General features: G+C 34.5%; 60 protein-coding genes and 1 tRNA gene (1 of these 61 running past the window's edge). 39 read left to right on the top strand and 22 right to left on the bottom strand.

All coding sequences use genetic code 11. The features are described 5' to 3' along the window. The 4 genes in view from M0Q24_RS02640 to glgB are tightly spaced (at most 1 nt apart) and all read left to right on the top strand, a layout consistent with a single transcriptional unit that may run on beyond the window. On the top strand, positions 1–782 hold the 3' portion of the coding sequence (locus M0Q24_RS02640) for a glycogen synthase (protein ID WP_295046850.1). Its footprint begins 595 nt before the window's first position; the window shows 782 of its 1377 coding nt (coding positions 596–1377); its start codon lies off the left edge, out of view; it ends in the stop codon at positions 780–782. Continuing rightward, the gene (locus M0Q24_RS02635) at positions 779–1612 is read left to right on the top strand and encodes an ROK family protein (protein WP_295046848.1); all 834 of its coding nucleotides are present in this window, start codon (positions 779–781) and stop codon (positions 1610–1612) included. Before M0Q24_RS02640 ends, M0Q24_RS02635 begins: the two co-directional genes overlap by 4 nt. After that, positions 1609–3069, top strand: a complete 1461-nt coding sequence (gene glgA / locus M0Q24_RS02630; RefSeq protein ID WP_295046846.1) for a glycogen synthase GlgA — start codon at positions 1609–1611, stop codon at positions 3067–3069. Before M0Q24_RS02635 ends, glgA begins: the two co-directional genes overlap by 4 nt. Before the next feature lies 1 nt (position 3070). Then, positions 3071–4990, top strand: coding sequence for a 1,4-alpha-glucan branching protein GlgB (gene glgB / locus M0Q24_RS02625; protein ID WP_295046845.1), 1920 nt, complete (start codon positions 3071–3073; stop codon positions 4988–4990). 105 nt (positions 4991–5095) lie between these two features. Here glgB and M0Q24_RS02620 read toward each other — a convergent pair whose 3' ends face one another. From M0Q24_RS02620 to yedE, 3 genes are read right to left on the bottom strand one after another with little or no spacing between them, the layout of a single operon-like run. Then, on the bottom strand, positions 5096–5437 hold the full coding sequence (locus M0Q24_RS02620) for a S24 family peptidase (RefSeq protein WP_295046877.1): 342 nt from the start codon (positions 5435–5437) through the stop codon (positions 5096–5098). 36 nt (positions 5438–5473) lie between these two features. Next, on the bottom strand, positions 5474–5713 hold the full coding sequence (gene yedF, locus M0Q24_RS02615; RefSeq protein WP_295046842.1) for a sulfurtransferase-like selenium metabolism protein YedF: 240 nt from the start codon (positions 5711–5713) through the stop codon (positions 5474–5476). Continuing rightward, positions 5703–6908, bottom strand: coding sequence for a selenium metabolism membrane protein YedE/FdhT (gene yedE, locus M0Q24_RS02610; RefSeq protein WP_295046839.1), 1206 nt, complete (start codon positions 6906–6908; stop codon positions 5703–5705). The genes yedF and yedE overlap by 11 nt, the downstream gene beginning before the upstream one ends. 291 nt (positions 6909–7199) lie before the next feature. Between yedE and selD the strand changes: the two genes are divergently transcribed. Then, on the top strand, positions 7200–8234 hold the full coding sequence (gene selD / locus M0Q24_RS02605) for a selenide, water dikinase SelD (RefSeq protein WP_295046836.1): 1035 nt from the start codon (positions 7200–7202) through the stop codon (positions 8232–8234). Positions 8235–8237: 3 nt separating this feature from the next. On the opposite strand, the gene M0Q24_RS02600 is transcribed toward selD, so the two are convergent. Beyond that, positions 8238–8335: transfer RNA gene (locus tag M0Q24_RS02600), tRNA-Sec, on the bottom strand. 55 nt (positions 8336–8390) lie between these two features. Here M0Q24_RS02600 and selA point away from each other — a divergent pair. From selA to mnmH, 3 genes are read left to right on the top strand one after another with little or no spacing between them, the layout of a single operon-like run. Continuing rightward, positions 8391–9734, top strand: a complete 1344-nt coding sequence (gene selA / locus M0Q24_RS02595; RefSeq protein ID WP_295046833.1) for an L-seryl-tRNA(Sec) selenium transferase — start codon at positions 8391–8393, stop codon at positions 9732–9734. Continuing rightward, positions 9727–11565 carry a selenocysteine-specific translation elongation factor gene (gene selB, locus M0Q24_RS02590; protein WP_295046830.1) on the top strand — a complete coding sequence of 613 codons (1839 nt, stop codon included), beginning with the start codon at positions 9727–9729 and terminating at the stop codon, positions 11563–11565. Before selA ends, selB begins: the two co-directional genes overlap by 8 nt. A 51-nt stretch (positions 11566–11616) precedes the next feature. Then, complete coding sequence (gene mnmH, locus M0Q24_RS02585) at positions 11617–12681, top strand: tRNA 2-selenouridine(34) synthase MnmH (RefSeq protein ID WP_295046827.1); 1065 nt, start codon at positions 11617–11619, stop codon at positions 12679–12681. Here the strand turns inward: mnmH and M0Q24_RS02580 are convergent. From M0Q24_RS02580 to M0Q24_RS02560, 5 genes are all read right to left on the bottom strand, one after another. After that, entirely contained in the window at positions 12671–14359 is a 1689-nt protein-coding gene (locus tag M0Q24_RS02580; RefSeq protein WP_295046824.1) for a GGDEF domain-containing protein, read from the bottom strand. The two genes, mnmH and M0Q24_RS02580, sit on opposite strands and share 11 nt — an antisense overlap. A gap of 129 nt (positions 14360–14488) precedes the next feature. Next, a complete protein-coding gene (locus M0Q24_RS02575; RefSeq protein ID WP_295046821.1) occupies positions 14489–16174 on the bottom strand; it encodes an efflux RND transporter permease subunit in 1686 nt (561 codons plus the stop codon). Continuing rightward, the gene (locus M0Q24_RS02570; protein WP_295046818.1) at positions 16174–17766 is read right to left on the bottom strand and encodes an efflux RND transporter permease subunit; all 1593 of its coding nucleotides are present in this window, start codon (positions 17764–17766) and stop codon (positions 16174–16176) included. The genes M0Q24_RS02575 and M0Q24_RS02570 overlap by 1 nt, the downstream gene beginning before the upstream one ends. A 9-nt stretch (positions 17767–17775) precedes the next feature. Further along, complete coding sequence (locus M0Q24_RS02565; protein ID WP_295046815.1) at positions 17776–18567, bottom strand: efflux RND transporter periplasmic adaptor subunit; 792 nt, start codon at positions 18565–18567, stop codon at positions 17776–17778. Continuing rightward, positions 18567–19943 carry a TolC family protein gene (locus M0Q24_RS02560; RefSeq protein WP_295046812.1) on the bottom strand — a complete coding sequence of 459 codons (1377 nt, stop codon included), beginning with the start codon at positions 19941–19943 and terminating at the stop codon, positions 18567–18569. Before M0Q24_RS02560 ends, M0Q24_RS02565 begins: the two co-directional genes overlap by 1 nt. 191 nt (positions 19944–20134) lie before the next feature. On the opposite strand from M0Q24_RS02560, the gene M0Q24_RS02555 reads away from it, so the two are divergent. Continuing rightward, on the top strand, positions 20135–20455 hold the full coding sequence (locus M0Q24_RS02555) for a hypothetical protein (protein ID WP_295046810.1): 321 nt from the start codon (positions 20135–20137) through the stop codon (positions 20453–20455). Beyond that, positions 20455–21066 (top strand): type III pantothenate kinase, encoded by a 612-nt coding sequence (locus tag M0Q24_RS02550; protein WP_295046807.1) that lies wholly within the window; start codon positions 20455–20457, stop codon positions 21064–21066. The genes M0Q24_RS02555 and M0Q24_RS02550 overlap by 1 nt, the downstream gene beginning before the upstream one ends. Here M0Q24_RS02550 and M0Q24_RS02545 read toward each other — a convergent pair. Next, a complete protein-coding gene (locus M0Q24_RS02545; protein WP_295046804.1) occupies positions 21053–21754 on the bottom strand; it encodes a c-type cytochrome in 702 nt (233 codons plus the stop codon). The genes M0Q24_RS02550 and M0Q24_RS02545 overlap by 14 nt on opposite strands. Before the next feature lie 189 nt (positions 21755–21943). Here M0Q24_RS02545 and mgtE point away from each other — a divergent pair, with 189 nt between their 5' ends. Continuing rightward, positions 21944–23287 carry a magnesium transporter gene (gene mgtE, locus M0Q24_RS02540; RefSeq protein WP_295046801.1) on the top strand — a complete coding sequence of 448 codons (1344 nt, stop codon included), beginning with the start codon at positions 21944–21946 and terminating at the stop codon, positions 23285–23287. A 56-nt stretch (positions 23288–23343) separates the two neighbouring features. Here the strand turns inward: mgtE and metE are convergent, their stop codons facing one another. Continuing rightward, positions 23344–25623 (bottom strand): 5-methyltetrahydropteroyltriglutamate--homocysteine S-methyltransferase, encoded by a 2280-nt coding sequence (gene metE / locus M0Q24_RS02535; protein WP_295046798.1) that lies wholly within the window; start codon positions 25621–25623, stop codon positions 23344–23346. Positions 25624–25940: 317 nt separating this feature from the next. On the opposite strand from metE, the gene hisG reads away from it, so the two are divergent. The 5 genes from hisG (at position 25941) to M0Q24_RS02510 (ending at position 28886) form a co-directional block, all read left to right on the top strand. Then, positions 25941–26570 carry an ATP phosphoribosyltransferase gene (gene hisG / locus M0Q24_RS02530; protein ID WP_295046794.1) on the top strand — a complete coding sequence of 210 codons (630 nt, stop codon included), beginning with the start codon at positions 25941–25943 and terminating at the stop codon, positions 26568–26570. Next, positions 26557–27261 carry a class I SAM-dependent methyltransferase gene (locus M0Q24_RS02525; protein WP_295046791.1) on the top strand — a complete coding sequence of 235 codons (705 nt, stop codon included), beginning with the start codon at positions 26557–26559 and terminating at the stop codon, positions 27259–27261. The genes hisG and M0Q24_RS02525 overlap by 14 nt, the downstream gene beginning before the upstream one ends. Positions 27262–27506: 245 nt before the next feature. After that, on the top strand, positions 27507–27836 hold the full coding sequence (locus M0Q24_RS02520) for a hypothetical protein (protein WP_295046788.1): 330 nt from the start codon (positions 27507–27509) through the stop codon (positions 27834–27836). Positions 27837–27885: 49 nt separating this feature from the next. Then, positions 27886–28236: a hypothetical protein gene (locus M0Q24_RS02515; RefSeq protein ID WP_295046785.1), complete on the top strand. Its 351-nt coding sequence runs from the start codon at positions 27886–27888 to the stop codon at positions 28234–28236. Positions 28237–28238: 2 nt separating this feature from the next. After that, positions 28239–28886 (top strand): class I SAM-dependent methyltransferase, encoded by a 648-nt coding sequence (locus tag M0Q24_RS02510; protein ID WP_295046783.1) that lies wholly within the window; start codon positions 28239–28241, stop codon positions 28884–28886. On the opposite strand, the gene M0Q24_RS02505 is transcribed toward M0Q24_RS02510, so the two are convergent. Further along, positions 28872–29948 (bottom strand): metallophosphoesterase, encoded by a 1077-nt coding sequence (locus tag M0Q24_RS02505; protein WP_295046780.1) that lies wholly within the window; start codon positions 29946–29948, stop codon positions 28872–28874. The two genes, M0Q24_RS02510 and M0Q24_RS02505, sit on opposite strands and share 15 nt — an antisense overlap. Before the next feature lie 136 nt (positions 29949–30084). Between M0Q24_RS02505 and M0Q24_RS02500 the strand changes: the two genes are divergently transcribed. Next, the gene (locus tag M0Q24_RS02500; RefSeq protein ID WP_295046778.1) at positions 30085–30711 is read left to right on the top strand and encodes a YceI family protein; all 627 of its coding nucleotides are present in this window, start codon (positions 30085–30087) and stop codon (positions 30709–30711) included. Positions 30712–30896: 185 nt separating this feature from the next. On the opposite strand, the gene M0Q24_RS02495 is transcribed toward M0Q24_RS02500, so the two are convergent. Both M0Q24_RS02495 and pdxA read right to left on the bottom strand, forming a co-directional pair. Next, positions 30897–31913 (bottom strand): cytochrome-c peroxidase, encoded by a 1017-nt coding sequence (locus M0Q24_RS02495; protein WP_295046775.1) that lies wholly within the window; start codon positions 31911–31913, stop codon positions 30897–30899. 105 nt (positions 31914–32018) lie between these two features. Then, complete coding sequence (gene pdxA / locus M0Q24_RS02490; protein ID WP_295046772.1) at positions 32019–32933, bottom strand: 4-hydroxythreonine-4-phosphate dehydrogenase; 915 nt, start codon at positions 32931–32933, stop codon at positions 32019–32021. 117 nt (positions 32934–33050) lie between these two features. On the opposite strand from pdxA, the gene M0Q24_RS02485 reads away from it, so the two are divergent. The 7 genes from M0Q24_RS02485 to M0Q24_RS02455 all read left to right on the top strand — a co-directional run bounded on the left by M0Q24_RS02485 (position 33051) and on the right by M0Q24_RS02455 (position 38665). Continuing rightward, positions 33051–33872, top strand: a complete 822-nt coding sequence (locus tag M0Q24_RS02485) for a bifunctional riboflavin kinase/FAD synthetase (protein WP_295046770.1) — start codon at positions 33051–33053, stop codon at positions 33870–33872. 20 nt (positions 33873–33892) lie between these two features. After that, complete coding sequence (locus tag M0Q24_RS02480) at positions 33893–34942, top strand: tRNA pseudouridine(13) synthase TruD (protein ID WP_295046768.1); 1050 nt, start codon at positions 33893–33895, stop codon at positions 34940–34942. Positions 34943–35023: 81 nt separating this feature from the next. Further along, positions 35024–35698 (top strand): F0F1 ATP synthase subunit A, encoded by a 675-nt coding sequence (locus M0Q24_RS02475; RefSeq protein ID WP_295046765.1) that lies wholly within the window; start codon positions 35024–35026, stop codon positions 35696–35698. Positions 35699–35716: 18 nt separating this feature from the next. After that, positions 35717–35986 (top strand): hypothetical protein, encoded by a 270-nt coding sequence (locus M0Q24_RS02470; protein ID WP_295046763.1) that lies wholly within the window; start codon positions 35717–35719, stop codon positions 35984–35986. After that, a complete protein-coding gene (locus M0Q24_RS02465; RefSeq protein ID WP_295046760.1) occupies positions 35983–36285 on the top strand; it encodes a hypothetical protein in 303 nt (100 codons plus the stop codon). The genes M0Q24_RS02470 and M0Q24_RS02465 overlap by 4 nt, the downstream gene beginning before the upstream one ends. Before the next feature lie 62 nt (positions 36286–36347). Then, on the top strand, positions 36348–37772 hold the full coding sequence (gene gatB / locus M0Q24_RS02460; RefSeq protein ID WP_295046757.1) for an Asp-tRNA(Asn)/Glu-tRNA(Gln) amidotransferase subunit GatB: 1425 nt from the start codon (positions 36348–36350) through the stop codon (positions 37770–37772). 2 nt (positions 37773–37774) lie between these two features. Further along, on the top strand, positions 37775–38665 hold the full coding sequence (locus tag M0Q24_RS02455; RefSeq protein ID WP_295046754.1) for an NAD(P)H-dependent glycerol-3-phosphate dehydrogenase: 891 nt from the start codon (positions 37775–37777) through the stop codon (positions 38663–38665). On the opposite strand, the gene M0Q24_RS02450 is transcribed toward M0Q24_RS02455, so the two are convergent. Then, complete coding sequence (locus M0Q24_RS02450) at positions 38662–39024, bottom strand: c-type cytochrome (RefSeq protein WP_295046752.1); 363 nt, start codon at positions 39022–39024, stop codon at positions 38662–38664. The genes M0Q24_RS02455 and M0Q24_RS02450 overlap by 4 nt on opposite strands. 312 nt (positions 39025–39336) lie before the next feature. On the opposite strand from M0Q24_RS02450, the gene M0Q24_RS02445 reads away from it, so the two are divergent. Continuing rightward, a complete protein-coding gene (locus M0Q24_RS02445; protein WP_295046749.1) occupies positions 39337–40695 on the top strand; it encodes a DASS family sodium-coupled anion symporter in 1359 nt (452 codons plus the stop codon). Positions 40696–40730: 35 nt separating this feature from the next. Here the strand turns inward: M0Q24_RS02445 and M0Q24_RS02440 are convergent, their stop codons facing one another. Continuing rightward, entirely contained in the window at positions 40731–40958 is a 228-nt protein-coding gene (locus M0Q24_RS02440) for a hypothetical protein (protein ID WP_295046746.1), read from the bottom strand. A 38-nt stretch (positions 40959–40996) separates the two neighbouring features. Between M0Q24_RS02440 and M0Q24_RS02435 the strand changes: the two genes are divergently transcribed. Beyond that, positions 40997–41287, top strand: a complete 291-nt coding sequence (locus tag M0Q24_RS02435) for a Dabb family protein (protein WP_295046743.1) — start codon at positions 40997–40999, stop codon at positions 41285–41287. A gap of 38 nt (positions 41288–41325) precedes the next feature. Here M0Q24_RS02435 and M0Q24_RS02430 read toward each other — a convergent pair whose 3' ends face one another. Genes M0Q24_RS02430 through M0Q24_RS02415 form a run of 4 tightly spaced genes read right to left on the bottom strand, consistent with a single transcriptional unit; the run spans position 41326 to position 44292 of the window. After that, positions 41326–42420 carry a DegT/DnrJ/EryC1/StrS aminotransferase family protein gene (locus tag M0Q24_RS02430; RefSeq protein ID WP_295046740.1) on the bottom strand — a complete coding sequence of 365 codons (1095 nt, stop codon included), beginning with the start codon at positions 42418–42420 and terminating at the stop codon, positions 41326–41328. Then, positions 42417–43481 (bottom strand): lipid-A-disaccharide synthase, encoded by a 1065-nt coding sequence (gene lpxB / locus M0Q24_RS02425; RefSeq protein WP_295046738.1) that lies wholly within the window; start codon positions 43479–43481, stop codon positions 42417–42419. The genes M0Q24_RS02430 and lpxB overlap by 4 nt, the downstream gene beginning before the upstream one ends. After that, the gene (locus M0Q24_RS02420) at positions 43478–43834 is read right to left on the bottom strand and encodes a c-type cytochrome (protein WP_295046735.1); all 357 of its coding nucleotides are present in this window, start codon (positions 43832–43834) and stop codon (positions 43478–43480) included. Before M0Q24_RS02420 ends, lpxB begins: the two co-directional genes overlap by 4 nt. 50 nt (positions 43835–43884) lie before the next feature. Beyond that, a complete protein-coding gene (locus tag M0Q24_RS02415; RefSeq protein ID WP_295046733.1) occupies positions 43885–44292 on the bottom strand; it encodes a c-type cytochrome in 408 nt (135 codons plus the stop codon). A 151-nt stretch (positions 44293–44443) separates the two neighbouring features. Between M0Q24_RS02415 and M0Q24_RS02410 the strand changes: the two genes are divergently transcribed. From M0Q24_RS02410 to M0Q24_RS02350, 13 genes are all read left to right on the top strand, one after another. Beyond that, positions 44444–44632, top strand: coding sequence for a hypothetical protein (locus M0Q24_RS02410; protein ID WP_295046731.1), 189 nt, complete (start codon positions 44444–44446; stop codon positions 44630–44632). 37 nt (positions 44633–44669) lie between these two features. Then, complete coding sequence (locus M0Q24_RS02405) at positions 44670–45926, top strand: M48 family metallopeptidase (protein WP_295046729.1); 1257 nt, start codon at positions 44670–44672, stop codon at positions 45924–45926. Next, positions 45908–46738, top strand: coding sequence for a peptide chain release factor N(5)-glutamine methyltransferase (prmC, locus tag M0Q24_RS02400; protein ID WP_295046726.1), 831 nt, complete (start codon positions 45908–45910; stop codon positions 46736–46738). The genes M0Q24_RS02405 and prmC overlap by 19 nt, the downstream gene beginning before the upstream one ends. A gap of 11 nt (positions 46739–46749) precedes the next feature. Next, positions 46750–47229, top strand: coding sequence for a DUF4149 domain-containing protein (locus tag M0Q24_RS02395; RefSeq protein WP_295046724.1), 480 nt, complete (start codon positions 46750–46752; stop codon positions 47227–47229). 65 nt (positions 47230–47294) lie between these two features. Continuing rightward, positions 47295–47996 (top strand): nitrous oxide reductase accessory protein NosL, encoded by a 702-nt coding sequence (locus tag M0Q24_RS02390; protein WP_295046721.1) that lies wholly within the window; start codon positions 47295–47297, stop codon positions 47994–47996. Positions 47997–48297: 301 nt separating this feature from the next. Next, the gene (locus M0Q24_RS02385) at positions 48298–49377 is read left to right on the top strand and encodes a nitrous oxide reductase accessory protein NosL (RefSeq protein WP_295046718.1); all 1080 of its coding nucleotides are present in this window, start codon (positions 48298–48300) and stop codon (positions 49375–49377) included. Next, the gene (locus M0Q24_RS02380) at positions 49370–49681 is read left to right on the top strand and encodes a hypothetical protein (RefSeq protein ID WP_295046716.1); all 312 of its coding nucleotides are present in this window, start codon (positions 49370–49372) and stop codon (positions 49679–49681) included. The genes M0Q24_RS02385 and M0Q24_RS02380 overlap by 8 nt, the downstream gene beginning before the upstream one ends. A 1-nt stretch (position 49682) precedes the next feature. Next, positions 49683–50867, top strand: a complete 1185-nt coding sequence (locus M0Q24_RS02375; RefSeq protein WP_295046713.1) for an FtsX-like permease family protein — start codon at positions 49683–49685, stop codon at positions 50865–50867. Next, a complete protein-coding gene (locus M0Q24_RS02370) occupies positions 50864–51532 on the top strand; it encodes an ABC transporter ATP-binding protein (RefSeq protein ID WP_295046710.1) in 669 nt (222 codons plus the stop codon). The genes M0Q24_RS02375 and M0Q24_RS02370 overlap by 4 nt, the downstream gene beginning before the upstream one ends. After that, on the top strand, positions 51529–52488 hold the full coding sequence (locus M0Q24_RS02365) for a hypothetical protein (RefSeq protein WP_295046707.1): 960 nt from the start codon (positions 51529–51531) through the stop codon (positions 52486–52488). The genes M0Q24_RS02370 and M0Q24_RS02365 overlap by 4 nt, the downstream gene beginning before the upstream one ends. Further along, entirely contained in the window at positions 52488–52934 is a 447-nt protein-coding gene (locus M0Q24_RS02360; RefSeq protein ID WP_295046705.1) for a hypothetical protein, read from the top strand. Before M0Q24_RS02365 ends, M0Q24_RS02360 begins: the two co-directional genes overlap by 1 nt. After that, positions 52931–53563 carry a Crp/Fnr family transcriptional regulator gene (locus M0Q24_RS02355; protein ID WP_295046701.1) on the top strand — a complete coding sequence of 211 codons (633 nt, stop codon included), beginning with the start codon at positions 52931–52933 and terminating at the stop codon, positions 53561–53563. Before M0Q24_RS02360 ends, M0Q24_RS02355 begins: the two co-directional genes overlap by 4 nt. 12 nt (positions 53564–53575) lie before the next feature. Next, positions 53576–54769 carry an amidohydrolase family protein gene (locus M0Q24_RS02350; RefSeq protein WP_295046698.1) on the top strand — a complete coding sequence of 398 codons (1194 nt, stop codon included), beginning with the start codon at positions 53576–53578 and terminating at the stop codon, positions 54767–54769. Positions 54770–54811: 42 nt separating this feature from the next. On the opposite strand, the gene M0Q24_RS02345 is transcribed toward M0Q24_RS02350, so the two are convergent. After that, on the bottom strand, positions 54812–55531 hold the full coding sequence (locus M0Q24_RS02345) for an energy transducer TonB (protein ID WP_295046695.1): 720 nt from the start codon (positions 55529–55531) through the stop codon (positions 54812–54814). Then, positions 55528–57671: efflux RND transporter permease subunit (locus M0Q24_RS02340; protein WP_295046691.1), on the bottom strand; the 2144-nt coding region annotated here is incomplete at its 5' end. The genes M0Q24_RS02345 and M0Q24_RS02340, both read right to left, overlap by 4 nt.

Genomic DNA, 57671 nt, shown 5'->3' with positions numbered 1-57671 from the left:
ATGCTGTAACTACCGTTAGTCCAACTTATGCAAAAGAGATTTTAACAAAAGAGTTTGGATGCGGACTTGAGGGTTTTTTAAAGTATCATAAAAATAAATTGTATGGAATTTTAAATGGTATAGATACGAATCTTTTTAATCCAAAAACTGATCTTAGTTTGTACAAAAATTTTGATTATAAAAGTCTAGATAAAAAAGAAGAAAATAAAAAAGCTTTTTTTAAAAACTCCTCTTTAAAAAATTCAAAAATTCCACTTTTTGTAATGGTGACTCGTCTTGTTGAACAAAAGGGCATAGATCTACTTATAAAGTCACTGAAAAAAATATTATCAAAAAAAATAAATCTATATGTAGTTGGAGAAGGAAGTCCTGACTTTGTAGCTAAGTTAGAGAAATTTTCTAAAAAATATGAAAATTTTGAGTTTACAAATATTTATGATGAAGCGCTCTCTCACAGGATTTATGCAGCTGCAGACTTTTTACTAATGCCATCAAAGTTTGAGCCATGTGGTTTGAGCCAAATGATTTCAATGACTTATGGAGCTATACCAATTGTGCATGAAATAGGTGGACTAAAAGATAGTGTTATAGATGGTGTTGATGGGATTGTATTTAAAGGCGAGAGAAAAAAAGATCTAACTCTAGCAGTTGAGAGGGCAATGGATCTTAGAAAGAGAAGTGAACTATTTAACTCCATGAGAGTGACTGCTATGAAAAAAGATCTATCATTTACTAGTAGTGCATTAAAATATATAGAGATCTATAAAAAGATATTATCATGACTTTAGTAGTTGATGCAGGTGGAACACATCTTCGAGCTGAGATCCATTCTAAAAATGGATTGCAAGAGAAGTTAAATGAGAAGAGTTCAACTGTTGGACTTGCATCATGGATGGAGACAATCATAAAAGATCATAGTGATATAAAAACTATATGCATCTCTTATGCTGGACAAGTAAAAGATGGAGTGATAATCTCTGCTCCAAATATTAAAGTAGATGTACACGAAATAAAAGAGTATTTTAAAGATAAATATGAGATCTCACTCTTTATAGAAAACGACTTAAACTGTGCAGTAATAGCAGAGAGTACTTACTTAAAAGAAGAAGATGTTTGTGCTATATATATAGGAACTGGGCTTGGTCTTGGAGTTGTTAGTTCAGGCAATCTTATAACTGGTTTTAGTGGCGTGGCTACTGAGATAGGGCATATTGCATATAAAGAGGCGCCTTTTGTCTGTGGATGTGGTAAGAGTAACTGCATCGAACTTTTTGCTTCTGGATCTGCCTTAGATAGATGGAAAAAACATAAAAAGATAGATCCAAAACTTAATTTACAAGATCTAAAGGATACTCCAGAGTTTAGTGAGATCTATAAAGAGTTTGAACTTGCACTTCTTTATTCAGTCTCAACTGCCATAACGCTTTTTAATCCAAAAGTCGTAGTTTTAGGTGGTGGAATTATAGAGTCAAACCCACAACTTGAGAGTATAATAGCTAGTAAGATAGAAGAGTTTGCTATGCCTGTCGCACTTAGAGGTGTAAAAATAATCAAGACAAAACTTAATAATGCACCGATAATAGGTGCTTTAATGCTAAAGGACTTAAGATGAGTAAAAAAAAGCTTAACATATTATTTGCAGCATCAGAGGTTGTTCCATATGCTAAAACTGGAGGTCTGGCTGATGTAGCCGGTGCTCTTCCAAAAGCCATAAAAGAGCTAGGTCACAACATCATAATTGTAATGCCGAGATACTACCAAATAGACACAGCAGATCTAGTAAAACTTGAAGCTCCTCTAGGCGTTCCAATGGGCGTTATGGGCGAGTTTTGGGCAGCGGTTTATACTACAACACTTCCAAATAGTAAGGTACCAATATACTTTATAGACTATGAGGAGTATTTTGGTAGAAGCAGGCTCTACGAAGATGAAGCAGGCGAGGGCTTTAAAGATAATGACAACCGTTTTATCTTCTTCTCTAAGGCAGTTTTACAACTCTCAAATATGCTAAATTTTGCACCAGATATAGTCCATGCAAACGATTGGCACACGGCTACAATTCCGCTTCTTATGAGAACTAGATTTTACCATGACTTCGCATATGCAAAATCAGTTTTAACCATTCACAACCTACAGCATCAAGGACATTTCTTTAAAGGTGCCATAGATGTTTTAGAAGTTGGTTGGAACTACTTTAACTCACACGATCTAGAGAGTCATGATGGAGTAAACTTTCTAAAAGCGGGAATATCAAGAGCAGATGCAGTTACAACAGTCTCTAAAAAGTATGCACAAGAGATCCAGACACAAGAGTTTGGTTTTGGCTTAGAGCATCACATACAAGCACATGCTCATAAAGTTTATGGGATCTTAAATGGTGTTGACTATGATGAGTGGAATCCTTCTGTTGATAAACACATTGCTAAGAAGTATGACGCTGATGATATGAGTGGAAAGCTTGTTTGCAAGCGAGATATCCAAAAACACTTTGGACTTGAGGTTAGAGATGATGTAGCTCTAATTGGCTTTGTGGGAAGATTTGTAGAGCAAAAAGGCATAGCGATGATAGCTTCCATCCTTAACTCTATACTAGATTTTGATGTTCAAATCGTAGTCCTTGGAACTGGCGAGAAGTGGGCAGAAGATTTCTTTAGCACAACTTCATACCATCGCCCAAACTTTGCTGTTCATGTGGGTTATTCAGATGCACTAGCACACAAAATAGAAGCAGCAAGCGATATGTTTTTAATGCCCTCACTATTTGAGCCATGTGGACTTAACCAGATCTATAGTCTAAGATATGGGACTTTACCAATAGTAAGAGCTACAGGCGGTTTGGACGACACCATAGACAACTTTGATGAGTTTCATGAGAGTGGGAATGGATTTAAGTTTTATGAGGCTTCAAATGATGCACTTTACCACACTATAAAGTGGGCGTTAGATGTTTACTATAACTCTCCTGACTCATTTAAAGAGATGCAAAAAAGAGCGATGGGTGAGTATTTTGGTTGGGATAGTGCAGCTTTAGAGTATGTAGATATCTATAAAAATATATTAGGAAGATGATATGAACTACGATATCTTTTACGATGTGACTCTCTTTAGTGAACTAGATATTTATCTCTTTAAAGAGGGTACTCACTCAAAACTCTACAATCATCTAGGATCTCATCTATATATAAGAGATGGAGTTAGTGGTACATACTTTGCAGTCTGGGCTCCAAATGCTCAAAGCGTATCGGTTAGGGGAGACTTTAACTCTTATAGCGAGAGTGCTCATCCTTTAAAAATAAGAGATGATGAGTCTGGGATCTGGGAGGGTTTTATAACAGGCGTAGAGCAAGGTATGACTTACAAATACCATATAAATGCAGACTCAGATAGTGCGAATAAAGATAAGGCAGATCCATACGCTTTTTGTAGCGAGGTAGCTCCCTCCTCAGCTTCAAAGGTTTATGAGCTTGATGGCTATAAGTGGGGAGATAAAAAATGGATGAAAAAGAGAGCAAAATATAACTCCCACAAAGCTCCTATATCTATCTATGAGGTTCATTTGGGATCTTGGAGAAGAAAGGTAGAAGAGGATAATCGCTACTTAACATATCTAGAGTCCGCAAGAGAGTTAGCCCAGTATCTAAAAGAGATGAACTTTACACATATTGAGCTTCTACCAATAACGGAGTTTCCATTTAAGGGATCTTGGGGTTATCAGGTCACTGGCTACTTCGCACCGACTGCAAGATTTGGCACGCCTCATGAGTTTATGCAGTTTGTAGATATTATGCATGAATATGAGATCGGAGTTATACTAGACTGGGTTCCATCGCACTTTGTGACAGATGGGCATGGTCTTATGAACTTTGATGGGACTTGCCTTTATGAGCATAAAGATCCAAGAAAGGGTTACCATCCACAGTGGAAGAGTGCTATCTTTAACTATGATAGAGATGAAGTTCGTGCTTTTTTAATAAGCTCTGCAATGTTTTGGCTTGAGAAATACCATATAGATGGCATACGAGTAGATGCAGTAGCTTCAATGCTCTATTTAAACTATGCAAGGGAAGATGGAGAGTGGGAACCAAATGAAGATGGTAGTAATGTTAACCGCGGGGCAGTTAAGTTTTTAGAGCAGTTAAATATTAGAGCTTATGGTGAGTTTAGCGACATCATGATGATAGCAGAGGAGTCAACAAACTACTCACAGGTGTGTGGAGCAGTAAGTGAGGGCGGACTTGGATTTGGTTACAAATGGAATATGGGTTGGATGCATGATATTTTAAAATACATGAAGTTTGATCCAGTTTATAGAGAGCACCATCACAAAGATCTAACATTTAGTTTTGTCTATATGTTCAATGAAAACTATGTACTTCCGCTTAGCCACGATGAAGTTGTTCATATGAAGGGATCTCTCATAAACAAGATGCCTGGCGATAACTATAAAAAGTTTGCAAACCTAAGAGCATTATATTCTTTAATGATGTCTCATCCTGGGAAAAAACTACTCTTTATGGGTGGAGAATTTGCACAGTTTGCGGAGTGGAACTACGAGCAAAGTTTAGACTGGCATCTCTTAGAGTATAAAGAGCATAAAGGTATGCAAAACACTGTAAAAGAGTTAAATAGTTTGTACATAAATGAAGAGTCACTTCATCTTAACGATGTTGAGAAAAATGGTTTTGAGTGGATAGAAGAGAATGACTACCAAGCTAATGTTATATCGTTTGTAAGGTTTGGAGCTAAAAAAACAAAGCCTATTATAATTGTATGTAACTTCTCAGATAAAGAGCACATAGGTTACAACTTAGGCGTACCAAATAAAGGCACATACGAAGAGATCTTTAGCTCAAATAGCCAAGAGTTTGGTGGATATGGTTCGCTAAATAAAGAGCCTATAAAGTCAGTTAAAGAAGAGTGTCATGGGAGAGAAAATATGTTGAAAATAAATCTAGCATCTTTGAGTGTTAGTTATTTTAAGAAGTGCTGATTTAATAATTTAATGCTCTGAGTAATCTATAAACTAGATTCCGTGTCAAGCACGGAATGACGGAATGTGAATCATCTTAAACAAACAAACTGTCCTCCTGAACAATTAAAGGTTTGTAAAGGTAAGTAAAACTCTCCCTACAAGATGAACATCATCTTGAGCATAGACTAGATGAGAATATTTGGGGTTTATAGAGACAAAACTTTTACTTTTTATATCGTACTTTTTAACCCACATTTTAGATCCATGATACAAAACATATATAGCCTCATCAATTAGTTCTTTTTGAGATAGATCTGCTACGATGAGAGCTTTGTCGTTTATAACAGGCTGCATCGATTCTCCATCTACTAAAAGAGAAAAAAGAGAGGCCTCTTTAAAACCATTTTTTAGTAGATCTCTTGAGAGGATGAGATCTTTTGTCTTATGCTCATCAAAAACATCAATATATTGTAAGTTTATTGTATCTATGGTTTTATCCTTTTATCTCTTTACAAAGTACCTAACACTAGGTGAGCTTGAATCTATGTGAAGAAGTTTATAGCCGTGTTTTTCAACATCTAAGGGGATGTTGTTTATGCTCTGTGGGCAGTCACTAATAACTTCTAGTATATCGTCATCTCCTAACTCTCTAAGTGCTTCTATAGTCTTTATAGCTGGGTATGGACATGGTTCTGTTTGCATGTCTAAGCGGTGAGTTGGTGTTGGTATATTATTTTGCATAATTTGCTCCATTTAGTTTTTTTGAGTAATTTTTTTCTATCTTTAAAATTAGTAAAAACAGTAAAAATAGTAACAAGTAGTTGAACAAGAGTCCGCCATAAGCTCCAAAAGACTCAAGCAGGTTTATTTTTGGCCATGAAGTAGCAACAAGCGGTGCTATGTCATCCCAAACAAAGGCTAGAAGTGTTGCACCTATGACATTTCCGATGCCTACTATCCAAAAGTGAGTTTGACCCTCTACTGCTCTATACATCCAACCACACTCACATCCCCCAGCTACAACGATGCCAAAGCCAAACAAAGCTCCGCCTATAATAGTGTTTGGTCCTGCCCACATAATTTTAGGTGGAACTCCAATGAGAATGTAGCTAAAGATCCCGATGGTTGATACTGCCATTGCGATAACTATAGCTCTTGACATCTGACTTCGCCCAGTAATGAAGAGATCTCTAAACGCTGAGGTAAAACAGATCTGTGCTTTTGCAATGATGAGTCCAAATGCAGATCCAAAGAGCATAGCTACACCGAGCTTTGTAGACCCAACAACGAAGATGAGGTATAAAGCCCAGAGCATTATGAGTGAGAAAACAATTGTGCCAAAAGTAAAAAAGCCTTTGGCTCTGTCTTTTTGAACGATTTGTGGGGTGTCACAACTTATAGCCTGCATTTGAACTTTTGAGCGAAAAAGTTTTAACTGAGTAAATTTTACTCCAAAGTAAACTCCAACTATCATAGCTATAGTAAAAAACCAAGCGTGTGCTGAGAACTGAGGTATGCCCGTAAAAAGACTTGCAAGGTTACAACCCATGCCTAGTCTAGCTCCAAAACCAGCGATTATGCCGCCTATAAGAGCTTGGTAGATCCTAATGCGACTTGCAGGAAGTCTAAACTTTAGCTTGTTTCCCCAAAGAGTAGCGGCAATAATTCCACCAAACATTCCAATGATCATAACGCCATCGACTCTAGTTAAGGAAGTTCCTTGCATGCCCATAATGTTGAAATATCCCCAGTCGCTAATATCGACTCCAGAAGCTTCTAAAATATGTCCGCCCCATCTTGTAAACTCGCCTGTAACGGCCCAGTAAGTTCCAGTGATGCCAAAGTAGTAAACAGATAAAACGCCAAGGGCGATGACAGCGGGTGTGGGCCTCCAAAAGGAAGTTAACATCCTTTTTAACTCATGAGTAATACTCATTTTTCTCTCCAAAAATTAGGTTTAAGATGACAAAAATGAAGTTTTAATACAAGTCGCTAAAAATCAAATGTCCATTTGTTCCACAAATCTAAGCAAATTGTAGTCAAAGAAATCTTTATTTTTTATAAAAAGGTAAAATATTTTTTACTATATTAATATTGCTTTAACATAACTCTATGTAAAATACTTCTTAGACATTTACCTATGGAATAGGTGTACATAGATGGCAGACTCTTTTTTTTTACGCACTCTTTGAACTCCCCATTTCATAAATAATTTTAAGGTTACTAAATGAACAATCAACATAGATTGACCAAGTTCGTTCAAGCAGCTGGTTGAGCAGCAAAGATGGGTCCGGGGGATCTAAAACATAGTGTTTGCTCACTCATTCCAGATGATGAAAATGTTCTTGTAGGTTTTGAAAACTCAGAAGATGCTTGTGTGTACAGGTTAAATGATGAAGAAGCGCTTGTGCAGACTCTTGACTTTATAACGCCTGTAGTAGATGATCCATTTATCTATGGAAAAATTGCAGCAGCAAACTCGCTCTCAGACATCTTTGCAATGGGAGCTGATGTTAAAACGGCTCTAAATATAGTAGGTTTTGATAGTAAAAACCATAACAAAGAGGTCTTAGTAGAGATACTAAGAGGCGGAAACGAGAAGATAAAAGAGTGCGGTGGAGTTTTGATGGGCGGTCATACAATAGAGTCGCTAGAGATGTACTACGGACTAAGTGTGACAGGGCTGATTCATCCTAAACAGATCTACAGAAACAACACCCCAAAAATAGGGCATGTTTTAGTTCTTACAAAGCCTATCGGTATGGGGATTTTAACTACTGCTATAAAGCGAGATCTGCTAAGTGAGCCAACTATGCTTGAAGCTATAAAAGTGATGCAAGAGTTAAACTATAAAGCGTCAAAGTTGCTTCGCAAATTTGATGTTAGTGCTTGTACAGATGTGACAGGTTTTGGGCTTTTAGGTCACGCACTTGAATCTACAAACGAGGGTGTAACTATAAAAATAGATGCATTACAAGTTCCCATAATGGCGGATGCGATAGCTCTTTCTTTAGAGGGTGTAGTGCCAGGTGGAACTAAGAAAAATATGGCTTACTTAGAAGACAAAGTAACATTTTCTAAGAGTGCAGAGCATCTTCGTCTTATGCTTTGCGATGCTCAGACATCTGGCGGTCTTTTAGTCTCCATGGATGAGAAAGATGCAAAAGAGTATATAAAAACAGTAGAAGAGTTTAGTTTTGGATATGCGAGAATCATCGGAAGTGTTGAGCCAAGAGGCGATAGAGCTATTGAAGTTTACTAACTTTGGTGAGAAGGCGAAGGAATCGAACCTCCCGAGGTTTTGTCAGCAAAACCTCCATCAGGGTTGAAGCCTGTGGTGTCCACCAGGATCACATGCCCCCCAAAGTAGAAGTGAAGTTTACATCATACAATATAAAAACTACATAAAAGGGTAAAAATGTTTTTACTAAAATCAATTCCCAAGGTTGACAAGTTTATAGCTCATAAAGAGTTTAAAGCACTAGGAAGCTCTTTAGTTATGAGTCTGACTAAAGAGTTACTTAGTGAGTTAAGAGAAAATATACTAAGTGAAAAAGTTACAGCCTTTGATGAAGAAGATCTAGTAAAAGAACTTTTACAAAGATATGAAGATCTCACCCAGCCATCACTTCAAACGCTTATAAATGCGACTGGTATCATAGTCCATACAAACTTAGGAAGAAGCCTCATAGATCCAGATGCATTTGATAGAGTAAAAGATCTTGTAACAAACTATAACAATCTTGAGTTTGACTTAGAGAGTGGCAAACGAGGGGAGCGATACTCTCTTATTTCTAAAAGTGTTTGCTCCCTTTTAGGGTGCGAAGATGTACTTATAGTAAACAACAATGCTAGTGCAGTTTTTCTTATCTTAAACACCTTTGCAAAGAAAAAAGAGGTAGTTGTAAGTCGTGGGGAATTAGTGGAGATTGGTGGTAGTTTTAGAGTTCCTGATGTGATGAAACAAAGCGGTGCAAAGCTTGTTGAAGTTGGCACGACAAACAAAACTCACTTTCGTGACTATGAAAATGCCATAGGCAAAAAAACCTCTATGCTTATGAAAGTTCATAAGTCAAACTATAGCATTGAGGGTTTTAGCTCAGAAGTAGAGTTTAGTGAAATTGTAGAACTAGCAAAACAGAGAGATCTCATAGACTACTACGATATGGGAAGCGGACATCTTTTTGATCTGCCTTATGGGCTTGATGAGCCATCAGTTTTAGACTACATGAAGCTAGAACCATCACTACTTAGTTTTTCTGGAGATAAGCTTTTAGGAAGTGTTCAGGCTGGGATCATAGTTGGTAAGAAAAAATATATAGAGATGTTAAAAAAGAACCAACTTCTTAGAATGTTAAGAGTAGATAAACTCACTTTAGCACTACTTGAAGAGAGTTTTAAAGCGATTTTGTTAGAGAAAAAAGAGCAGATCCCTACAATTAAGATGCTGTTTTGTTCTTTAGATGAGCTAAGAGACGATGCCATGCAAGTTCAACAAAAGCTCAAAAAAAACATAAAAACAAAGATAGTAGATACAAAAACCCTTATCGGCGGCGGAACTACGCCAAACAAAACCATCCCTAGTGTAGCTTTAGTTGTAGAAGTAAAAAATATAAAAGTTAAAAAACTCCAAAAACTTTTTCGCCAAAAGTCAATCATCGGACGTATAGAAGATGATGAGTTTTTGCTTGATTTTAGAACCATACAAAAAACACAACTCCAAAATATAGCAGATGCTATAGATGAGATCGCAGATGTCTAACTTAATCATAGGAACTTGCGGGCATATAGATCATGGTAAAACCTCGCTTATTAAAGCACTAAACGGTTTTGATGGAGATAGTACAAAAGAGGAAAAAAAGAGAGGCATCACCATAGATTTGAGCTTCTCAAACATCACAAAGGGTGAGAAAAATATAGCTTTTATAGATGTTCCAGGACATGAGAGACTTGTAAAAAACATGATAGCTGGAGCTTTTGGTTTTGACTGTGTGCTTATTGTTGTGAGTGCATTTGAGGGGATAAAGCCACAAACTATAGACCATCTTGAGATTTTAAAACTTCTTGGTGTTAGGGATGCTGTTTTGGTCTTGAGTAAGAAAGATCTTGTGAGCGTTGATGAACTAGAAGCAAAATTAAAAGATATTGAAGAGTTTGTAAAGAGTTACGAGTTTGATATAAAGTTTAGTATGGGCGTCTCTGTTTTTGATGAGGATTCTATAATAGATCTAAGAGATAATCTATTTAAACTTGAAGCTAGCTCAAAAGAAGAGGAGAACTTCTTTAGATACTATGTAGATAGAGCTTTTAGTCTAAAGGGCGCTGGAACTGTTGTAACTGGGAGTGTTTTGGGTAAGCCCATAGCGGTTAATGAGAAGCTCTTTATATGTGATCTTCAAAAAGAGATCAAGGTTAAAAACCTGCAAGTGCACGAGAGCGATGTTGAAGTTGCAAAGATCTCAAACAGAGCTGCAATAAACATTAGTGGTTTGGATGCTAAGAGTGTGCAAAGAGGTTTTATTATTAGTAAAAAGGGTTATCTTAGAGGTTTTAAATCCATAGATATCTCTTTTAGTGTAATAGCGGATAAGGCACTTCATCACAATAGAAATTATTCCATCTATATAGGTTCAAAAAAACTAGATGCTAAGATCTTACTTTTTAACTCAGAGGATTCACTTCAAAGTGGATATGCAAATATTAAGAGTGATGAGGAAATTTTTAGTATATTTGGCGAGAAGATTATCATCCGTGATGGAAATGTTAGTGTGGCAGGTGGAGTTGTTCTAAACCCCATACATGATCCGATGAAAAAACAGCAAAAGCTTCTTTTACTTGAGGCGTTAGATAAAAAAGATATAGCAAAAGCCTATGAGATTTTAACCGAAGTACATAAAAAAGGCTTAGGACTCATCTCCTCAGCACAAAGATTTGCACTCTCTCACTCTGATGCATTAAAGGCCGCAAAAGAGCTAAAAAACTCTTTCATAGATGAAAAAGAGCTTGTAATATATCCACTCTCCACAAAAGATCTTATCTATAAAAACATCAAAAACATCTACACAAAAAACCAATATGCACTACTCTCAAACTCATCGATCAAACTCCGCCTCAAATGGGCAAGCGAGGGCTTTATAGAAGTTGTTTTAGATGAGCTAGAAGAGGAGGGCTTTTTAATTAAAGATGCAAATCTTTATAGAAGTAACGAGATAAAAGAGGACTTTACTAGCTCACTCTTAAACATTGTGTTAGAGCGACTTGAAAAAGAGTCATTAGCTCCTACAGCTCCTTATAACATCTATGACGACCTAGATCTAGATAGAAAAATGGGCGATGATATTCTAAAGAGACTTTGTGCTAAAAAACAGGTCATAAGACTGCAACACAACATTTTTATACATCATAGAAGTCTCGGCATGATAGTTGATGCGATGAAGAGCATAATAAAAAAAGATGGATATGTAGATCTAGCAAACTTAAAAGAGAAATACGATCTAAGTCGAAAGTATCTCATAGCTTATTTAGAGTATCTTGATAACTTCTCAGACATCACAAGAGATGCAAATAAGAGAGTGTTTAACTCTAGCTTTTAAAATAAAGATATAATGCTAGTTCAAAAACAAACTCTTTTGTGAAAGTAAAAAATGCTAAGTAATGATTTTAGATCTATTGTTTTAAATTCCACACCCCTTATCGATGTTCGTGCCCCTGTAGAGTTTGAAAAAGGCTCATTTGTTAATGCTGTTAATCTCCCTCTTATTAATGATAAAGAGAGACATGAGATAGGCATATGCTATAAAAAGTACGGCAATAGTGAAGCGGTAAAACTTGGACATAGACTTGTTAGTGGATCTCTAAAAGAGGAGCGTGTTAAAGCGTGGTTGGATTTTATAGAGCAACACCCAGATGCAAAACTCTTTTGCTTTAGAGGTGGTCAGAGATCTAAGATATCTCAAGAGTGGCTCAAAGATGCAGGATGTAATATAACAAGACTCAAAGGTGGTTATAAAGCCTTTAGAAACTATCTTTTAGAGCAAACAGAAGAGTCTTGCACAAGATTTAAGCCCATCATACTCGGTGGTTATACTGGATCTGGAAAAACAATACTACTTAAAACTTTAGAAAACTCCATAGATCTTGAGGGCTTAGCAAACCATAGAGGTTCATCATTTGGCAAACAAATCACCCCACAACCAACGCAGATAAATTTTGAAAACTCTTTGGCATATAATCTTATTCAAAAACTTGATAAGGGCTTTGACAATCTAGTTTTTGAAGATGAGGGTAATCGAGTGGGAAGCCTATCTATCCCAAAAAATCTTGCAACTCACATCTCAAAAGCTCCTCTTATCATACTAGAAACTCCCATACAAAAGAGGATAGAGATAACATTTGATGAGTATGTTGTAGAAGCACAAAGAGTCTATGCTAAGGACTTAGAACAGTATAAGAGTGAGATGCTTCATGCAATGCATAGAATAGAGAGGAGACTCGGTAGCCAAAGACATAACGAAGTTTGTAAAATATTTGAAAATGCTTTTGATGAGCAGAATAAAAGCGGTTCACTAGAAGCACATAAAGAGTGGATAGAGACTTTGTTAGTTGAGTATTATGATCCTATGTATGATTATCAGATAAAAAAACGAGCTAAACAGGTAGAGTTTAGAGGGTCGAGTAAAGAGATTTTAGAGTATTTAGCTACTCTTTAGTACTAACTCTATTTCTACCGCTATTTTTTGCCTCGTAAAGAGCATCGTCGGCTCTCTTTAGAGCTAATTCTATGTTTTGTTCATTTTCTACATCTATTTGAGCTACACCTATACTAACTGTAAAGTTAAAGTCTTCATTTTTTGGAGAGATAAGAGTTAATGATTCTACTGCTTTTCGTAATTTTTCAGCTAAATTAGTAGCATCTTGTAGAGCTGTATTTGGCAGGAGTATAACAAATTCTTCGCCTCCATATCTGCAAACTATATCACTTTTTCTTTGGCTATCAAGAAGAAGACGAGATAAGTTTATAAGAACTTCATCACCAAACTGATGTCCAAAAGTATCATTTACCCTTTTAAATCTATCAATATCAATCATAAGAATAGAGAGATCTTTTGACTCTCTTTTAGAAATATATAAAACCTCTTGAGAGATCTCTGTAAAGTACCTTCTGTTATATAGTTTAGTCATTGGATCTGTTGATGCTAAGAGTTTTAGCTCAATTTGCTTGAGTTTTTGTTCTTCTTTTTCTTCTTCCATTAGTTTGAATTTATAGGCAACTAAGTAAGAGAGTAGAAGTGCTTCTATAATAAGACCAATGCTTGTTCCATGAGAAGAGATGTAGTTAGAACTTACAAAACCAATATAGTATAAAAGAGCATAAACACTAAAAGACAAATAAAAAGTGTGTGCAATTAAAAATATTTTTATAAGCTTGTCGCCCTTTAAATAGAGGCTAATACTAATCCACATAAAAATAATAAGAGCATAACTAAGTGAGAGAGATAAGATCTCTAAAGCACTTGTGAAATCTAGCAATCCATAAAGAAAATTTGCTAAGGAGACGCCTATGATGCTAAAAAGTAATTTATGTTCAAATTTATATTTTTCTTCTATTTTAAAAATAGTTTGAATAAAGAGTGCTAAAAATACGGGCGCTAACATGATCCCAAAGTTAAATCTTGCAGGGTAGTCGCCATATATTTGAAAGTAGTGTGCCAAAGATCCGTAAACATAAAAGATCCACAAAGTAGAAGATAAAAGATATAAAGAATAGTAGAGATATTCCCTGTATCTTGAGGATAGAAAGATTAGAAAGTTATACAGAGCTAAAGCCACAAGAAGTCCAGATATCAACACTGCATCTACTTTTTCATATATTAGATATCTAACAGATTCCTTCTGGGAATATATTAAAAAGTTGTAAATATGGTAAGCTGGAGTTTTTTGATGTATATATATTGTTTTATACTCATTTGGATTAAGTAAAATTGTAAAAATAGCATCTGCACCATTTAGTTGTTCTTTTGCTAAGGGACCGTATGGGACGATTATTTGAGTATTTAAGAGCTTATCACTACTATCTACTTCAAAGTACTCTAGGCTTGTAAATTTATATGCTAGATCTTGATGCAAAAAAAGAGTTTGTTTCTGCTTTGTTGAATTGAAAAGTTTTATCTTTATCCAAGCACTTTTAACTTTAACACCTAAAGAGTCTTGGTTTGGACCTTTTTCAAATTTTATGGATTTTATATCTTCAAATTTTATTTCATCTGAGCTATCAACAAAATAGCCCAGTTCAAAATTTGTAATGCTAAATCTATCTGATTCTATATTTACAATTGGCCCTGCCAATGATAGAGAAAATAGTGATAATAAAAGGATCAATAATCTCATATATTTTCTCTTGTTAGTATAAATTGTTTCAAGGATATATAATACCTAAATAGTTTCTATATATAAAGAGTAAAATAAAAGATTTTTTCACTCCCACGTAGAGCATGGGAGCGAGATGGAAGTTATATACTACTTATCTAAGTTAAAGTGTCTCTCTAGATCTGCGTTATATAAAAGAACGGGGACAACTATGAGCGAAGCCACAACTGCTGCTATAGTTCCAAATATAAGTGCAACTCCAAGTCCTCCAAAGACTGCATCTCCAGCTAGAAGTGTGGATGCGAGGATAATTGCAGCTGCAGTTAGAAAGATTGGTTTTGCACGAGTTGCAGCAGCGTGAGCTATGGCATCGGCTTTTGACATTTCTTTCTCATCCATAAGTGACTTTGTAAAGTCTATAAGAAGTAGAGAGTTTCTTGAACTAATTCCTATAAGAGCGATAAAGCCTATAAGTGAAGTTGCAGTTAGGAAAAAAGTATCTGTTGTAAAGATATCCATAATCCAGTGACCGACAATAACTCCGATGATAGATAAAAAAGAACCTAAGAGGATGATGCCACTTAGCGTATAGCTTTTATAATAGATGACCATTAACAGAAATATCAAAACAAGTGCAGCGATAAAAGCAGCTCCAAGCTCCACAAATGTGTCAAGGGTTACTTCCATCTCTCCATCCCAAAGGAGTGTATAAACATTTTTACTCTCTTTATCTGTTAGTGTTAAGTTAAAAAGACCAATTTTCTCAATCAAATACTTGTCACTAAAAGTATCAATGATGACATTTCTAGCTTCCATAAGAGGATAGACTTGCGAGACCATGTCTGTCTCAGCTACAACATTAGTCATCTGATGCAGATTTTTACTCATGATAAGTGGATTTGACTTTTTAGGAACTATGCTTACTAACTCAGTGATGGGAATCATCATTCCTTGAGCATTCATAAGTTTTAGAGATGAGAGTTTAGCTCTTACAGAGCTTAATTCTTTTGAAGAGAATCTTTTTGACTCTCTGCTTAGTGAAAGATAGATCGAGATCTGATCGTTATAAACATCAGAGTTCTTAACGCTAATCTCCATTCCCTCAAATGCTAAGTAGATGATCTCATTTAACTGTTTTACACTTACACCTGAACGAGCTATTTTTGTACTATTTACTTGGATCTCATAAGTGTCGTAAATATCATCTTGCATAACATCTACATCTACTAAGCCATCAGTTCTTTTAAAGACTTCACTAACTCTGTTTGCAAGTTCTCTGATACCATCAGCATCGCTACCATAGATCTCAGCAACAACAGCTGCTAAAACAGGAGGTCCTGCTGGTGGCTCTACAAAAGTTATAACAGTATCTTCATAGATTGACTCACAATTTTTTATAATAAGAGGTCGGATGCGTTGAACCATCATATAAGATGGTTCACTCCTGTCATGTTTTTTTGTAAGGTTTAAAACTATCTCAGCCTCATGCTCACTATTTTTAAAGTGTGAACCTTTGATAAGTCCTGCAAAATCAAGAGGCGCTCCCATACCTAAAAATACCTCTATATCTAAGACTTCACTCTCTTTATGAATCTCACCAACAACACAATCAGTCACATGTTTAGTTTGCTCTACAGAGCTTCCATTTGCTAGAGTTGTGTAGATGGTAAAAGTGTCGTTATTCTTCCCTGGTAACATCTTTGCAAGAACCATTTTAGAAGGAGCAATCATAAGGACTGAGAGTATAAAAGCTATTAAAGTTGCAAATAGTATAAATTTTCTTTGAGTTGAACTCTCTATGCCTTTTTTTACTGCATTTTCAAACTTTTTAAACATTAATGCTCTCCTTTTTTAGAAAAATCTGGTCGCTTTAACATCCTAAGAGCTAGATAAGGTGTAAAGATATATGCGACAAATAGAGATGCTATGAGTGCCACAGGAACATTTGCAGGGATGGGCTTCATAAACTGACCCATCATCTGCCCAACAAAAGCCATAGGAACCATGGTCATAATGATAGCTAGTGTTGCGATGTTTGTAGGCGGTCCTATCTCATCAGTTGCGCGAACCATCAAGTCATCTGCATTACAATGAGCAGATGCTTTATCATAGTAGTGTCTATGAATGTTCTCTATAACAATAATTGCAGCATCAACTAAGAGTCCTAGTGAGAGTAAAAATGCAAAGAGTGTTATTCTATTTATAGTTTGACCTGTTAAGTAGGCTACAAAAAGAGTAATAGCTAAGATGGCAGGGACAGTAAAAGTAACTATAAGTGACTCTCTCCAACCAAGAACTAAAGCCAGTAATATTGCGATAATAATAATGGATAAAATAAGGTGAAAAACAAGTTCATTTACAGCTTCGTTTGCTCTTTGACCATCATTTCTTGTTATGACATAGCTTATGCCATTTTCACGAAGAAGTGACTTGTAAGTCTCAAGCTCACTCTTTACAGCATCTGCAATTACCACCGCATTTGTACCTTGGAGTTTAGATACTGTTAGAGTTACTTGATCTCTAAGAGAGGTAAATTCTCCGCTATCATCTCTTAGACTTATTTGAACAGATTTGAAGTTTTGAATATCATAAGACTTCTCAACTTTTGCAACTTGACCTAGATGGATAGTTGAGCCCATGTACTGGGCTACTATAATGTTTTCTATATCTTTTGCATCTTCAATTGCATTTTTTACGCCAACCATAATGATCTTGTTATCATCAGTGCGGTTTTTAACTGCTGGAACGCTGTATGAGAGAGATTGGACAGCTTGAACAATTTGTCCCATAGATAAGTTGTAGCCTGAGAGTTTATAGAGATCTACTTCTATGTTAAACTGAGTTTTATTTCCACCCTTTAGCTCCGTGACAGCAACATTCTCAAGGCCATTTATGTGATGTTGTATTTTCTTGACTCTATCATAAAGCTCAGTCTTGCTCATCTCTTTGTTGTTTGAGTAAAACGCAACTGAGACTATAGGAATATCTACATCTATATCAAGAGGTTTAATGATGGGATTCATCGCTCCTTTTGGAAAGATATCTGAATTTTGCATGATCTTGTCATAGATCTTTAGATTTGAGTTCTCTTTCTCCTCTCCTATGTAAAACGCAGCGTTTACCACACCAACATTATCCATAGCAGTTCCATAGATATGCTCAACTCCCTTTACCTCTTTTAGCTTTCTCTCTAGGGGCTGAACTATAACTTTTTGGATCTCAGCGGCACTAGCTCCTGGAAGTGCAACAATAACAGTAGATCCACTCACTACCATTTGAGGGTTTTCTTCTCTTGGCATTATCATAAGTGAAAGATATCCAATAGCTAGCAAAAAAATTCCAAGTACAACTGTAAGAGGATTCCTTAAAAATCCACGTGCAAGTTTTCCAGCCCAATCACTAGGCTCATAAGGTTTTAAACTCTTCATAATTTCACCTTAGTTTATCTCTAGAGTAGCGTACATACCAGGGTAAACTGACTTGCTGTTGCTTTTAAATGAAACTTTTATTTTAAAAGTATGTGTCATTGGGTTTGAACTTGGAATGATGGCGGTTACTTCTCCAATGCTGTTTATCCCAATAGATGGAATTTTAACTATGACCTTTTTGCCATGATGGATGCGACTTAGATCATTCTCAGCTATTTCAGCAGTGATTTTAAGGCTACTTAGATCTGAAAGAACAATAGCTGGCATCCCAGGCATTGCCATCTCTCCCACTTTGATATTTTTAGAGACTACTACACCTGCATTTGGTGCTTTTACATTTAAGTATCTATATTGATTTTGCACCTCTTGAAGTCTTGCTTTTGCAATGGAGACCATATTTTGAAGATTTAGTGCAGCTAATTCTAGGTTTTCTACCTCATATTTTGAGACCATATCTTGAGCTAGAAGTCTTTTATATCTATCTAGGTTTAGTACGACATTTGAGTATTGGTTTTGGTACATTTGAAGGCTAAGCTCAGCTTGTCTTTTTGCTGAGTCTATCTCTCTTGAGTCTATAGAGTAGAGGATCTGATCTTTTGTAACTCTCTCTCCTTCGCTCACATTTACTTGAGTTACAAAGCCCATAAAACGGCTGGTAATCATCTTTTGGTTATCTGAGATAACGCTTCCTGAGAGGGTAAGTGTCTCAGCGATAAGTGATGCTGATATTGCCATTAGTATTAAAAGTTTTTTACTAAAACCATTTAGTTGTTTTATGCATTGCAATTTATTGCTTATCATTATCTATTTTCTCCATTTGCTAATTTTTCTAGTGCAAAAATTCGTTCATTTCTTTTGTTTTTTGCCATTTGTAGCTCTAATATTTTTTGAATTTGTTCAGATTGCTTGATAATAACATCGCTCATAGATGTAAGTTTTTCTCTATATCTACCTTCGTAGTTTTTGTATATCTCGTTTGCAAGTGTCAGCTCTTTGTGTAGTGAACTAATCTCTAAGTTATAAGTCTCTATCTCAGTTCTTATCTTATCTACCTTTAGAGTTATACCTTTTTTTGCTAACTCTACTTGAGTCTTTGTCTTTAACTTCTCGATACGAGATTTTTCAATATTTGCTCCATCTATGCCACCATTGAATATATTCCAAGAGAGTCTTGCTCCAACTGTGTAGGCTTTGTGGTCATCTGCGTCACCTAAAAATGTATCATCAGCAGTTGAGATCTCCGCAAAAGCTCCAATCATCGGGTAGTAAGAAGCTTTAGAGAGATCTAACATACTTTGGCGAACTTCTAATCCTGTTGTAGCTCTTTTAATATCAAGATTGTTATTTAAAATATCGCTATTACTAAGTTGTGGCATCTCTACATCTGATACAGTAGTAGTTATGTTTTTGACCTTTTCATTTAGCAAAAAACTTATGTAGTGATAGAGCAACTCTTGATTTGATTTCATCTGAAGCAAAAGTCTCTCTACATTTCCTTTTTTGGCTTGAACTTCAAGGAGATCTACTTTTTTTGCATAACCTACTGCTATCATCTCCTCTGTCATGTTTTCTAGTGTCTCTATATTTGAGAGAATTTTCTCTAGGTTTTTAGTAGAGCTACGAAGTAATGCCATGTCATAAAAGCTCTTTCTGATCTGGTAGATCTGCTCGTTTATAACTTGCTCTTTTTCTAAGCCCTTCATCTTAGACATAGACTCCATAATTTCAACATAGCTAGAGATCTGAAAACCAGTAAAGAGAGGAACTTCATACTTTAGTTTACTTTGAAAAAAGTTTCTTGATTCTGGGTAGTTTAATTTGTTTGGTTGAATGCTTAAAACATCTCCATTCATACCACCATTCATCCATCCCAAAAACTCATCAAACCCAAAAGCAGCAAAGTCAGCTTCTCTTGAAGCGAGTTTAAATCCAAACACATTTCCAGCATCATTTGAGTTTGCAAAGTCTTGTATAAAGTCTAACTTACCCCAGTGGTTGCCACTTGCAGTTTTAACTTCTACTTTAGCCGAGTCAACATCTAGCGATGCACTCTTGATCTCTAAGTTCTTCGATTTTAAGATCTCTATGGCTTCATCGAGAGTTAAAGCCTTTGAGATGCCAATATCAGAAGCGTTTAAAGCTAGTGCTAAAAGTAGCACACTAAGCGTTTTTTTCATCAGCATATTTCCTTCATTTGTTATTATAAATTGATTAAGTCTAGATTATAACATATATTTCTTTTTTGTATATTGACTTATTTATAAGATTAATAATAATTAAGTTTGTAATAAATAGTTACCTTTAAAGGAGCAAGAGTCTTTAATGTAGATTTGGTTAAAATACTACTTAAAAAAGGCTAATGACAGATATGCAAACCTTAGTAGATGCCCTAAGACTAAAGGGTAAGATTTATAAAAAGATGCAAGACGTTCCTCCAAAAGAGCTTGGCATTAGAAATAAGATAAAGATATATAAGGCTACTGATATTAGAGGCTATTTTTGGGCTATTTTTGCCATAAGTCAAAAGAGCAGGGTTCTTATGAAAGATGTGCATAAATTTGAAGAGATCTATGAAAAGCTTTCTGTTTATTTTGAACATAATTTTAAACATAAAATTCTCTTTATAGATGCACCACTTTGCTCAAAAGCAAAAGAAGCATTAAGTGCTAAGGGCTGGAAGATCTACTGATGCTTTTGTGTGATATTGGCAATACTTCGTATCATTTTTTATCTGAGTTTGATAGTTTTAAAAAAGATGTAAAGAGATTTGATCCAAGTGAGGTTAAACATAAAATTTACTACATAAGTGTTAACAAAAAAGTAGAAGTAAAACTAAAAAATCTACCAAACTGGATAGAGATCTCAAGTCATTTAGACAAAACAAAATACTACAAGACTATGGGCGTAGATAGAATGATGGCTCTTGAAGCCATAGAGAGCGGCATCATCATAGATGCAGGAAGTGCCATAACTGTGGATGTTAAAAGGGGTGGTGTATTTGAGGGTGGTTTTATCTACGCTGGAGTAAGTGCGATGAGCCAAACTTACAAAAAGATCTCAAACGCATTAGACTATGAGTTTAACTTTGATATTGACCTAGAAAAACTACCAAAAAACTCACAAGATGCGATTACTTATGGCTACCTAAAAACTCTCTACTGTGAAGTTGTCTCACACAAAATGGAGATAATTTTAACTGGCGGAGATGCACAAAAGTTTACTAAGATCTTTAAAGAGGCAAGAGTCGATGAGCACTTGGTTTTTAAAGGTATGCAAAAGATCATTTTTAACTTTTATTAGTTTTTAAAATCCACTCAGTTAAGATCTCTAACTCCTCATCTTCCATCTTCTCAAAAGCTGGCATAACAGCACCTTTTGACCAGATTCCTTTGCTTCCATTTCTTATGCTTTTTATGATCTCATCTTTGTTTTGTGAGTATTTGTCTGCTATTTCAACAAGTGATGGTCCAACTTTTTTTATATTAACTCCGTGGCATCCTAAACATCTGTGTTTTATGGCTATTTTCTCACCAGCATCGAGTGCATCAAAAGCTGCTTGTTTTTTTTGGATAACTATAAGATTTTCTTGAGTAAAATTTGTAAACATGTACAAAGCAATAGCTTTTGCTTCATCTTTTGTTAGTTTGTTTTTTTGAGATGGCATAAGACCATATCTCTCAAGACTATCTTCATCACAAAAAGACTTTTTTAGTGATGGGTTGAAGATATAGTCTGTAACAAACTCTATAGCTTTTGAAGTTCTTTGACTTTCATCTGTAGGTTTTACAAAGTTATGTACATGAAAAGAGACTGCCATTATAGGCGGAGCCAATTCGTTGTCTGAAATTTTAGGTGGCATATTTATGTCATGACAAGATGCGCATTTTGACTCAAGAAGTGCTTTGCCATCTAAGTTTTGAGTTAGAGGTTTTTCGCTACAAGCAGCAAAAAATAGTAATAAAGAGAGTATAAAAACATTTTTAATCATAACCTTACCTTTTAAAAATCATAAGTAAGTATAATTAAAATATAGTTAAAATAAGGTAAAAAATAAAAAATAGCTTATTTATATGAACTTTGTTTATGAGTTATCTCTTAAAAAGTAATTTAAAACTTTAATGGGTGTTAAATTGGATAAGATTCAAAACTTAATTTACTTACTTTTAAAAGGGGAATTATGGAACAATTCAACCGTGAAATTGATGAACTTTTACTTTATAAGGAGTTTAAAAAGCTTAGACACTTACTAGCAGAACACGACTCTTTTAAACTTGCAAAACTTATTGAAGATAGAGATGACGATAATGAAATAATCCTCTTTAGACTTTTAAATAGAGCACAAACAAAAGAAGTTTTTTCTCTTCTTTCTTATGATAAACAGTATAAAATTATCAAAAAATTAGAGCAAAAAAATCATAAATTTTCTATCTTACTAAATGAGATGGATCCAGATGATAGAACTACATTTTTTGATAAGCTTCCAGATGAGATAACTCAAAAACTTATTGATTTTTTATCTCCAAAAGAACAAACAATAGCGATACAGCTTCTTAATTATCCAGAGGATAGCATTGGGCGTTTAATGACGCCCAAATATGTTGCGATAAAGTCTGAATATAGTGTAGAAGAAGCTTTTTCTCATATAAGAAAGTATGGACAAGATTCTGAAACTTTAAATGTGATCTATGTTGTTGATGAGAAGCAAAAATTTATAGATGAAGTTCACATTAAAGAGTTACTATTAGCATCGCCTACACAAAAAATTGAGGAGCTTCTTGATTATCATTTTATAGCTTTAAATGCGATGGATGATCAAGAAAAAGCCATTAGAATATTTCAAGATTACGATAGGGTAGCGCTTCCTGTTTTAAATGCTGATGGAATAATACTTGGTATAGTCTCTATCGATGATATTATGGATGTTGCAGAAGAAGAGTCAACCGAAGACTTTCAAAAATTTGGTTCTTTTTCAGAAGCTATTAGCAATCCACTAAAAGAGAGAATTTTTAATCTCTATAAAAAGAGAATAGTTTGGCTTGTAGCACTTGTTTTTATGAATATTTTCTCAGGTGCGGCACTTGCTAGTTTTGAAACACTTATAGAGTCAATGGTAGCTTTAGTTTTCTTTTTACCACTTCTAATAGACAGTGGAGGAAATGCAGGCTCGCAATCGGCAACGCTGATGATTCGCTCTTTAGCCATTGGAGATGTCAAACTAACCGACTGGTACAAGCTTATAGCAAAAGAGATAGGTGTGGCACTTCTTCTTGGAGGTACAATGGCATTAGCTGTTGGACTAGTGGCAAGTTTTAGAGCCCCTGAAATTGTATTTGTGGTTTGTGCAACTATGGTTATAGTCGTTTTAGTAGGAAGTCTTATAGGCTTACTTCTACCATTTGTGTTTACAAAGCTAAAGTTAGATCCAGCGACAGCTAGTGCTCCGCTTATTACATCGATCGCAGATATTAGTGGTGTAATAATTTACTTCTCTATAGCTTCATGGTATTTTGGGATTAGATAGTAGTTGTTTTTGGTTTAATTCCCAAGTCAAACTTGGGAATTAGGAAACTATTTAGCTTAAATATCTAGCTCATCTCTTACTATATGAACAGCTTTTACCATGTTTATAAGACTTGGTTTTACCTCTTCGTACTTTCTAGTTTTTAAACCACAATCAGGATTTATCCATAGTTGCTCTTTTGGTAGAACTTTAAGAAGTAGTTTTATCTGCTTTACAATCTCTTCTACGCTCGGCACTCTTGGGCTGTGAATATCATAAACACCAGGGCCTACTTCTTGTTTGTAACCAACTTCTTTAAAGACTTTTAAAAGCTCATTCCCACTTCTTGCAGTCTCTATGGAGATAACATCTGCATCCATAGCTTCTATGGTTTTAATAATGTCGTTAAACTCGCTATAACACATGTGAGTGTGGATTTGTGTCTCTTTTTTTGCTGAACTTACCGCTATTTTAAAGTCACGAACCGCCCACTCTTCATAGATCTTTATATTTTTATCTCGTAGAGGATAACCCTCTTTAAAAGCCGCTTCATCAACTTGTATGATCTTAATTCCTGCCTTTTGCAAGTCATCTATCTCATCACTAAGAGCTACTGCAATCTGCTTTGAGACTTCATCTCTTGGTTTATCATCTCTAACAAATGACCAGTTTAAGATAGTTACAGGACCTGTTAACATACCTTTGATTATCTTGTCTGTCTTACTTTGAGCATAAGTTGTCCAACCAACAGTCATCGCATAAGGTCTGCTAATATCACCATAGATAAATGGCGGTTTAACACATCTGCTACCGTAACTTTGAACCCAGCCGTTTTGTGAAAAACCGTAACCTTTTAACTGTTCCCCAAAGTACTCAACCATGTCGTTTCTCTCAGGTTCTCCATGAACTAAGATCTCAATGCCACACTCTTCTTGAAAAGCTACACAATCATCTATATAAGCTTTCATAACGCTCTCATAGGCTTCTTTTGTAAGAGAAGAGTTTTTAAACTGTGCTCTTGCTTCTCTTAACTCTGCAGTTTGTGGAAATGATCCAATGGTAGTAATGGCAAGATCTCTGTAACCTAAAAGCTCTTTTTGGAGTTCTATCCTCTCTTCATATCTGCCATCTCTTTGAAATTTCTCTATATTTGAGACTCTTTTTGTAACTGCCTCATCATGAATGATATTTGAGCTTTTTCTATCTTCGTTTGCTTTTATATTAGCATCTAAAAGAAGTAACTCTTGCTTATTCAAACCATCTTTAGAGTCAAAAAAGAGTTTAGATATAAGAGAGACTTCATCTAGTTTCTCTTTTGCAAAACTAAGCCAATTTTTTATATTTGCATCTAGTTTTTCTTCATACTCTAGTGTAAAAGGAGAGTGTAAAAGACTACAAGAAGTGCTTATGATGATCTTCTCTTTTGCTACTTCTTTTGCTATTTTTTGAAGTAGGGCATCTGTTTTAACAATGTCGTTTTTCCAGATATTTCTTCCATCAACCACTCCAGCTATAAGTTTTTTTGAACTCTTCTCTATTAGCTTTAATGACTCTAAATTTGCATCCCCATATAAAAAATCAAGACCAATCCCCCAAATAGGAGTATTTACAAGAACTTTTGTAGCCTCATTTGAGTGCTCAAAGTAAGTTGTAACTACTATGTTTATGTTTTTACTTACATTTGCAAGTGCGTCATAAGTTGGTTTTATAAGGCTTAGCACTTTTACATCACTATCTTTTGCAAAAATAGGCTCATCGATCTGTAGAGTAATGTTCTCATCAAGCTTTGTGATCACTTCTAAAAGTTCTCTATAAATAGGAAGAATTTTATTTAAAAGCTCATAATTATCTTTGTTATCTACTCTTTTAGATAACCCTAAAAATGTGATCGGACCTATAATATTTATCTTTGTTTTAATACCTAGATCTTTTGCTTGTTTGTACTCATTTACAATTTTTGAAGCATCTAGTTTGTACTCATCACAGCTACAGAGTTCAGGAACTATATAGTGGTAGTTTGTGTTAAACCACTTTGTCATCTCCATAGCTACACAACTCTTTGTGCCTCTTGCCATTGCAAAGTAAAGCTCTTCGCCTTTTAACTCACGAAATCTTTTAGGAATTGCACCTAACATAAAAGCCGTATCTAAGATGTTGTCATAGAGTGAGAAATCATTTGAACTTATAAAGTCAATAGCTGCATCTTTTTGGTAGATCCAGTGTCTCTCCTTTAGCTTAGTTGCAACTTTAAGTACATCTTCAAATGGGCAATTTTTCGCCCAAAAACTCTCTAAAACTCTCTTTAGTTCTCTTTTCTCCCCAATTCTTGGAAAACCTACTATGTAATTTTTTTGCATTACAATATCCTTTAGTATATTTGTTATTTTTATATTTGTGATGATTTTTAAAGGATATTAAAGAGGAGGGTGTACGCCAGATCTGCGAAATGCAAAACAAGGTGTGTAGTATTTGCATCTAGGTATAAAAACATTAAACAAAAGTATAAGCCTTGTTTTTATTTTGAAAAAGCAGTTGCAATGACAAGGTTTAGAATTTATAAGTCTCTTCACGCTTTTTCCTAGTTTCAAATTTGGGCAATTATAGCATAGCTTATAAAACTTTGAGATACATTTAGATAAAATACGAAAAATAATTATATATATAAAGGCAGATAATGCTTACAGTAGCACTTCCAAAGGGTCGCATCGCTCAGGAGACTTTAGAGATATTTGAGACTATTTTTGGTGAGAGTTTCAAGTTTGATGATAGAAAACTCATCCTAGAGACTCCAAACTTTCGTTTTTTACTCGTTAGAAACCAAGATGTCGCTACCTATGTCTATCATCAAGCAGCAGATATCGGTGTTGTAGGTCTTGACACACTTGAAGAGCAGGGACTTGATGTTATTCGTCTGCTAGATCTTAAACGTGGGATCTGTAAAGTAGCTATCGGGATGAAAAAGGGCGAAAAGCTAGATCTTGATAAGCCAGATATCAAAGTAGCATCAAAGATGGTAAATATCACAAAACGCTACTTTGAAGAGAGGGCAGTCTCTGTAGACATCATAAAACTTTATGGATCTATAGAGTTAGCTCCTATTATCGGACTTGCTGACATGATAGTTGATGTGGTTGAAACTGGTGCTACAATGAAGCAAAATGGTTTAGAAGTAGTTAAAGATATCATGACATCTTCTACCTATCTCATAGCAAATAAAAACTCATATATCTCTAAAAAAGATGAAGTTTTAAGCATCTATGAGAAGATCAACAAGATCATAAAAACACAAGATGAAGTTAAATAGTATGACAAACCTAGATCTATACGCAAAAGCAGAACATCTTTTAGGCATAGAAGAAGCAACAGAAGCTCTTTACGATCTCTACCGCTCAGAGCTTGACTCCTACAAGATCAAAACACTTTTAGATGTTGGTTGTGGTCGTGGCGGTTTTATGAAGAGAATGATAAGCGATGGAGTCTCTTGTAAGGGCATAGATCTAAGCTCTGTAATGGTTGAAGAGTGCAAAGCTGACTCACTAGATGCACAGCACATTGACATTAGCCAAACAGAGGGAAGTTACGATGCTATAGTAGCCATTTTTGATGTTTTAAACTTTTTAAACCATGATGAGCTTATAGATTTTTTAGAAGCAGTCTCAAAAAGACTCAACGATGATGGGATCTTCATAGCTGACATTAACACACTTTATGGCTTTAGCGATGTGGCTGAGGGGACTATGAGTGCAGAAAATGACAAAGAGTTTTTAGTTGTAGATGCAGAGTTTGCAAATGATGAACTACACACAAAATTTACTCTGTTTCTCAATGAAGAGAGAGTAAATGACAAATATATAAAGCATCAAGATACAATAGTTCAGTACTTTCACAAGATCAAAACATTTCAAAATCTTGCTAATTTAAAGCTTATAGACAAGCAAACATTTTCACTCTACGACACAAAAGACAAAACTCTACTTATTTTTAAAAAGAGATAGTTGAATGCTTTGAGCAATTATTAAGTTGGATCCTGAATCAAGTTCAGGATGACGGTTTGTTTGTTCAGGAAGACGGTTTGTTTGTTCAGGATGACGGTTTGTTTGTTCAGGATGAAAGTTTGCTTGTTCAGGATGACGTGTGTCTCGTCATTTAGTGCTTGACACATGTCCCGTCATTCCGTGCTTGACACGGAATCTAGTTTATAGATTAGTCAGAGGGTTAAGTTATTATAAAGGAGCCAGTTATGGAAGGAAATATAGTAGTAACGTATAAGATCTTATGCGAATCAGATTTAAATACAAGCATCAAACTTCAAGATCTACTTTTAAATGAAAAAATATCTAAAGCAATTAAAAGTGAGTTTGCAAAAGGTTTGAGAAATATTGAACTTGCAACAGATAGTAAAGATGCTACACTCTTAGTTGAGAGTGCAAAAGAGTTATATAGTTTTGAAGTTTTAAAAGATGATTTTGCTGATATTTTAGTTTTAGCTGAAGAAAATGCGACATCAAGAAAGTTATTTAAAAAAGATTGTTCTCGTGTGGAGTTAGTTGATATTGAAACAATCATATAGTTTTCTTCTTCTCATCCTTCTCTTTTTACAAGGATGCAGTGATAGTGCAATGGTCAATATTTTCAATGAAAAAATTGCTAAAGAAGAGATCTCTTGTATGAGACTTGTTGTTTTTGATAAAGATGTAGAAGCTACACTTAAAGAACTCTACACCTTTGATAAGAGTTGCAACAAGTGGCTAGAAGTCTCGCTAAAGTCCTCGATAACTTGTAACTCAAACCAAAATATAGATAAAAAAATCCTCTCGAACTTTCCATCTAGTTACCTTAGAATGCAACTCTATAAAGGCAAAACTCTTTTTTATAGTTACTACATAGATCTAGAAGGAAGTGTAAGTAAAGAAGATGTTAAAAAGGCTTTTTTAAGAGTGCAAAAAGATCTAAATTTTAAAGAGAAATAATCATGAAAAAATGCAAGATCTGTAGCTCAAATACAACTCTTATAAAAAATCATAAAACAGGCAAAGATTACTATAGATGCAATGAGTGTGACTATATCTTTTTAGATGAGCAGTTTTATATAGATGAGGCTCACGAGAGGCTTCACTACGACAAACATGACAACAACTTTAGTTGCCATGGATATGTTGAGATGTTTGAGACTCTTATAGATGAGTTTGTACCTTTAAAAGAGATAGAAGATGCACTTGATTTTGGTTGTGGAGAGGGAGAAGTTCTACCTATTTTACTAGAGAAAAATAGAGTAAAATGTGATAGATATGACTTGTTTTACTTCCCACAAAAAGTTTATAAAGAGAAGAATTATGACTTAATAGTCTCAACTGAAGTTGTGGAGCACCTTGAAAATCCATTAGAAGTTTTACAAGAACTGAGTTCACATTTAAGAGAGGATGCTTACTTGCTTTTAATGACTCGCATTCATCCGCAAAATGATGAAGAGTTTTTAGAGTGGTTTTATATTAGAGATGTAACACATATAGGTTTTTTCTCGCTTAAGACATTTGAATATCTTGGAAAAAAACTCTCTTTAGAGATTGTAAAACACAACTCTAAAAACACCATACTTTTTAAAAAATCAACTAGGAATTAGTGTTATCTCTGTAATCTCACTACTTGCACACAAACGCATAGGTGGACCCCAAAATCCTGTGCCTTTGTTAACATAGATCTGCAACTCATCGTTATGCTGATGCAAACCGCTAATGTAAGGTTGTTGAAGTTTTACTAAAAACATAAAAGGAAAAAGTTGTCCTCCATGAGTGTGACCACTTAGCATCAGATCTACACTATCAGTCACTTCATCTATATATTGTGGTTGATGTGCTAAAAGTACTGTAGGTGAATCTTTTAACTCACATAAGGCTCTGTTTATATCTGGCATATAAATATCTATTCTATATCCAAAAACATCATAAACTCCAGCTAAGTTAAAGCCCTCATCTTCATCGCCAATATAAACATTTTCATTTTCTAAAACTCTAATGTTTAGCTCTTTGAGTGTTTTTATGATCTTGGCTATATCGTGAAAATATTCATGATTTCCAACTACAAAAAAAGTTCCATAAGTAGATTTTAGATGTCCAAGTTCTGCCAAAATATTTCTAGCTTTGATTATCTCAATATCTACTAGATCTCCAGTAATTACTACAAGATCTACATTGAGTGCATTTACTCTTTGTACCATGTTTTTTATAAAAGCTCTGTCTATAAGACCACCTATGTGAATGTCGCTAAGTTGGGCTATTTTATAAGATTTTTTGAGTTTTTTTATCTCAATGTCTACTTTTTCAAGTTTTATATCACTTGCATTGTAGATGGACTTTGCACTTAGAGTTGACGCAAGGGCAAGTGATGAGATATCTAGTGAGCGTTTAAAAAAATCTCTTCTTTTTTTTGAGATTTTTGTTTTTTTAAGTATGACCCTTGAAATATCATAAATAATTGCCGTACAAAAGAGTAAAAAAAGTACACCAATAGGAAGTGAAAATAGAAAATAGAGCCAGTTAGGGAAGTCTATATAGTAGCGTCCTAACATATAAGCGATGATTCCAAAAAAGTTTACAAATAAAAAGATACGAAGGTAGAATTTTTGTGTTGATTTTATATCAAGATGGGCGATAAATCTTCTTGATATATAGACATGTATAAGCATAAATACGCCTAAAAAAGCGCTAAAAAATAATAATGGATTCATATTCGGAGTATAGCAAAGAAAACTAAACTACGAAGTTTAATAAGAATTTATAATTCACAGATATAATTCTTCAAACACATCAAGGAGAATCAATATGATTAAGTTGTTTTTATCGTTAGTTTTAGTAGTTAGTGTCTCTTTCGCATCAGATGAAATGGGAACGAAAAAAGGCTCTTGTATCTTAAGTCAAGATGGAAGTGTAAATGTTAGTTGGGAAGCATACAAAACTCCAAAAAAAGTTGGAGTAGGTGGTTCTTTTGATAAAGTTACTTATACAGCAGCGGCTGCAGAAGGGAATAACTTCCGTGAGATTTTAGTAGGATCTAGTGTAGTTATAGAGACTCCAAGCGTTAACTCTAAGCATGAGAGTAGAGATGAAACTTTAGTTAAGTTTTTCTTTAAACAAATGAATGACACTGTGATAAAAGCTAAAATAGTTGATATCAAGTCAGATAAAAGAATGAGAGGTAAACCAAAAACTGGTCAGATGAGCGTAGAAGTAACTATGAACGGAGTTAGCAAAACAGTTCCAATGAAGTATAGTTTTGACAAGGGAGACTTGAGTGCAAAGGGAAGTATAGATCTACTAGACTTTAGCGCAAATAAAGCTCTTAGCTCTATAAACGAAGCTTGTTACGATCTTCACGAAGGTAAAACATGGAGCGATGTAGGCATAAGTTTTTCTACAAAAATCAAGTTTGATCTTTGTAATACTAACTAGAGAGAATATTTAAACTTTTGTATGATGCGAAGCAAAAATGCTTCAAGTTGTCTCTCGCTCCAATGCTCTGCGTTGGAGTGTATATTTTTTATATATATGCATTCCCACGCGGAGCGTTGGGAACGAGGTAATACTAACTAAGTAAAGATTTTGATATAGCAACTTTGTAGTTGCTATATCTTTTTTTAGTTCATATCTGGTTTTGGAGTTTTCTCAGTTGAAGCTGGAAGCATTGGATAGATAACCACTGGTTTTCTTCCCTCTAACGCTTTTAAGAATGTTTCAATAGAGGCAACATCTTTGTCAGACAGATCCGCTCCAAGTTGGATTTTACCCATCTCTTTTATAGCCTCTTTTAAGCTCCAAATCTTACCATTATGATAGTAAGGTGCTGTTTGAGTGATATTTCTTAGAGTTGGAACTCTTACCATTCCATTTTTATCTCCCTTAAATCCACCAACATCCATGTGCTTGTAAGTTCCTGTAATATTGAACATATTCATAGCACCACCTAGACCTATACCTGTATGACAAGTTGCACAGCCAGCATCTATGAAAGTCTTTAGTCCATCTTTCTCTTTTGCATTTAGCGCATTAATATCGCCATTTAAGAAGTCATCATAAACAGAAGGAGTAACTAAAGTTCTCTCAAAAAGACCTATAGTATCTGCAATTAGTGCAAAAGTAATCTTTACATTTTTCCCATAAGCCGCTTTAAATTCAGCCTCATACTGTGGCATAGATTTTACAACTTTTTCAACAAACTCGCTTGTTGATGCCATCTCAGGATGTGCTAACATTGGTCCTTGAGCTTGTTCTTCTAGATCTTTTGCGCGACCATCCCAAAATTGGATGTCATTAAAAACTGCATTATAAACAGTTGGTGAGTTTACATGATCAGGATTTGCAGTCCATTTATGTCCAATTGCAGCCTCAACTCCATCATCTCCACCTTCGCCTAAGTTGTGGCAGAAGTTACAGCTAATAAGACCACTTTTTGATAGTCTAGGGTCAAAATATAGTTTTTCGCCCAATCTAACCTTAGCCTCTGTTATAGGGTTTTTAGGGTTGTCTATGATTTTCATCAGTTCTGCTTTATCAGCAGGGATAGGTTTGAGACCAGCACCTTTAGCATCATCGTGCAGAGATGCAGACATAAGTAGAGTTGTAGTAGCAAGAGTTGCAATAACTATGTTTTTCATGTAAGTTCCTTATAGATTTTATTAAAAGATAAATTTTATCCTTTTATAAGTAAAATTTTATCACTTATTATCTTAAAGTATAATTATTATCCCTTTAATTAATCTTTATTTTGCAAACTCTATGGCACTTTTTATAGCGTTCATGTAGCTTAATGTTTTTGCTTCGCTCTTGTAAGCTATGTCAAAAGCAGTTCCATGATCTACTGAAGTTCTTATGATTGGAAGGTTTAGAGAGATGTTTATACTCTCATCAAAGTGAAGTGCTTTTAGTGGTGCTAAACCTTGATCATGATACATCGCTACAAAGTAGCTGTACTTAGATCTTGTGTGAGGAGTAAAAGCTACATCGGGAACAAGTGGACCTAGAAACTGTTCAAAACCCACTTTTTTGTTAGCACTTTTTATTGCTTTTGTGATTCTTAACTCTTCATCACCTAAGACACCATTATCACCAGCGTGAGGATTAAGAGCTAAAACTGCTACTTTTTCTTTTGGAATAGATCTACTTAGATGTATGAAAAACTCTTTTAGTTTTTTGTACTTTATAGAAGATGCAACCTCTTTTAGAGGAATATGCTCAGTAAAAAGAGCTACAAACATCTCTTTACAACCTAGCATCATAATGGCATCTTGCTTGAAATGAGATCTTAGTAGATCTGTATGACCTTTAAACTCTAGTCCTGCCTTCATCCACGCTTCTTTATGTATGGGCAGAGTTACAACTGCATCTGCTTTTTTTTCCTCACAAAGCTTTATAGCACTCATAAAAGAGCTATAAGAGTATTTGCCAGAGCTTGCATCCACTTTGCCAGGCTTGATCTTAAAGTCTCCATCTACACTGTGAAGTTTCATGTCTTTTATAGCTTTTTTATCTAAGAGTTCTAATGCCCTAGTTAACATTTTACTATTTATACAGTAGATGGGATTGCAAAGTTTTGAGACTTCTTTGTGTGATTTTATGGCTATCTCAATACCTACACCGTTTAGATCTCCAATACTAATAGCTATATTTTTTTTCATAAAAAATGTCTCTTTTTTGTGATGATTATATCATAAAGTAAAATCCAAACTCATTGACTAACTCAGAGTATTGTAATAATATGTCAAAAGTAAAACTAAGAGAAGAGGAGAGTAGTTTTGAGAGATAGTACAGCTATAGCCATAGGTGGTTTTGATGGGATGCATATTGGACATCAACATCTCTTTAGAGAGCTAGGAGAAAGAGGAACTATCATAGTTATAGAGACAGGCTACGCAAATCTCACACCTAAAAAAGAGAGAGAAAATTTCTCTCACTATCCTATCCTCTATATTGACCTTGAAGATATTCGACATTTAGAAGCAGATGAGTTTGTGTCTTTTTTAAAAGAGAAATTTACAAAACTTCAAAAAATAGTAGTCGGTTATGATTTTCACTTTGGAAAAGATAGAAAATACTCCTTTGATGATCTAAGAGATCTCTTTGATGGAGAAGTAAAAGTGGTTGATGAAGTGACTCATGATGGTGATTCTATTCACTCTCACAAGATCCGAACAAAGATAAAGATAGGAGATATTAAAGGTGCAAACGACTTTTTAGGACATAACTATACTATAAATGGAGCACTCGTTGCCGGTCAAGGTATTGGCAAAAAAGAGTTTGTAGCTACTATAAACATAGATGCTAGAGGTTTTTTAACTCCAAAAGAGGGTGTTTATGCAACACTTACTCGTATAGATGATGATGAGCATTATCATCCATCCGTCTCTTTTGTGGGACACCGAGTCACTACTGATGGCTCATTTGCTGTTGAGTCTCATATATTAGATGGCGAAGTTATTTGCAGAGATAGAGCTAGGATAAGTTTTGTTTCACACTTACGAGACAATAAAAAATTTGACACAAAAAGAGAGCTAAAAGAAGCTATAGCTAGCGATATAAAAGAAGCGCACAAAAGATTGAAACTACTACAATTGTAGGGTTTAAAAAAGGAAAATATTTGAGAAAAAGAGAATATATAGACAGTGTAGATAGCGAGATAAATTTTAAGTTTTATCAGACTCCTACTGATTTTGTGGTCGATGAGATAGCACCAAGAAATTTTACAGGTAAAGGAAATTATCTCATACTTCATGTCCAAAAGGTAGAACTTACCACTTGGGACATGATAGCAATATTTAGTGAGTATTTGGCAATTCCAGCTCAAAAGATAGGCTATGCAGGGCTAAAAGACAAGCATGCAACTACAAGACAATATATCTCAGTAGATGCGAGCTATGAGAAGATGTTAAAGAAGTTTCATCACAAACAGATAAAAATACTAAGCACTATAAGAGATCCTAAAAGTATTCGTATGGGAGATCTCAGTGCAAATAGATTTAGTATTAACTTATACTTTGTAGATAATATAGATGCAGGTCGTATAGAAAAAGTGGCAAGAAAGATCGCAAAAAATGGGCTTCCTAACTATTTTGGTTATCAAAGATTTGGGCGAGATTCAGATAGTATAAATCAAGCTAAGGAGATGATACACGGGGAGCTTTTTATAGAAGATGCAAAACTTAAGAGCTTTTTGATCTCCATATACCAAAGTACGCTTTTTAACGAGTGGCTAAGAGAGAGAATAAACCTAACATTAGATGCAAAAGAGAGTGTTTTTAAAATCATAGAGGGAGATGTCTTTGTAGATGAAAAAGGCAAACTCTCAACTCCAAAAATTCTTCCTATAAGAGAGTACGAGGCTAAGAAACTCATCCCAACAGGACTTCTATGCGGAAGAGATGTTTTTCGTGCTAGAGATAAAGCAAGAGAGATAGAAAAAGAGTTTGATGATGAGTTTTTACAAGATAAAGGATATAGAAGAGATGCACTTATCTTTCCTAAAGATATAGAGTGTAACTATGTTAGAAAAGAGACTCTTTTAAATATCTCTTTTACTCTTACTAAAGGTTCATACGCTACAGTTTTTTTAGAATCTATTGCAGGAAAAAATTATAGTGCAAAAGATGTAAAACCTAAGGCAAAAAGTTCACATTTAGCAAAGAAGTAGCTAGAAAATGGCTGGTATTATAATAATTTAATGCTAGTTAGATTATAATCATGCAATTTTTACGAGACAGGGAGTGCACCTATGGGTGAATTATTCACATTTTTTGGTTTAATATCTCACGATAAGACCTTTATATATACAACACACATGCTACTTGCAGCAGGTCTAGCGATAGTTCTAGCAAAAGTTGCAATGTCAAACCTTCAACTTGTTCCAAAGGGAACTCAAAACCTAATGGAAGCTTACGCTTCTGGCGTTTTACAAATGGGTAAAGATGTAATGGGAGCTGAGAATGCTCGTCGTTATGTTCCACTTGTTGCGACGATTGGTCTTTTTGTAGGTATTGCAAACTTGATAGGGGTAATTCCAGGTTTTGAAGCTCCAACAGCTTTCATAGAATTTCCTTTAACATTAGCACTAGTAGTTTTTGTTTATTACAACTATGAGGGTATTCGTCGTCAAGGAGTGGTGAAGTATTTTAAACACTTTTTGGGTCCAGTTTGGTGGTTATACTGGTTGATGTTTCCAATCGAGATAGTTTCTCACTTCTCTCGTTTGATCTCTCTTAGTTTCCGTCTTTTTGGAAATGTAAAAGGTGATGATATGTTCTTGATGGTAATACTTATGTTAGCTCCATGGTTACTTCCACTAATTCCATTTGCACTTCTTACTTTTATGGCATTTTTGCAAGCTTTCATCTTTATGATGCTAACTACAGTTTACATCGGTTCTGCTATAGCAGTTGAAGAGCACTAGGTCTTTACACTAAAGTATATGCAAAAAGATAAATTCGATAGAATCATAAGCTTTTTGCTTGGAGCATCATGGGCAATAGTCCTCTTTGGTGCTCTGATAACTTTTAAACTCTTTCTTTTTCTAGGTTTCTCAGTAGCTCTTTTTATCACAGTCCTTTTTGTTGTTATATCTCTTTTTATGATCTTAGCTCTTGATGCATTTGCTATAAATAGACAAAAATTGCAAGAATCCAAAAAACAGACAGAATTACTAGAGAAAATATATTTTAATCATAGTGAGTCAAAATGAAAATACTTATATCAATCTTTATTATATTATTTTCATCTCTTTATGCAAATACAGTTAGTCAAGATGAGTTAAATAGCATATATATAGAAGCTATTTTATTTGTTACAGTCTTTGGAATTATGGGGATAGTCTCATATATATACTCAAGCAGACATGCTAGAGCGTATAAGCCAAAAAAAGAAAAAATTCCAGAAGATAGAGTTAAAGCAGATAGAGTAGACGAACTAAGAGAGTTATTTCAAAAAGAGTTTATAACTAAAGTAGAGTTTGAGCTTTTAAAAGAGCATTATCTTCTGTGATTTATGAGAAGTAAAAGCTAAGTTTTGCTAAAATAGAGATAATTATCTATTTAAGGAAATCTATGTTTGAAGTAGTTATAGGGCTTGAAGTCCATGTACAACTAAATACAAAAACAAAACTTTTTTGCTCGTGTCCTACGAGTTTTAACCACAAACAAAATACAAATACTTGTCCAACTTGTTTAGCACTCCCAGGTGCCCTTCCAGTTCTTAACAAAGAGGTTTTGCATAAGTCTATAATGCTTGGTACTGCAATAGATGCAACTATAAATAAAACATCTTATTTTGATAGAAAGTCATACTTCTATCCAGACTCTCCAAGTGCTTATCAAATCACACAACTATATACTCCAATAGTTGAACATGGAAAAATGCGTATAGATTTTGAAGATGGATCTCACAAGATCATTCGTATAAATCGTGCACATATCGAAGCAGATGCTGGAAAGAATATACACGATGGTGAGATCTCAAAAGTAGATCTAAATCGTGCAGGAACTCCACTTTTAGAGATCGTATCAGAGCCAGATATGTCTAGTGCTGAGGAAGTAATTTTATATCTTAAAAAACTTCATGCCATCATTCGTTACTTAGATATTGGTGATGCAAATATGCAAGAGGGTAGTTTTAGAGTCGATGTCAATGTCTCAATCAGACCAAAAGGTGATGAAAAACTATACACTCGCGTTGAGATTAAAAACATAAATAGTTTTAGATTTATCCAAAGAGCTATCGAGCTTGAAGTGGCAAGACAAACTGAAGCTTGGGAAGATGGCGTTTATGATGAAGAGATATGCCAAGAGACAAGACTCTTTGATCAAGTAAAGCAAGAGACTAGATCTATGCGTGGTAAGGAAGAAGCTGCGGATTATCGTTACTTTCCAGAACCAGATCTACTAAAGGCTGTAGTAACAGATGAGATGATGGAGATCTACTCTAAGATCCCAGAGCTTCCAGATGAGAAAATGGCTAGATTTGTAAAAGATTATGGCATGAGCGATTATAACGCTAGTGTTGTAACTTCAAGCCTAGAAATGGCTCACTTTTTTGAGACAATGATGGAGGAGGGCATTAGTGCTAAAAATGCTCTTACATGGCTTACAGTTGAACTTCAAGGTCGTTTAAAGGGGGAGGTAAATATTACTAACTCTCCAGTAGATGCAAAGAAATTAGGGCATCTTGTTAAGAGAATAGAAGATAACACAATAAGTGGAAAAGCAGCTAAAGAAGTTCTTGATAGATTGATGGAAGAAAATCTTGATGTTGATGGTGTTATAGATGCTCTTGGACTTAAGCAAGTGAGCGATACAGGAGCACTTGAAGCTATGTGTGATGAGATTATGGCTGCAAATCAAGACAAAGTAGAACAATATAGAGGCGGAAAAGATAAACTCTTTGGCTTCTTTGTTGGTCAAGTTATGAAAGTATCTAAAGGCACGGCAAACCCTCAAACTGTCAATGAAATATTAAAAGCTAAGCTTGGATAGAGATGACTAAAATAGGAGTTATCGGAGCTGGAAAATGGGGAAGTGCTTTAGCTTTTGCTCTTAGTGAGAAAAATGAGGTCTTCATCACTTCTAGAACTCCAAGGGATATAAAAAACTTTATCTCACTAGAAGAGATTTTGGAGCTAAAATATCTCGTTATCGCCATCCCAGCTCAAGAGATATCTTTGTGGCTAAAAGAGCATTTTATAAACAAAGGTCAGAAGATCTTAGTAGCTGCAAAGGGCATAGAAGCCTCAAGTGGTCTCTTTTTAAATGATATCTACAAAGATTATGTAAGAGATGAAGATATAGCATATCTCTCAGGTCCATCTTTTGCAACTGAGGTTCAAAAATCTCTACCAACAGCATTAGTTATCAACTCTATAAATGAAGAGCTAAGTGATAAATTTGCAAGCTTTTTCCCATCTTTTATTAAGGCATATACATCTACAGATGTAGTGGGTGCTGAAGTTGCAGGTGCTTATAAAAATGTTATTGCTATTGCTGCTGGGGTTTGTGAAGGCTTAGAACTAGGCAAAAACGCAGCAGCTTCACTTATCTCTCGTGGACTAGTAGAGATGCAGAGGTTTGGTTATGAATACGGCGCAAAGGAAGAGAGTTTTGTAGGACTCAGCGGTGCAGGGGATCTCTTTTTAACTGCATCATCAACAATGAGTAGAAACTTTCGTGTTGGACTAGGTTTGGCAAAAGGCAAGACTCAAACAGAGATACTTCAAGAATTAGGTGAAGTAGCAGAGGGAGTTGGAACTGCCTATGCACTTCATAAAATAGCAAAAAACAAAGATCTCTACCTTCCAATAGCAAGAGAAGTTTATGAGATGCTTGAGGGAAAAGATCCTCTTAGCAGTCTTAAAACATTTCTCTCAAGCTAGTTGTCGATTATATACTCAGCAACCGCTCTTAATTCATCTTCACTTATCATCTCTTTTTGTGATGGCATTATTCCAAAACGCTCTTTTGTTTTGTGTGAGAAAAGCATCTTATCTTCTGATGGACTCATTGTATACTCGACTATAAATTCTATAGCATCCGTTTTATTTGGGTATGCAGCTTTTACTTTTTTAGACAGTGCCCATGATGGTGGGGCTGACATATTATTTAATTTATCTTTCGTAATAGCACCAATGAGATGACAGCTTCCGCACTTTTCTACAGCTAAGGTTTCAATATCTGAAGTTTGAGCAAATAGAGATGAAGTTACTAAAATAGTAACTAGTAATATTTTTTTCATAAAATAGCCTCTTATAAATCTTATTTATGTACATTATAATTCAATAGTATCTTAATAGCTTTGATCTTAATCAAACAAGTTATTATGAAGCCATATCAAAGAGATTAATTAAACATAATATTGTTATGATATACAAAATAATTAAAATCATTGAACCATCTGTTAAATCTATGAGACAGATTCCGTCTCAAACACGGAATGAAGGACACGCGTCATCATGAACTTGATTCAGGATCCACCTTAATAATTGTTCGGACCATTTAATTAAAATAATTTCTAATAAAGATGTTGCAAAAAATGTGAGGAAGCTATATGAGTAAAGAAGAGATAGAGCAGTTTAAAAAAATAGGCATGGGAGTTGGCATAGGTTTTTTAATATTTTTAATTTCACTGACTCTTTTTAACATAACTCAAGCTTCTCTTTTAGGAATTATTGCTTTTTTAGTAGTGCTTTGGACAAATGAAGGTTTGCCACTTGCTGTGGTATCACTTCTTCCTATCATCCTCTTTCCAGCTTTTTCTATTATAGATACAAAAACAACAGCGCTTAACTACTCAAATCCCATCATCTATCTCTTTTTAGGTGGTTTTTTAATAGCTATTGCAGTTGAGAAGACAAGTTTACACACTTATATTGCTAATAAAATGCTTGATATTTTTCCAAATACTCCTAGAGGGATGATATTTTCTCTTACCATGACATCTGGACTTTTAAGTTCCATACTCTCAAATACAACTACATCTTTGCTGTTAATGTCTATAGCTCTTTTTATCACAAAAGATATAAAACTAAAACTAAGATTTGCATTAGCTATCGCCTATGGTGCTAGTGTTGGAGGAATTATTACTCCTATTGGTACTCCACCAAACCTTATACTTCTTGGTATCATGAATGACAAGTCTATGGAGATGATTCCATTTATTCAGTGGATCTGGATGGTAGCACCTTTGGCTATTTTAATGTTTATAGTTGTTAGTTCTTTGCTTAGTGTTGGTTTGAAAAATACTCCTATAAAGAGAGAAGCGAATGATTCTCATCTCTCAAAACCACAAAGAAAAGTTTTGTATATCATTGGTATTTTGATAATTTTGCTACTTTTAAATGCACCTATGAATCCATTTTGGGGAGGATTAGGACTTAATGAAGCTAGTCTACTTTTAGCGGCTGGACTAATGTTGTTTATGCCACCTTTTAATATTTTAGAGTGGATGGATGACAAGGCTAAAATTCCATATAGAATTATGTTTTTATTTGGTGCTGGTTTTTCTATAGCAAAAGCGTTTGGCGATACAGGACTTGCATCTGAAGTTGCATCTTATCTTGTAGTAATGACAAATCTAAGTCCAATATTGCTACTTTTTGCAATTGCAGCACTTATAACTTTTACAACAGAGATAACCTCAAATACAGCGCTTATATCTATAATGCTTCCTGTTATATACTCAGTGGCTGAGCAAACTGGTATAAACACTACACTTTTTATGATGGTTGCAACGCTTTGTGCTAGTTATGCTTTTATGCTACCAATTGCTACTCCACCAAATGCTATAGCTATGAGTAGCGGTGCTGTTGATGTAAAAAGCATGATGAAGTACGGCTTTGTTTTAAATCTTGTAGGAATATTTTTGATAGTGATGATAGCCGAATTTTTTTGGAAAGGAATTCTGTAATATATATTTAAACTAAGAGAAATAATTTTCGAAATTTACTTGGTTTTGTTTCTTTTTTTGCATCTATTTATCTCTCTATTTTTTATCATAGTAAAGATATCTTTTATAACAAGAACTAGGCAGATGAGCCAGAGTAGATCTAGTATGAGGTTTTGGTTTAGTCCATTGAGATACAAAAATGGATAGCCCACAAGATATGGCCACTTTAAAAAATAAAAAAATAGTATCGCACTTCCGTAGAGATCTTTAATGGTTTTTTTCATAGTGCAATTATGCTAAACTTTCACTAAAAAGGGTATTAATGATAGTCCATATAGTTATGTTTAAGTTCAAAGAAGAAAATAAAGAGAGAAATTTGATAGAGATGAAAAACAGGATAGAAGCTCTCATAGATCTAATTGCATCGCTCAAATCAATGGAAGTTGGTATTGACTTTAGTAAGTCAGAGAGAGCATATGATCTCTCACTATACTCAACATTTGATGATAAAGCCGGACTTCATGCTTATGCTATACATGAAGAGCATCTAAAGGTAGTTGAGTTTGCAAAAGAGGTTACAGTAGAGGCTAAGGTGGTTGACTATGTCAAATAATAGAGATCATGAAAAATTAGTGTGAAATTTAAACTGCATTAAGTAGCCTTTATAGCTTCAACAATAAAATCTTGCTCTGTCTCTGTTAGATATGGGCTCATAGGGAGAGATATTATTTGAGTTGATACTTCTTCGCTTATAGGAAAATCTCCCTCTTTGTATCCTAAATATAAAAAAGCTTCTTGCAAGTGAATGGATATTGGATAGCAAATTGCTGTTGGAATCTCTTTGGAGTTGAGTTTTTCAAGCATTGCTTCTCTATCTTGTACTCTTATAGAGTAGTGAGCATAAACACTTGTAAGATTTTCTGCAACCTTAGGAGTGATGATTTCTGCATCTTCAAGCAGATCGCTATATCTGCTTCCTATGTCATCACGCAATTTTATTTCTTCTTCAAAGTACTTAAGCTTAACATTTAAAACTGCAGCTTGAAGAGCATCTAGGCGACCATTTATTCCTATATATTTGTGTTTATATTTCTCATCTTGACCATGGTTTATCAGTACTCTTATCTTTTGTGCAAGTTCATCATCATTTGTAAAAAGAGCTCCGCCATCTCCATAAGCACCAAGAGGGTTAGATGGGAAAAAGCTTGTACAGCCGATAGTTGAGAGTGAACATGATTTTTTTTCATTGTAAGTAGCCCCAAAGCTTTGAGAAGCGTCTTCTATAACTGCTATCTCATGCTTTTTTGCTATCTCATTAATTGGATCCATATCTGCACACTGGCCAAAAAGTGAAACTGGTATGATGGCCTTTGTTCGATCTGTTATTACAGCTTCAATTTTGCTCGGATCTATATTGTAACTATCTTTATCAATATCTACAAAAATAGGTTTAGCACCTAAAAAAGCGACAGCCTCAGCAGCAGCAACAAAGGCAAATGGAGTAGTTATAACTTCATCTCCATAACCAATATTTAGAGCCATAAGTGATAAAAGTAAGGCATCAGTTGCACTACTACAAGCTATGGCATGTTTAACTCCAACAAAAGATGCTAAGTCTTTCTCCAAGTCATCAAGTTTTTGCCCACCAATAAACTCAGATAAGTGTAAAACTTCTGCCATTTCACTATCTATTTCTTCTTTATACTTTAAATACTGAGTTTGTAAATCTATAAAATTTATCTTCATTTTTGTTCCATTATAATTGTTTTTTCTAAAATTTTTGCTACTTCTTTTGAACTACCATGCCCTAAATACGCTCTAAGTAGTTTAGAATCATTAAAAAATTGTGCTCTATCATAATCTAAAAAGGCTTTTATAAGATTGCCTGATGTTACATCTTTTTGGATAAATTCAGGATGCAAACTTCTATCATTGAACTGAGAAAACATGATGTTGCTTAGTCCTAGATAGTTAAGTTTTACAAGCCTACTAGCTATAAAATAATCAAGTGGTTTTGCAATATAACTAAGTATAAGAGGTGTCCCAATGAGTGAAGATTCAAGTGTAGCAGTTCCACTACAAATAAATGCAAAATCAACCTCTTTTAAAGTCTTGTGAGCATCATGAACAATCTTAAAATCAGACAAATCACCATAAACTTCTTCTATATCTTCTTTAGTAAAATATTCTGGGATTATGATGAGTGACTCAAGCCCTAACTTTAGGTTTACCTCTTTAAAAACTGGCATAAGTTTTTTTATCTCACCCTTGCGACTTCCTGGCATAAAAGCTATGGTTTTTACTTCGCTATTTATTTCTTCTTTGTAATCTTTTATGATATCAAGAAGAGGATGACCTACATAAGTTATGGGAGCATTTTTAGAGTAGTAATCTTTTTCAAATGGTAAAATCGATGCTAGGTGATCTATAGTTCTTTCTAAAACTGGTATGCGTTTTTTCTTCCATGCCCATGCTTGAGGTAAGATATAATAGATGATTTCTTTGTTTGGATATCTTTTTTTGATTTTTTTTGCAAGAGGGAGATTAAAGCCTGAAGAGTCTATGAGCAGGACTTTATCAACACTAGATGCAAGTTCAACCATTTGAGCATTTAGTTTAAAAAAGTAACGAAGTTTTTTTATAACATCTACAAACCCCATGATAGCAAGACTTCTTAGATCTACTATAGGTTCTCCAAGCTCACTATCAAAGATCCCAATAAATTTAACATCATCGCTGAGTTCTTTTTTTAAAGACTTAAGGTGAATATTTGCTGAGTGCTCTAGTGCACTTACTAAGATTTTCATGAACCACCATCTCCTTCTACTGCAAAGGAGGTATCATATCTCTCTTTGTTAACACTATCTATAAACTCATTCATATAAAGAGTTAAATCATCTATATCTTTATCACTAAGGTTTTGCGCAAATGGTATCATCATCTCTTGTTGTTGGTTGTCTGAGATCTTAGATCTGAATCTCTTTAGTTTGTAGGATAAAAAGCCTTTAGCTCGGTTTGCTAGAGAGGGATACATATGCATTCCCTCTAGCTTTGCTCCGTGACAATTTCCACAAGCTTTTTGAATGTAGAGCTTTTTGCCATCATCATAAGAGCCAAAAGAGAGAGAAAAAAGAGTAAAACAAAGCAGTAAAAGGCGCAAAAAAAATCCTCTAAATTTAAATACTGCAATTATATCTAAATACTCTTTTTCTACTCAAAGTCAACATCTTCATATCTATCATAGATCCAGTAAGCAACTGCTTCTTTTTCCTCTTGGCTTAAACCTTTTATGCTTTTCATGACCCCAAATGTATCAATAGCTTGTGGGTGACACATAATGTAATCAATACTTGGATTTTCTATGTAGTTTTTTACAAACAGCATAAAAAGGTGACGATGAACATCTTCATCTTCATTTCTTATAATGATATTTTCTTTTAACCTCAAAGCGACCTGAATCATCGGGGGCGCCTTTAAAGTGCTAAATTTTTTCATCATTTCAGCTTTTTTCATTATCTCAATATGGCAAGAGGCACAGTTTTTTTTATATACTTCATAACCATCTACACCCAACAGTAGAGAACTTAAGATACTTATAGCACTTATGATTTTTATCATGACGAACTCCTTATAATATTTGTAAAGATTATAACATAGTTGTTTTTGATTGAGTCAAGTTAGAAAAATGCTTAAATAATTTTTCTAATTTTGATGAGAGTTGCTCTTATAACAATAACAAGGTATTCTTATAAAAATAGAAGGATATGTCATGAGTGAACCAAGATTAGAAGATATTGAAGATTATAATGGCTTAAAAGGTCAAAAGAAAAAAGTTGTTTGGGCTGTTATTATTGTTGGACTTCTTATGAGTGTTATTTATGGTATTGCGGTAAGTTATAGTGATAAAGATGAGTCTTTATCAATCGATAAAACATATAAAACTGTACCTATGAGATAATAGTTTTGATACAATTTCAAAAAAGTAAGGTCAAGATATGTTAATGACAGTTATCGCAATATATACAATTTTTGTTTTAGTCTCCATCTATACAAGCGTTATGCAGATAGGTTTTGTAAATACAGCAAAGAGAAAAAAAGCCATATTGCTTAGTGATAGCGACTTTATAAAAGCCGCAAATTACTCTGTAGCAAAAGAGAAACTAAGTATTGTAAGCTCATTTTTTGACTATCTTATGTTTATAGTTTGGATGAGTTTTGGTATAGCATATCTCTCTGGTGAGATGGTATTTAAAGAAGAGGCTATGATGAGTATAGCTATAGTTATGAGCTTTGTTATCATTAACTCTATAATCTCTCTGCCGTTTACATACTATGAAAAGTTTGTTATAGATGCTAAGTTTGGATTTAACAAATCTAGCAAAAAACAGTGGATAAAAGATACACTTATATCATTTGCTATGACACTACTTCTTGGCTCACTGGTTGTTTGGGGGATCTATACAATTATTACAAGTTTTACACTTTGGTGGTTATGGAGTTTTGTTTTTATTTTTGGTGTTGTAGTTCTTATAAATATGCTCTACCCAGCTTTTCGCGCTATGTTTTTTGACAAATTAACACCACTAAAAGATGAAGCTTTAGATGAGCAGATAAAAGATCTGATGGACAAAACTGGTTTTGTTAGCTCTGGAGTTTTTGTAAGTGACGCTTCAAAAAGAGATGCAAGACTCAATGCTTACTTTGGTGGATTTGGTAAGGCTAAGAGAGTTGTTCTTTTTGATACACTTATAGAAAAACTCACTACAAAAGAGCTCTTAGCAGTTTTAGGGCATGAACTTGGTCACTTTGCACACGGCGATATCTATAAAAATATAGCACTAGTTGGAGCGATGCTTCTACTTATGTTTGGGATCTTTGGAAATCTTCCAGATTCACTTTACTTAGAGATGGGAATAACTAGCGAACCTTATGTTTTAATGATCCTTTTGCTTCTTTTTATGCCAGTTTTAGGCTTTATAATGATGCCAATTATGGGAATAATGAGCCGACATAATGAGTATGAGGCAGATAGAGTAGGGAGTGAGTTAGGTGGAGCAGGTGGAGAAGTAGAACTTGCAAATGCACTTACAAAACTTGTACAAGAGAACAAGAGTTTTCCTCTTTCTCATCCTTTATATATATTTTTTCACTATACACATCCACCAGTTTTAGAAAGACTTAAGGTTTTGGGTGTTGATGTAGGAGAGATGGACAAAAGTTTACTAGAGGGCAAATGCGAAGCGGATATTTAGTTAGAGAAACTTTAGTTGAGATTACAAAAATATTGGATCCACACATACCAAGAGCATCAAGAGAAGCACAACTTCTTTTGATGCATCACTTGCAAAAAGATGAACTTTGGCTCATCTCAAATCAAAAATCAGAAGTTACAAACCTAGATCTACTATATGAGATGGTTCAAAGAAGAGCGAAAAACGAACCGCTTGAGTACATCACAAAAAGTGTAAGCTTTTACTCTGAGGAGTTTTTTATAGATAGAGGCGCGCTTATTCCTCGTCCTGAGACAGAGCTTCTTATAGATGAAGTTATAAAAAACTATCCTGACTCTGGAGCCTTTATAAGATTTGCAGAAGTTGGAGTTGGAAGTGGTATTATCTCTATAATCCTGGCAAAGCATTTTAAAAATGCTAAATTTATAGCTGTAGATATCTCAGAAAATGCACTAGAGGTCGCAAGAGAAAATATAAAAAGATTTAAACTTGAAGATAGGGTAGAGTTAAGACACGGCTCTTTGTTAGACGAGGTAAGTGAAAAGATAGACTATCTTGTGTCAAATCCTCCCTATATTGCACAAGATGCAAAGCTAGAGACAAATCTTTCATACGAGCCACAAAATGCTCTCTTTGGTGGAGAAGTCGGTGATGAAATTATTAAAAATCTTCTTGATGAAGTCTTAAGAAGGGAGATTAACTTCTTTACCTGTGAGATAGGTTATGACCAAAAAGATAAAATACAAAACTATTTGAAAAACACTGACTTTAAGAGCTTGGAGTTTTACAATGATTATAGTAAATTTGATCGTGGATTTACTCTAAAGATATAAGGGTTTTAACTTTGAGAAAAAAAATATATGTAGATTTTAGTTACCTCGTGATTCTAGCGGCTACTTTTGGAGCTGTTATGGTTTTGGGTGCAATGGTAGCACCTGTTGTTTTCAATCCAAACAAGATACTTGTAGATGTTGCACTTGACCATTTCAACTCTGGCATCATCATGGGAGAGATATTTCATAGATTTAGTTACTGGATATATTTTGTTGCAACTGTAGTTATAATCTATGAAGCTGCTATGTATAAATTAGGTCAAAGAGATGCCATAGCTTTTGGAAGTGCCATCACTGTAATTTTTTCATCTTTAATGTTTAGTGCTGTTTACTCACCTAAAATTCTTTCAATGCAGGCTATTGGAGTTGAAGCAACTCAGAGTGATACTTTTAAAAATGTCCATCTAGCTAGTGAGCTTGACTTTAAGATCTTAGCTGTGGGTCTGATCGTTCTTTTTATCAGAAGATTACTTTTACTTAGACTTGCGTAAAAATTAACACTTATTTAACTATTATTTAGTATGATTATACAAATCATAAGATTAGGAGATAGAAAATGAGTAAAATTATCGCGAGTATTTTAGTGCTTAGCACTATATTGTTTGGAGTTATGGGTGAGGGTAAACCTCAAAAAAACAAAGAGATGAAGATGTTTCAAGCAGTGCCTATGGAAAAAGCTACAATTCTTCAAGATGGTGATGCTAAGATGTATTGCCCAACATGTGGTATGACGCTTCCTATGTTTTACAAAACAAATCATGCAGCAACTCATAAAGATCATACAGAACAATACTGTTCACTTCATTGTCTAGCTGAGACAAACCTCAAAAACAAGAACTCTCTAAAAGACATCAAAGTAGTAGATACTAATACTTTAAAGTTCATAGATGCACAGAGTGCTCACTATGTAGTTGGAAGTAGTAAAAAAGGCACTATGAGTATGACGAGTAAATATGCATTTGCAAACGCTGATGATGCGAAGGCATTTCATAAAGAGTTTGGTGGAGAGCTTATGAATTTCGAACAAACTTATGCATTAGCTTCAAAAGCACTTGAGGGTGAGATGAAAATGGTAGCTAAAAAACAAGCTGACATGGCTAAAAAAGGTGAGATGATTTACAACAAAATGTGTAAAAAAACAGATAAAAAGTTTAACTCTACAGCTGAGGCTAAAGCTTATGTTATGTCAAGCAAGCTTTGTGGAGAAATGGACGCAAAAAAACTTCAAGCAGTTGGAATTTACTTAGGTAAAAGATAGATAAAGATTTATTATATTTTATATTATTGTAATTTAACCCTCTAATTGATTTATAAACTAGATTCCGTGTCAAGCACGGAATGACGGTGGGGTGGGACGTCATCGTGAAGCAAAACGTCATCGCGAAAGAAAACGTCATTGTGAAGCAAAGCGTCATCGTGAAAGAAAACGTCATCGTGAAGTAAAGCGTCATTGTGAAGCAAAAACCGTCATCCTGAACTTGATTCAGGATCTAGTTTGATAATTTTTCGGAGTATTTAATTAGTTTTAGGTAGAATTATTTTTTGATTTAAGGATTACAATGAAAGCAATAATTATTTTACTAGCGCTCTTTTTGAGTCTTAGTGCGCATAACTTTTCTAAAGTCTCAACAGGTGAACCTCATTTAGTGCAAAAAGGCGCAGAAAAAGAGTGGTGTCCAGTTTGTGGGATGAGTATAAAGATGTTTTACAAAACTTCTCATGCTGCAGAACTTAAAAATAAAACTCCAAGACAATACTGTTCTATGAGATGTTTGGTAGAAGATAAAGAAGAGTATGGCATTGAGGATTCTAGTATCAAAGTAGTAGATGCTAGTAGTCAAAAACTCATATATGCTAACGATGCTTTTTATGTGCTAGATTCAGATGTTAAAGGCACTATGAGCAGAGTCTCTAAACTGGCTTTTGCACTAAAAGATGACGCAAATGAACATATTAAAAAACATGGTGGTAAGATAGTCAGCTTTGATGAAGCAATAAAATCTGCAAAACAATCTCTTGCTAGTGATAAGGCTCTCTCGCAGAGTAAAAAAGAGAAAAAAGTTTATGCAATGGGTGAGAAAATATATGAGAAGATGTGTAGTAAAGATATAGATGAGACTAACTATATAGAGATAAATGAACTAAAAGCTGATATCAAAAACTCTAAACTTTGTAAGCCTATGGATGAGCAAAAACTTCAAGCTGTAGCACTCTATCTATGGGAGGTTAAGCGCCTTGGAGATCTTGGAAGTATTGAGGGTAAGATAGAAGTAACGAAGGATGAGAAATGTCCTATTTGTGGTATGTTTGTTTACAAATATCCAAAATGGGCAGCTCAGATCTACTACCCACAAACTCACTACTCTTTTGATGGAGTCAAAGATCTTATGAAGTACTATTTTTTAAATAAAGAGGGCATTTCTAAGATTTTAGTAACAGACTACTACTCACAAAAAGCGATAGAAGCCAGAGACTCTTTTTTTGTTGCAGGGAGTGATGTTTATGGTCCTATGGGAGATGAGTTGATACCATTTGCAAAGCTTGAAGATGCAAAGACTTTTAGTCTTGATCATAAAGGTAAAAAAATACTCAAGTTTGATGAGATAGATGAGTTGGTCATTAGAAAGTTAGATGAGTAAAAATCTTTATACTCCAAAGACACCAAAACTTTTGCTCTTTTTGTTTGCTCTTTTAGTTTTTTTCACTTTAGAGACTCTCTATATTTTCTCGGCAAAGAGTCTTGACAATGAGGGTTTAGAAAAAAGAAAAGAGTTTGTCAGCATCATAGCTCTTCCAGATCTAGCAATATCTACAGAGGCTACATTTGTGCGACACAGAAGCATGAGTGATCTCTTTAGTATTTATAAAGATGATGGAAGCTTAAGAGAGTACTTTGTATCAACATACACATATTCACACTCACACAAACAAAAGGCAGATTAAAGTGCGAAAGAAAATTAACTTCTACCTCATAGAGTATGCAATAAATGCAATACTTAGACAAAAATATAAAAATATTTTTATAGCAACAACACTTACCTTCTTAATCTTTTTACTTACAAGTATATTTTTTATAACAAACTCCATAAAATACGAACTAAACTCTACTGTTGATGCTCTTCCTGAGATAGTAGTTCAAAAGATAAAGGCTGGAAGACATTACGATATAGAAACTCATGCTACAGAAGAGATACTAGCTATTACAGGAGTTGTAGATGCAGTCGCTCGTGTTTGGGGTTACTACTACTTTGAAAACGCTGGTGTGAACTTCTCTTTAGTTGGAGTAGATGAGTTTGAAGCGCAGTATAAAGAGTCACTACAAAGAGTTGTAGAGACAAGTGAGTTAATGAACACGCAAGATAGTTCTATGGTAGTTGGACGCGGAGTTAAAGATACAATGCAGAAAAACTACTACAAAGACTACTTTAACTTTATAAAGCCAGATGGAACACTAAAAAGAGTAGATCTAGTTGGTGTTTTTGATGGAGACACGCAACTTGAATCAAATGACATTATAGTAATGTCAAAAGCTGATGTTCGAGAGATCTTTGATATGAGAGAAAGTATGGCGACAGATATCGTTGTAAAGGTCTCAAATCCTGATGAAGTAGCAACAATTGCTTCAAAGATAAAGCTGGTATTTCCAGATAGTAGAATCATTACAAAAAACGATCTTAAGATCTCGTATCAAAATATTTTTGACTATAAGAGTGGTATATTTTTAGCTCTTTTTGTGGTCTCACTTTTTACTTTTTTTATCATCATTTATGACAAGGCAAGTGGACTTAGTAGTGAAGAAAAGAGAGAAATAGGTATATTAAAGGCAATAGGCTGGAGAGTTGATGATGTTTTAAAAGAAAAATTTTACGAGGGATTTATCATCTCTTTTTTCTCTTATATGATAGGTGTTATACTTGCAGTTGGTTTTGTCTATATCTTTCAAGCTCCACTTTTACAAAATATATTTACAGGTTATTCTCAACTAAAAACATCTTTTGAGCTTCCATTTATCTTTGATGTTCAAACTCTCTTTTTAGTATTTTTTCTAAGTGTTCCTATCTATATAGCAGCGACAATCATCCCATCGTGGAAAATTTCTACACTAGATGCAGACGAGGTTATAAGATGATAGAACTTAAAAATGTTACTAAAAGCTATGAGATAAATAAAAACAATATAGTTGTGGCACTAAATGATGTGAGCATGAAAATAGGTGAGGGCGAACTTGTAGTGCTTCGTGGTGCTAGTGGAAGTGGAAAGAGTAGTGTGCTCTCACTTATCGCAGCACTTAGTAAACCTACAACGGGCGAAGTTATAGTAGATACTAAGCAGATCTCAAAACTCCCCGACAACTTTGCATCTGAATATAGACGAGACAATATTGGTTTTGTTTTTCAAAAGTACAACCTTATAACTACGCTTAGTGTAAAAGAGAACATTTTACTTCCTCTAGTTCCACTAAACCCAGATCCAGATGATGCAGATGAAAAACTAACTAGAGTCATGGAGATGTTTAAGATCTCTCATAAAAAAGATGCCATCATAAAGAACCTCTCAGGTGGAGAGCAACAACGTGTCGCAATTGCTAGAGCAAATGTAAACGAGCCTAAAATCATCATAGCAGATGAGCCAACAGCAAATTTAGATGAGAAATTATCTTTGCACTTTATAGAGATGTTAAAAGAATTAAAAAAATTAAACAAAACCATAGTTATAGCTACACATGATCCACTCTTTTTTGGTCTTGATATTGTAGATAGAGAGATTGAGATGCACAATGGAGCTATCATTTGATACTAACTCCTGAAGTTTTAGCCATTTTTATATTAAACACTATCTTTGCTTTTTTTGGGATCATCGCTTTTTACTTGAGTGTTAAGATCTACCTAAACTGGGATCTAAGCTCTACTAGTAAAGCTCAGTATCGCTTAGAAAAACAGAGCTACTTAGCAGCGACTATCATTAAATTTATTTTTATCATAAAAGTTCCTCTATTTCTATTTTTTGTCTTTACGCTTGATAAGATCTCAAATGTCCTAACAGGGGCGATGTGCGGGGCTGGAGTTGTAGATGCTACAGACACAGGGACTGCTCTTTTTGTTTTAAAGATCATAAATCTCTACATATTTGCTTACTGGATTGCTCTTCATAATGAAGATGTCAAACATGAAAAGCAACCTTTCTTAAAACAAAAATTTGCTTTTTTTATAATAGCTTTTTTTCTATTTATGGCTGAGTTAGTTATTGAGGGAGTTATGTTTGGATCTATTGAAATAGATAAGATGGTTAGTTGTTGTGGTACACTTTATTCTAGCACTTCAACTTCGGCAATATCTAGTATATTTGCACTTGACACTTCTCTTCTTCTTTATATGTTTTATGGAATATTTTTACTTATAGTTGTGTTTTACTTTTTAAAAAACAAGTACCTTTTTGCCATAAGTAATGCTCTTTTTGTACCAATATCTTTAATTACGCTCATAGTCTTTTTTGGGACTTACATATACGAACTTCCATCTCATCACTGCCCATTTTGCTTTTTACAAAGTGATTACTACTTTGTAGGTTATCTTATCTATACACTTCTATTTTTAGGAACATTTTATGGACTTGTTGTTGGTTTTGTTGAGTCTAAAAAGGAGGACAAACTAAAAAGCTATAAAATGTCTCTGATATTTAATTCTCTTTATGTTATATTGCTAACATCATTTGTGATGATATATTTTATAAGAAATGGAGTTTGGCTTTGATGATGAAATATCTAAAGGTTGTACTACTGCTTGCTATAAGTCTCTCTTTTATAGCCTGTGAAAAAGAAACACAAAAAGGTGCTTCTAAAGTCCACTGGGATAGAGATATGTGTAGTAGATGTGTCATGGTAGTAAGTGATAGAAAAAACACTGTACAAGTGAAAAATCCTGACACTCAAAAGACATATATGTTTGATGACATAGGATGTATGGTTCTTTGGTTTGAAGAAGAAGGTTTAGGCTGGCAAGACAAAGCAATAGTCTGGATAACAGATGTTGATACTGGTGAGTTTATAGATGCAAGAGTGGCATTTTATGATACAAACAATGTCACACCTATGGCTTATGGATTTTCAGCACATAAAACTAAAGAAGTGATAAAAGAAGGCGAAGAGATTATCTCTTATGACGAAGTTGTAAAAAGAGTAAAGAAGATAGGCCAATGAAGTTAACACTACAAAACATAGATATGTTTAAAGACTTGGATGAAGACACAATCTCTAAGATTGAAAAATTAACGACACAGCACACTATAGCTAAGGACAATATTGTTTTTTACGAGGGAGATGACTCTAAATATCTCTATCTTTTAGCTAAGGGAATTATAAAATTATATAAAACTTCGTCGAGTCATAAAGAGATAGTTTTAAAATATTTTCATGAAAATGAACTTATAGGAGAGGTTGCTAACTTTGAGAAGATGCCATATCCTGCTACTGCTAAGGCTTACAGTGATGTTGAAGTTTTAAAGATAGACTTTACAGGACTCAAAGACATAATCTACTCAAACCCTGAGCTCTCTTATATCATCCAAACATCTTTGATAAAAAAGATCAAAAACCTTGAGGTTATCATCTCAACAAACTTAGTTCTTGATTCTAAAGAGAGAGTTGCAAAGTATATGTACAACCACTCTGAGGACTTCTTTCAAACTAAAAATATACTAATTGCAGAGATTTTAAGTGTGTCACCTGAGACACTCTCAAGGATATTAAAGTCGTTTAAAGACAATGGTATTATAGATATGAAAGCCAAAACAATAGATAGAGAAGCACTTTTAGAATATTTTGAATAAGGATAGATTAGCATGGTAATATCAAATGCTACTGTTTGTGATATAAATGGCGAGTACAAGGCTGATATTCGCATAGAAGATGGCGTGATAACGGAGATAGCAGATAGTCTTAGTTGTAAAGATGTAAGAGATGCTAAAGGTGCATACTTTTTACCTCTTTTAGTAGATACAAATATAAGACTACAAGACTCAATCTTAAACTCTAAAAACATAAAAAAGATATCAAAAGAAGCACACCGCGGTGGAGTTGGAGTTGTTGTTGTAAATGCGGATAGTACTCCAGCTATTGATAATGAAATAGTCTTAGAATTTGCACAAAATGGGCTTCACGATCTAGAGGGTGCAAAAGTTGAGCTTATGTTAAATTCTCTAAAAGAGGATAGCACGCTAAGTAATATCGCCATACTTTTAAAAAGTGGAGCGATAACTCCATATATGAGTACCATAGCAAAAAATGATGTGGCTATAAAAATAGCCCAGTATGCTCAAATGTATAATAAAACTATTTTTTGTAAAGCGGAGGATAACTCTCTTATAAAGAGTGGAGTTATGCTTGATGGTGATGTTAGCTCAAAGTTAGGTCTTGCTGGCATCCCAGATTTGAGTGAAGTTTTGCATGTCTCAAGAATGATAGAAATCGCAAGACACTTTAAGATAAAAATCCTCTTTAAATCCATAGCATCTCCTCGCTCTATTTTTCTTATAACAAAAGCGAAAAAAGATGGAGTGGATGTGAAATGTGAGGTTTCCATAAACCATTTAACTCACTCAGATGAAGCTTGTGAGGACTTTAACACCACTGCAAAACTAGATCCGCCACTATCATCAAAAGGTGATGTTGAACTACTCATTGAAGCACTTAAAAACAAAGAGATAGATGTTTTAACAACTCTTCATCAACCAAGTTCACCCATCAACAAAGAGGTTGCTTTTTATGACGCAGCTTATGGCTGTGAAACACTAAGCGATGCGATGAGCATTTACTATACAAAGCTTGTAAAGAGTGAACTTATAACGATGTCAGAACTCATACAAATAGCCTGTAAAAACCCTGCATCTACCATAGGTTTTGATGCTGGAGAGATAAAAGTAGGGAGCAAGGCAAACGCTATGCTTTTTTGTGTAAATAACTCAAAAATCCTAGAAAACGAGCAATCACTATACAACAAAGAAGAACTCTTTGGAGAGGTTTTAGAGGTTTATTAACCAACCCAAAAAAGGTTGCATAGTTAGACTTAACATTTAAAACTATTTCAAAGTATATGAGAGTTTTACTCTAAATTCTTTTGGGAAGTTAAATAGTGATTCTTCAAGAGTAACAGGAAAACTTTTACTAATTGCTTCTAAAGCTGATTTTTGAAAAACACTTCTTCCAGATACTATTTGCATCTCTTTTACATTGCCATCTGAGAGTATTTTAAACTTCACATCCACAAGACCTTCTATACCTCTTCTTCTAGCCATATTTGGATATGATTTATTCTCATTTATTCTTTTTATCAAATCGTTTATAAATTTATTTTGTTTTGCTAAGAGAAGATCTTGATTTATTTCATTTTGCTCTTTTACTAAAATATCTTCTTTAATTGTTGGCTCTTGAACAATCTCTTCTCTTTGTTCTTGAATTTCTTCGACTATTTCTTCTACAACTTCCTCTTCTACAACTGGTTCATCTTCAACTTTTTCTTCAATAATTGGCTCTTTTGTTGGCTGAGGAATTGGCTTAGGTTTTGGCTTAGGTTTTGGCTTAGGTTTTGGCTTAGGTTTTGGCTTCGGTGTGATCTTTTTTTCTTGCTTTGGTTTTTGAGGCTTAGTTTGAGTAACTACTGTAAAACAAACTTTTCTGACATCTTCTACTTTAGCATCTATACTCAAGGTTGTTTCGACATTTATTATATATATAATTGTAATTACAATAAGCAAATAAGAAATAGCACTTATTATAAATGATGATACATATCTGTTCATTTTTCTCTCCTAAATCTATGTAAAAAGTTGTATATTGTTGGCAGATAAAAGAGGTTTAGTATAGTCCCCCACAAAAGCCCAAAGCCAATAGCAATAGCTAAAGGTTGAAATGTTACGGCTTGAGCCGTTGCAAAAAATATGAGTGATGAAAGCCCAATGATAGTGGTAACAGAAGTAAGCACAATGGGTCTAAATCTTCTTGCCGCAAGAGCAAAAATATCATCTTTGTGTGTAGCTGTTTTTATAGTTGACATCATCAAGATGCCGTCATTTACGATAACTCCTGCTAGTCCTAGCGCACCTATGAGAGAAGGTAGAGAGATGTTGAATCCCATAATAAAGTGACCTATATATACACCAAGTAGAGAGAAAGGAATGACTGACATTACTATTAGAGTCTCTCTTATGGAGTTAAAAAGATACAAAATAGAGATAAAGATTAAAACCATAGCAACAATAGATGCTAATATCATCTCCGATTGCATACTCTTTTTCTGTTCTGCTTCGCCTTTAAGCTTCAATTCCAACCCCTCTTCTTTTAATTTGTTAATTGTTGGTTCTATTTTTTGTAAAACCTCTGTCGCTGTTGTTTTAAAAGGATCAACATTTGCAAAAACATAGAAGCTAGTATGCCCATCATCTTTGACTAACATCTCTAGAGCAGCTACTTTTTCAAATTCACAAATATCCTCAAGCTTTACATAGGTGTTGTTTTGTAGAGGAATTTCTAATCTTTTAAAACTCTCTAGATCATCTTTAAAGTTGAGTGATTTTATCTTTACATCTAAAAGCTCACGTCCATCATAGATGGTGGCAATTTTAAGTGAGAGATAGAGCTTTGAGATGTAGTTACCTAGAACTTTTTCGGTTATTCCTAGCTCTTCGCCGTAGCTGTTTAGTTTAAGTTTAAGCTCATCTGTACCAACTTTTATGTTGTTACCAAAATACTCTATACCTTCTATTTCGCTAAATCTATCTTCAATAGTTCTAACAGCACTCATCGCTTTTTGATAATCGTCACTAATAACACCGATGCGAATATCCGCTTTTGTATTTCCCATTTTGTTTTCCACTACCATAAGGCTATTTAGATGAAATTTTTCTTCATACTTCTGCTCTTTTAGCCAAACTCTTAGATCCTTTGATATTTTTTGAGAAGAGATATCTCTAATCCTATCTTTATCATCATAATAGAAACTAAGATAGGGTGTGATGTATTTATCTACAAAATTTTCAGGTTTCATTTTATGCAACTCTAAAGAGATATAGCCAACATATGGATAGATTTCAGTTGTGCCAGTAGCACTTCTTCTATATCCAGCCGTAGAGCTAACATGCTTTGTGAAAAATCTCTTATGCTCTTTTAATATCTCTTTTTCTAAGGTTTGCACAATATTTAAAGACTCTTCAAGTGAAGTTGTTGGATCTGCTTTAAATGTAATGTTTATAGAGGAATCATCAAAGGGCTGAAACATTTGAAATTTTGATTTTTGCACTCCGTAAAAAGTTAAAAGAGGCACAATAATAAGAAATGTCAACAAAAAACTTTTTTGATGCTTAAGAAGAAAACTTAAGGCTTTTTGATAGAGTAGGTTTACTCTATCCCACGAGCGAGCTTTTGAATTTGAACCTAAAATATGTGTAGCATGTAGTGGTAAAAAGATAAAAGACTCTATAAGTGAAGCAATAACAAGTGCGCTAAAAGCGATGGGTATAAGTTCTACTATCTCTCCCAATTTTCCGCTTATCATCAAAAGAGGAATAAATGAAAATATAGTAGTTAAAGAGGCTATCATAACAGGTTTTGCGACCTCTTTTGTTCCTAGATATGCTGCATCCTTTGCGCTATAGCCTTTTTCAATATATTGCTGAATATTTTCACTCACAACAATGGCATCATCAACAATAATACCTATAGCGATTAAAACACCGATAAGTGAATTGATGTTGATGCTGTGTCCTGTGAGATAAAAATATATAGCACCCATAACAAAAGAGGTAGGAATACCCAACGCAATTACAAGGGCAATTCTTATATTGATTAAAACAGCCGTTAGAAGTGTAATAAGAAGAACACCAAGTAATATATTTGATATAACAATATTGAGTCTATCTTTTATAATGGTTGAAGCGTCCATTC

The sequence above is a fragment of the Sulfurimonas sp. genome (genome assembly GCF_023228785.1).
In the GTDB taxonomy this organism is placed as follows: domain Bacteria; phylum Campylobacterota; class Campylobacteria; order Campylobacterales; family Sulfurimonadaceae; genus Sulfurimonas.
This window is presented reverse-complemented; position numbering and strand designations above follow the sequence as displayed.

Coding starts and splice junctions, on each gene's coding strand:
- M0Q24_RS02550 (WP_295046807.1), top strand. CDS start 20,455: ATGCTTTTGTGTGATATTGGCAATACTTCGTATCATTTTTTATCTGAG.
- mnmH (WP_295046827.1), top strand. CDS start 11,617: ATGCTAAGTAATGATTTTAGATCTATTGTTTTAAATTCCACACCCCTT.
- M0Q24_RS02470 (WP_295046763.1), top strand. CDS start 35,717: ATGCAAAAAGATAAATTCGATAGAATCATAAGCTTTTTGCTTGGAGCA.
- metE (WP_295046798.1), bottom strand. CDS start 25,623: ATGCAAAAAAATTACATAGTAGGTTTTCCAAGAATTGGGGAGAAAAGA.
- M0Q24_RS02450 (WP_295046752.1), bottom strand. CDS start 39,024: ATGAAAAAAATATTACTAGTTACTATTTTAGTAACTTCATCTCTATTT.
- M0Q24_RS02505 (WP_295046780.1), bottom strand. CDS start 29,948: ATGCTTATACATGTCTATATATCAAGAAGATTTATCGCCCATCTTGAT.
- M0Q24_RS02475 (WP_295046765.1), top strand. CDS start 35,024: ATGGGTGAATTATTCACATTTTTTGGTTTAATATCTCACGATAAGACC.
- M0Q24_RS02455 (WP_295046754.1), top strand. CDS start 37,775: ATGACTAAAATAGGAGTTATCGGAGCTGGAAAATGGGGAAGTGCTTTA.
- gatB (WP_295046757.1), top strand. CDS start 36,348: ATGTTTGAAGTAGTTATAGGGCTTGAAGTCCATGTACAACTAAATACA.
- M0Q24_RS02570 (WP_295046818.1), bottom strand. CDS start 17,766: ATGAAGAGTTTAAAACCTTATGAGCCTAGTGATTGGGCTGGAAAACTT.
- M0Q24_RS02500 (WP_295046778.1), top strand. CDS start 30,085: ATGATTAAGTTGTTTTTATCGTTAGTTTTAGTAGTTAGTGTCTCTTTC.
- yedE (WP_295046839.1), bottom strand. CDS start 6,908: ATGAGTATTACTCATGAGTTAAAAAGGATGTTAACTTCCTTTTGGAGG.
- M0Q24_RS02465 (WP_295046760.1), top strand. CDS start 35,983: ATGAAAATACTTATATCAATCTTTATTATATTATTTTCATCTCTTTAT.
- M0Q24_RS02545 (WP_295046804.1), bottom strand. CDS start 21,754: ATGATTAAAAATGTTTTTATACTCTCTTTATTACTATTTTTTGCTGCT.
- M0Q24_RS02565 (WP_295046815.1), bottom strand. CDS start 18,567: ATGATAAGCAATAAATTGCAATGCATAAAACAACTAAATGGTTTTAGT.
- M0Q24_RS02495 (WP_295046775.1), bottom strand. CDS start 31,913: ATGAAAAACATAGTTATTGCAACTCTTGCTACTACAACTCTACTTATG.
- selB (WP_295046830.1), top strand. CDS start 9,727: ATGTCTAACTTAATCATAGGAACTTGCGGGCATATAGATCATGGTAAA.
- M0Q24_RS02355 (WP_295046701.1), top strand. CDS start 52,931: ATGAAGTTAACACTACAAAACATAGATATGTTTAAAGACTTGGATGAA.
- M0Q24_RS02345 (WP_295046695.1), bottom strand. CDS start 55,531: ATGAACAGATATGTATCATCATTTATAATAAGTGCTATTTCTTATTTG.
- M0Q24_RS02440 (WP_295046746.1), bottom strand. CDS start 40,958: ATGAAAAAAACCATTAAAGATCTCTACGGAAGTGCGATACTATTTTTT.
- M0Q24_RS02635 (WP_295046848.1), top strand. CDS start 779: ATGACTTTAGTAGTTGATGCAGGTGGAACACATCTTCGAGCTGAGATC.
- selA (WP_295046833.1), top strand. CDS start 8,391: ATGTTTTTACTAAAATCAATTCCCAAGGTTGACAAGTTTATAGCTCAT.
- hisG (WP_295046794.1), top strand. CDS start 25,941: ATGCTTACAGTAGCACTTCCAAAGGGTCGCATCGCTCAGGAGACTTTA.
- M0Q24_RS02580 (WP_295046824.1), bottom strand. CDS start 14,359: ATGAGATTATTGATCCTTTTATTATCACTATTTTCTCTATCATTGGCA.
- pdxA (WP_295046772.1), bottom strand. CDS start 32,933: ATGAAAAAAAATATAGCTATTAGTATTGGAGATCTAAACGGTGTAGGT.
- M0Q24_RS02520 (WP_295046788.1), top strand. CDS start 27,507: ATGGAAGGAAATATAGTAGTAACGTATAAGATCTTATGCGAATCAGAT.
- M0Q24_RS02410 (WP_295046731.1), top strand. CDS start 44,444: ATGAGTGAACCAAGATTAGAAGATATTGAAGATTATAATGGCTTAAAA.
- M0Q24_RS02360 (WP_295046705.1), top strand. CDS start 52,488: ATGATGAAATATCTAAAGGTTGTACTACTGCTTGCTATAAGTCTCTCT.
- M0Q24_RS02515 (WP_295046785.1), top strand. CDS start 27,886: ATGGTCAATATTTTCAATGAAAAAATTGCTAAAGAAGAGATCTCTTGT.
- M0Q24_RS02430 (WP_295046740.1), bottom strand. CDS start 42,420: ATGAAGATAAATTTTATAGATTTACAAACTCAGTATTTAAAGTATAAA.
- M0Q24_RS02560 (WP_295046812.1), bottom strand. CDS start 19,943: ATGAAAAAAACGCTTAGTGTGCTACTTTTAGCACTAGCTTTAAACGCT.
- glgB (WP_295046845.1), top strand. CDS start 3,071: ATGAACTACGATATCTTTTACGATGTGACTCTCTTTAGTGAACTAGAT.
- M0Q24_RS02510 (WP_295046783.1), top strand. CDS start 28,239: ATGAAAAAATGCAAGATCTGTAGCTCAAATACAACTCTTATAAAAAAT.
- prmC (WP_295046726.1), top strand. CDS start 45,908: ATGCGAAGCGGATATTTAGTTAGAGAAACTTTAGTTGAGATTACAAAA.
- mgtE (WP_295046801.1), top strand. CDS start 21,944: ATGGAACAATTCAACCGTGAAATTGATGAACTTTTACTTTATAAGGAG.
- yedF (WP_295046842.1), bottom strand. CDS start 5,713: ATGCAAAATAATATACCAACACCAACTCACCGCTTAGACATGCAAACA.
- M0Q24_RS02350 (WP_295046698.1), top strand. CDS start 53,576: ATGGTAATATCAAATGCTACTGTTTGTGATATAAATGGCGAGTACAAG.
- M0Q24_RS02525 (WP_295046791.1), top strand. CDS start 26,557: ATGAAGTTAAATAGTATGACAAACCTAGATCTATACGCAAAAGCAGAA.
- lpxB (WP_295046738.1), bottom strand. CDS start 43,481: ATGAAAATCTTAGTAAGTGCACTAGAGCACTCAGCAAATATTCACCTT.
- M0Q24_RS02555 (WP_295046810.1), top strand. CDS start 20,135: ATGCAAACCTTAGTAGATGCCCTAAGACTAAAGGGTAAGATTTATAAA.
- glgA (WP_295046846.1), top strand. CDS start 1,609: ATGAGTAAAAAAAAGCTTAACATATTATTTGCAGCATCAGAGGTTGTT.
- M0Q24_RS02575 (WP_295046821.1), bottom strand. CDS start 16,174: ATGTTTAAAAAGTTTGAAAATGCAGTAAAAAAAGGCATAGAGAGTTCA.
- M0Q24_RS02435 (WP_295046743.1), top strand. CDS start 40,997: ATGATAGTCCATATAGTTATGTTTAAGTTCAAAGAAGAAAATAAAGAG.
- M0Q24_RS02370 (WP_295046710.1), top strand. CDS start 50,864: ATGATAGAACTTAAAAATGTTACTAAAAGCTATGAGATAAATAAAAAC.
- M0Q24_RS02415 (WP_295046733.1), bottom strand. CDS start 44,292: ATGATAAAAATCATAAGTGCTATAAGTATCTTAAGTTCTCTACTGTTG.
- M0Q24_RS02385 (WP_295046718.1), top strand. CDS start 48,298: ATGAAAGCAATAATTATTTTACTAGCGCTCTTTTTGAGTCTTAGTGCG.
- M0Q24_RS02445 (WP_295046749.1), top strand. CDS start 39,337: ATGAGTAAAGAAGAGATAGAGCAGTTTAAAAAAATAGGCATGGGAGTT.
- M0Q24_RS02380 (WP_295046716.1), top strand. CDS start 49,370: ATGAGTAAAAATCTTTATACTCCAAAGACACCAAAACTTTTGCTCTTT.
- M0Q24_RS02390 (WP_295046721.1), top strand. CDS start 47,295: ATGAGTAAAATTATCGCGAGTATTTTAGTGCTTAGCACTATATTGTTT.
- M0Q24_RS02405 (WP_295046729.1), top strand. CDS start 44,670: ATGTTAATGACAGTTATCGCAATATATACAATTTTTGTTTTAGTCTCC.